General features: G+C 64.2%; 52 protein-coding genes and 1 pseudogene (1 of these 53 cut by a window edge). 34 read left to right on the forward strand and 19 right to left on the reverse strand.

Features of this window, described 5'->3' with window-relative positions:
* A protein-coding gene (locus BHE01S_RS10480) for a metallophosphoesterase family protein (protein ID WP_042263500.1) crosses the window boundary here: on the reverse strand, positions 1–735 show its 5' portion. The gene continues 201 nt to the left of window position 1, outside the view; 735 of the gene's 936 nt are visible here — the first part of the coding sequence; the start codon lies at positions 733–735; its stop codon lies beyond the left edge, outside the window.
* Between the two features lie 252 nt (positions 736–987).
* On the opposite strand from BHE01S_RS10480, the gene BHE01S_RS10485 reads away from it, so the two are divergent.
* Both BHE01S_RS10485 and BHE01S_RS39790 read left to right on the forward strand, forming a co-directional pair.
* Positions 988–1770, forward strand: a complete 783-nt coding sequence (locus tag BHE01S_RS10485) for a hypothetical protein (RefSeq protein ID WP_157025299.1) — start codon at positions 988–990, stop codon at positions 1768–1770.
* Between the two features lie 141 nt (positions 1771–1911).
* The gene (locus BHE01S_RS39790; protein WP_167337675.1) at positions 1912–2172 is read left to right on the forward strand and encodes a DUF2158 domain-containing protein; all 261 of its coding nucleotides are present in this window, start codon (positions 1912–1914) and stop codon (positions 2170–2172) included.
* On the opposite strand, the gene BHE01S_RS38380 is transcribed toward BHE01S_RS39790, so the two are convergent.
* Positions 2160–2327, reverse strand: a complete 168-nt coding sequence (locus BHE01S_RS38380; protein ID WP_167337676.1) for a hypothetical protein — start codon at positions 2325–2327, stop codon at positions 2160–2162. The two genes, BHE01S_RS39790 and BHE01S_RS38380, sit on opposite strands and share 13 nt — an antisense overlap.
* Positions 2328–2616: 289 nt before the next feature.
* Here BHE01S_RS38380 and BHE01S_RS10490 point away from each other — a divergent pair, with 289 nt between their 5' ends.
* Positions 2617–3030, forward strand: a complete 414-nt coding sequence (locus BHE01S_RS10490) for a hypothetical protein (RefSeq protein WP_157025281.1) — start codon at positions 2617–2619, stop codon at positions 3028–3030.
* A gap of 14 nt (positions 3031–3044) precedes the next feature.
* Here the strand turns inward: BHE01S_RS10490 and BHE01S_RS10495 are convergent, their stop codons facing one another.
* Positions 3045–4991, reverse strand: a complete 1947-nt coding sequence (locus BHE01S_RS10495) for a putative bifunctional diguanylate cyclase/phosphodiesterase (RefSeq protein ID WP_042263504.1) — start codon at positions 4989–4991, stop codon at positions 3045–3047.
* 436 nt (positions 4992–5427) lie between these two features.
* Between BHE01S_RS10495 and BHE01S_RS10500 the strand changes: the two genes are divergently transcribed.
* The 3 genes from BHE01S_RS10500 (at position 5428) to BHE01S_RS10510 (ending at position 7678) form a co-directional block, all read left to right on the forward strand.
* Entirely contained in the window at positions 5428–5658 is a 231-nt protein-coding gene (locus BHE01S_RS10500; protein ID WP_042263506.1) for a hypothetical protein, read from the forward strand.
* A gap of 112 nt (positions 5659–5770) precedes the next feature.
* A complete protein-coding gene (locus BHE01S_RS10505; protein ID WP_245639698.1) occupies positions 5771–6172 on the forward strand; it encodes a hypothetical protein in 402 nt (133 codons plus the stop codon).
* Between the two features lie 153 nt (positions 6173–6325).
* A complete protein-coding gene (locus tag BHE01S_RS10510) occupies positions 6326–7678 on the forward strand; it encodes an MFS transporter (RefSeq protein ID WP_042263509.1) in 1353 nt (450 codons plus the stop codon).
* A gap of 24 nt (positions 7679–7702) precedes the next feature.
* Here the strand turns inward: BHE01S_RS10510 and BHE01S_RS10515 are convergent, their stop codons facing one another.
* Together BHE01S_RS10515 and BHE01S_RS10520 are read right to left on the reverse strand one after the other, a co-directional pair.
* Positions 7703–8872 (reverse strand): GNAT family N-acetyltransferase, encoded by a 1170-nt coding sequence (locus BHE01S_RS10515; protein ID WP_042263511.1) that lies wholly within the window; start codon positions 8870–8872, stop codon positions 7703–7705.
* 35 nt (positions 8873–8907) lie between these two features.
* Entirely contained in the window at positions 8908–9795 is an 888-nt protein-coding gene (locus BHE01S_RS10520; RefSeq protein ID WP_157025283.1) for a class I SAM-dependent methyltransferase, read from the reverse strand.
* Positions 9796–10181: 386 nt separating this feature from the next.
* Between BHE01S_RS10520 and BHE01S_RS37680 the strand changes: the two genes are divergently transcribed.
* Positions 10182–10454 carry a hypothetical protein gene (locus tag BHE01S_RS37680; RefSeq protein ID WP_157025285.1) on the forward strand — a complete coding sequence of 91 codons (273 nt, stop codon included), beginning with the start codon at positions 10182–10184 and terminating at the stop codon, positions 10452–10454.
* Positions 10455–10529: 75 nt separating this feature from the next.
* Positions 10530–10757: a hypothetical protein gene (locus tag BHE01S_RS10525; RefSeq protein ID WP_042263514.1), complete on the forward strand. Its 228-nt coding sequence runs from the start codon at positions 10530–10532 to the stop codon at positions 10755–10757.
* A 122-nt stretch (positions 10758–10879) separates the two neighbouring features.
* Here BHE01S_RS10525 and pstS read toward each other — a convergent pair whose 3' ends face one another.
* Positions 10880–11917 carry a phosphate ABC transporter substrate-binding protein PstS gene (gene pstS, locus BHE01S_RS10530; RefSeq protein ID WP_157025287.1) on the reverse strand — a complete coding sequence of 346 codons (1038 nt, stop codon included), beginning with the start codon at positions 11915–11917 and terminating at the stop codon, positions 10880–10882.
* A gap of 500 nt (positions 11918–12417) precedes the next feature.
* Between pstS and BHE01S_RS10535 the strand changes: the two genes are divergently transcribed.
* Positions 12418–13962: a hypothetical protein gene (locus BHE01S_RS10535; RefSeq protein ID WP_245639699.1), complete on the forward strand. Its 1545-nt coding sequence runs from the start codon at positions 12418–12420 to the stop codon at positions 13960–13962.
* A gap of 71 nt (positions 13963–14033) precedes the next feature.
* Here the strand turns inward: BHE01S_RS10535 and BHE01S_RS10540 are convergent, their stop codons facing one another.
* Positions 14034–14921, reverse strand: coding sequence for an NmrA family NAD(P)-binding protein (locus tag BHE01S_RS10540; protein WP_042263701.1), 888 nt, complete (start codon positions 14919–14921; stop codon positions 14034–14036).
* Positions 14922–15123: 202 nt separating this feature from the next.
* Here BHE01S_RS10540 and BHE01S_RS10545 point away from each other — a divergent pair, with 202 nt between their 5' ends.
* Positions 15124–15990: a helix-turn-helix domain-containing protein gene (locus BHE01S_RS10545; protein ID WP_042263516.1), complete on the forward strand. Its 867-nt coding sequence runs from the start codon at positions 15124–15126 to the stop codon at positions 15988–15990.
* 44 nt (positions 15991–16034) lie between these two features.
* Here the strand turns inward: BHE01S_RS10545 and acuI are convergent, their stop codons facing one another.
* From acuI to BHE01S_RS10565, 4 genes are all read right to left on the reverse strand, one after another.
* On the reverse strand, positions 16035–17018 hold the full coding sequence (gene acuI, locus BHE01S_RS10550; RefSeq protein WP_042263519.1) for an acrylyl-CoA reductase (NADPH): 984 nt from the start codon (positions 17016–17018) through the stop codon (positions 16035–16037).
* A 46-nt stretch (positions 17019–17064) separates the two neighbouring features.
* Positions 17065–17700 carry an acrylate utilization transcriptional regulator AcuR gene (gene acuR / locus BHE01S_RS10555; RefSeq protein WP_042263520.1) on the reverse strand — a complete coding sequence of 212 codons (636 nt, stop codon included), beginning with the start codon at positions 17698–17700 and terminating at the stop codon, positions 17065–17067.
* A 111-nt stretch (positions 17701–17811) separates the two neighbouring features.
* Complete coding sequence (locus BHE01S_RS10560; RefSeq protein ID WP_042263522.1) at positions 17812–18399, reverse strand: flavin reductase family protein; 588 nt, start codon at positions 18397–18399, stop codon at positions 17812–17814.
* Between the two features lie 155 nt (positions 18400–18554).
* Complete coding sequence (locus BHE01S_RS10565; RefSeq protein WP_042263523.1) at positions 18555–19505, reverse strand: DMT family transporter; 951 nt, start codon at positions 19503–19505, stop codon at positions 18555–18557.
* Positions 19506–19621: 116 nt separating this feature from the next.
* On the opposite strand from BHE01S_RS10565, the gene BHE01S_RS10570 reads away from it, so the two are divergent.
* Entirely contained in the window at positions 19622–20428 is an 807-nt protein-coding gene (locus BHE01S_RS10570) for an AraC family transcriptional regulator (RefSeq protein ID WP_042263526.1), read from the forward strand.
* Positions 20429–20515: 87 nt separating this feature from the next.
* A complete protein-coding gene (locus tag BHE01S_RS10575; RefSeq protein ID WP_042263527.1) occupies positions 20516–20734 on the forward strand; it encodes a hypothetical protein in 219 nt (72 codons plus the stop codon).
* 87 nt (positions 20735–20821) lie between these two features.
* On the opposite strand, the pseudogene BHE01S_RS10580 reads toward BHE01S_RS10575, so the two are convergent.
* From BHE01S_RS10580 to BHE01S_RS10595, 4 genes and pseudogenes are all read right to left on the reverse strand, one after another.
* Positions 20822–21055 (reverse strand): annotated as a pseudogene (locus BHE01S_RS10580) (porin); the annotation flags it as partial.
* Between the two features lie 116 nt (positions 21056–21171).
* Entirely contained in the window at positions 21172–22527 is a 1356-nt protein-coding gene (locus BHE01S_RS10585) for a c-type cytochrome (protein WP_042263703.1), read from the reverse strand.
* An 8-nt stretch (positions 22528–22535) separates the two neighbouring features.
* Complete coding sequence (locus BHE01S_RS10590) at positions 22536–24311, reverse strand: GMC family oxidoreductase (protein ID WP_042263530.1); 1776 nt, start codon at positions 24309–24311, stop codon at positions 22536–22538.
* A complete protein-coding gene (locus BHE01S_RS10595; protein ID WP_042263705.1) occupies positions 24312–25061 on the reverse strand; it encodes a gluconate 2-dehydrogenase subunit 3 family protein in 750 nt (249 codons plus the stop codon).
* A 308-nt stretch (positions 25062–25369) separates the two neighbouring features.
* Here BHE01S_RS10595 and BHE01S_RS10600 point away from each other — a divergent pair, with 308 nt between their 5' ends.
* The 6 genes from BHE01S_RS10600 to araD all read left to right on the forward strand — a co-directional run bounded on the left by BHE01S_RS10600 (position 25370) and on the right by araD (position 32500).
* A complete protein-coding gene (locus BHE01S_RS10600) occupies positions 25370–26317 on the forward strand; it encodes a dihydrodipicolinate synthase family protein (RefSeq protein WP_042263532.1) in 948 nt (315 codons plus the stop codon).
* Between the two features lie 276 nt (positions 26318–26593).
* Positions 26594–27694, forward strand: coding sequence for an ABC transporter substrate-binding protein (locus BHE01S_RS10605; RefSeq protein WP_245639704.1), 1101 nt, complete (start codon positions 26594–26596; stop codon positions 27692–27694).
* Positions 27695–27820: 126 nt separating this feature from the next.
* Entirely contained in the window at positions 27821–28900 is a 1080-nt protein-coding gene (locus BHE01S_RS10610; protein WP_042263535.1) for an ABC transporter ATP-binding protein, read from the forward strand.
* Entirely contained in the window at positions 28897–29778 is an 882-nt protein-coding gene (locus tag BHE01S_RS10615) for an ABC transporter permease (protein ID WP_042263537.1), read from the forward strand. Before BHE01S_RS10610 ends, BHE01S_RS10615 begins: the two co-directional genes overlap by 4 nt.
* The gene (locus tag BHE01S_RS10620; protein WP_084068738.1) at positions 29778–30704 is read left to right on the forward strand and encodes an ABC transporter permease; all 927 of its coding nucleotides are present in this window, start codon (positions 29778–29780) and stop codon (positions 30702–30704) included. Before BHE01S_RS10615 ends, BHE01S_RS10620 begins: the two co-directional genes overlap by 1 nt.
* Before the next feature lie 44 nt (positions 30705–30748).
* Complete coding sequence (gene araD / locus BHE01S_RS10625) at positions 30749–32500, forward strand: L-arabinonate dehydratase (protein ID WP_042263539.1); 1752 nt, start codon at positions 30749–30751, stop codon at positions 32498–32500.
* An 85-nt stretch (positions 32501–32585) separates the two neighbouring features.
* Here the strand turns inward: araD and BHE01S_RS10630 are convergent, their stop codons facing one another.
* A complete protein-coding gene (locus BHE01S_RS10630; protein ID WP_042263541.1) occupies positions 32586–33410 on the reverse strand; it encodes an NAD-dependent epimerase/dehydratase family protein in 825 nt (274 codons plus the stop codon).
* Between the two features lie 245 nt (positions 33411–33655).
* Between BHE01S_RS10630 and BHE01S_RS10635 the strand changes: the two genes are divergently transcribed.
* The gene (locus BHE01S_RS10635) at positions 33656–34390 is read left to right on the forward strand and encodes a ribonuclease activity regulator RraA (RefSeq protein WP_042263709.1); all 735 of its coding nucleotides are present in this window, start codon (positions 33656–33658) and stop codon (positions 34388–34390) included.
* 180 nt (positions 34391–34570) lie between these two features.
* Positions 34571–35260, forward strand: a complete 690-nt coding sequence (locus BHE01S_RS10640) for a FadR/GntR family transcriptional regulator (RefSeq protein ID WP_042263711.1) — start codon at positions 34571–34573, stop codon at positions 35258–35260.
* Positions 35261–35500: 240 nt separating this feature from the next.
* On the opposite strand, the gene phaP is transcribed toward BHE01S_RS10640, so the two are convergent.
* Positions 35501–36064: a TIGR01841 family phasin gene (phaP, locus tag BHE01S_RS10645; RefSeq protein ID WP_042263543.1), complete on the reverse strand. Its 564-nt coding sequence runs from the start codon at positions 36062–36064 to the stop codon at positions 35501–35503.
* A 445-nt stretch (positions 36065–36509) separates the two neighbouring features.
* Between phaP and BHE01S_RS10650 the strand changes: the two genes are divergently transcribed.
* The 3 genes from BHE01S_RS10650 (at position 36510) to BHE01S_RS10660 (ending at position 40354) form a co-directional block, all read left to right on the forward strand.
* Positions 36510–37973 (forward strand): catalase, encoded by a 1464-nt coding sequence (locus tag BHE01S_RS10650; RefSeq protein ID WP_042263544.1) that lies wholly within the window; start codon positions 36510–36512, stop codon positions 37971–37973.
* 275 nt (positions 37974–38248) lie between these two features.
* On the forward strand, positions 38249–38866 hold the full coding sequence (locus tag BHE01S_RS10655) for a cytochrome b (protein ID WP_042263713.1): 618 nt from the start codon (positions 38249–38251) through the stop codon (positions 38864–38866).
* A 21-nt stretch (positions 38867–38887) separates the two neighbouring features.
* A complete protein-coding gene (locus BHE01S_RS10660; RefSeq protein ID WP_042263546.1) occupies positions 38888–40354 on the forward strand; it encodes a glycosyltransferase family 2 protein in 1467 nt (488 codons plus the stop codon).
* Positions 40355–40622: 268 nt separating this feature from the next.
* Here the strand turns inward: BHE01S_RS10660 and BHE01S_RS10665 are convergent, their stop codons facing one another.
* Positions 40623–41318 (reverse strand): DUF2459 domain-containing protein, encoded by a 696-nt coding sequence (locus BHE01S_RS10665; RefSeq protein WP_042263714.1) that lies wholly within the window; start codon positions 41316–41318, stop codon positions 40623–40625.
* Between the two features lie 326 nt (positions 41319–41644).
* Between BHE01S_RS10665 and BHE01S_RS10670 the strand changes: the two genes are divergently transcribed.
* The 6 genes from BHE01S_RS10670 to BHE01S_RS10695 all read left to right on the forward strand — a co-directional run bounded on the left by BHE01S_RS10670 (position 41645) and on the right by BHE01S_RS10695 (position 49673).
* The gene (locus tag BHE01S_RS10670; RefSeq protein ID WP_042263548.1) at positions 41645–43051 is read left to right on the forward strand and encodes a circularly permuted type 2 ATP-grasp protein; all 1407 of its coding nucleotides are present in this window, start codon (positions 41645–41647) and stop codon (positions 43049–43051) included.
* A 40-nt stretch (positions 43052–43091) separates the two neighbouring features.
* The gene (locus tag BHE01S_RS10675; protein ID WP_042263550.1) at positions 43092–44045 is read left to right on the forward strand and encodes an alpha-E domain-containing protein; all 954 of its coding nucleotides are present in this window, start codon (positions 43092–43094) and stop codon (positions 44043–44045) included.
* A 52-nt stretch (positions 44046–44097) separates the two neighbouring features.
* Positions 44098–44898, forward strand: a complete 801-nt coding sequence (locus BHE01S_RS10680) for a transglutaminase family protein (RefSeq protein WP_042263552.1) — start codon at positions 44098–44100, stop codon at positions 44896–44898.
* Positions 44899–44951: 53 nt separating this feature from the next.
* On the forward strand, positions 44952–45833 hold the full coding sequence (locus tag BHE01S_RS10685) for a proteasome-type protease (protein ID WP_042263553.1): 882 nt from the start codon (positions 44952–44954) through the stop codon (positions 45831–45833).
* Between the two features lie 150 nt (positions 45834–45983).
* Positions 45984–47681: an acid phosphatase gene (locus BHE01S_RS10690; RefSeq protein ID WP_042263555.1), complete on the forward strand. Its 1698-nt coding sequence runs from the start codon at positions 45984–45986 to the stop codon at positions 47679–47681.
* Positions 47682–48257: 576 nt separating this feature from the next.
* A complete protein-coding gene (locus BHE01S_RS10695) occupies positions 48258–49673 on the forward strand; it encodes a sugar efflux transporter (protein WP_042263557.1) in 1416 nt (471 codons plus the stop codon).
* A 76-nt stretch (positions 49674–49749) separates the two neighbouring features.
* On the opposite strand, the gene BHE01S_RS10700 is transcribed toward BHE01S_RS10695, so the two are convergent.
* Positions 49750–50229 (reverse strand): hypothetical protein, encoded by a 480-nt coding sequence (locus BHE01S_RS10700; RefSeq protein WP_042263559.1) that lies wholly within the window; start codon positions 50227–50229, stop codon positions 49750–49752.
* Positions 50230–50975: 746 nt separating this feature from the next.
* On the opposite strand from BHE01S_RS10700, the gene BHE01S_RS10705 reads away from it, so the two are divergent.
* From BHE01S_RS10705 to cyoD, 5 genes are all read left to right on the forward strand, one after another.
* The gene (locus BHE01S_RS10705; protein WP_042263560.1) at positions 50976–52520 is read left to right on the forward strand and encodes an NADH-quinone oxidoreductase subunit M; all 1545 of its coding nucleotides are present in this window, start codon (positions 50976–50978) and stop codon (positions 52518–52520) included.
* Between the two features lie 339 nt (positions 52521–52859).
* Entirely contained in the window at positions 52860–53747 is an 888-nt protein-coding gene (gene cyoA, locus BHE01S_RS10710; protein ID WP_042263716.1) for a ubiquinol oxidase subunit II, read from the forward strand.
* A 7-nt stretch (positions 53748–53754) separates the two neighbouring features.
* Positions 53755–55788, forward strand: coding sequence for a cytochrome o ubiquinol oxidase subunit I (gene cyoB / locus BHE01S_RS10715; RefSeq protein WP_042263563.1), 2034 nt, complete (start codon positions 53755–53757; stop codon positions 55786–55788).
* Positions 55788–56399, forward strand: coding sequence for a cytochrome o ubiquinol oxidase subunit III (gene cyoC / locus BHE01S_RS10720; RefSeq protein WP_042263565.1), 612 nt, complete (start codon positions 55788–55790; stop codon positions 56397–56399). Before cyoB ends, cyoC begins: the two co-directional genes overlap by 1 nt.
* A complete protein-coding gene (cyoD, locus tag BHE01S_RS10725; RefSeq protein ID WP_042263567.1) occupies positions 56400–56729 on the forward strand; it encodes a cytochrome o ubiquinol oxidase subunit IV in 330 nt (109 codons plus the stop codon).
* Positions 56730–56745 lie beyond the last annotated feature (16 nt).

Below are 56745 nucleotides of genomic sequence, written 5' to 3' on the forward strand. Positions count from 1 at the left end.
CTGATGAATATGGCCATTGAGCACGGTCACGGAGCCGAAGCGCTTTAGATAATCCATTGCCTGGCCCGCATCGCCGGTGCCCCAGCCCCATGGTTCGTAGATCGTCCACATCGGCATGTGCGTAAACACGACGATCGGCGTGCTCGACGTGCGGCCCTTCAGATCGTTTTCCAGCCAGGCGAGTTGGTCCTCGCCCAGGTTTCCCAGCCCGTTCGGCTTGAAATGCATGACGTTGACGAGCGCGATGAAGTGCACGCCGTTGTGGTCGAAGCTGTAATAGCCGCGGTTGTCCGAGGCCTTGCCGAAACGCTTGAAGTATTCGCCTTGCGGGCCATCGGTCACGTCGTGTTCGCCGGGCGTGGTGTGCAGCTCCGTTATGGTGAGGCCGGACAGCAATTGCGCCGCCAGATCGAATTCCTCGGGTTTGGAGAGGTGGGTGATATCGCCCGTGTGAATCGCCAAGGCGGGTTTGACGGGCATGGCGTTGACATAGTCGATTGTCTGTTTGAGCGTGCCCGCGACATCGGGATTGGCTTCCTTGTTGAAGCCGATGTGCGAGTCGCTGATCTGCAGAAAGAGCGGAACGCCGGCGTTTTCTTTGGCGCTCGCCGCCAGCGCCAGCTCCACGGGCGTGAGGATGCCTCCGGCCAGAACGAACACGGTGCCGGCACCACCAAAGGCGAGGCATTTCAGGGCATTGCGGCGTGACGGTTGGGAAGGAAGATCTGACGACATGATGTCCTCTCGACTGGGTTCAGGAAGTCGACCGCCGGTGCAACACGGAGCGCCTCCAGGGCGGGCTTCACGTGCAGTACCGCGAAAGCAGCGGTTTTATTCCCGAATTTTTTGCGCTGATCGGCACGGGAATAACCGGTGTGCGTTCGCGGTATGGCAGGCGTGGCACACGAAATGGCGGAAACCAATATGGACATCGTCGGCATGACCCGTCGCCGCTCCAGCGCCGCGAGAATCGGCGTGCAATTCTGGATGCGCAGGCTTCAACTCACGTCGGGCCTCGTGATGCTGACGTATCTCTTTCTGCATCTGGTCAATCACGCGCTCGGCATCGGGTCGCTCGAGCTTGCCGGACGCGGTCTCGTACTCGCGCTGCGGCTTTGGCGCAGCACGCCCGGCACGATCGCGCTATATGGCGCCGCGGCGGTGCATTTCGCGCTGGCATTGCACACGATTTACGGACGGCGCCACTGGGCACTGCCGCCCGCGGAATGGATCCGCCTGTGGGCAGGGCTCAGCCTGCCGCTCCTGCTGATCCGCCATGCGGTGACGACCCGGCTTGCGTCATCGCTCTATGGTTTCGAACCCAACTACGAGCGCGTCATCGTCGTGCTGCTCACGAGCGGCACGCAAGGCCTGCAACTCGCGCTGCTGGCGCCTGGCTGGATACACGGATGTCTCGGGCTGTGGTTCCGGTTGCGCCACCATGCATGGGCGCGCCGCATGCGGCCGGCGCTGCTGACCGTCTTTGCCCTGTTGCCGCTGCTTTCCGCAGCGGGCTTCATCCACATGATGCGAGCCGTCGAGGGGGAGCGCCACCTGTTGCCGCCTGTCGATGCCGCGCTCGTCGTTCATCAAGCCGCCCTCGACGTCGCACGTCGCGATCTCGTCACGCTCTATTTCGTCCTGGTTGCCGGTACACTGATCCTGGGCCAGTTGCGTAACGCACTGGAGCGCCGCAGGCTGCGCCAGGAGTCGGTGGACGCCCGTTTGCCGGCACGCAGTGCATCGTCCGGACAGGATGTTCACGAATGACTTTCGATGTCGAATTTGTTCCGATACGAAGGCGAAAACCTTATATTCAGCGCATGCGGACAAGGGCGAATATACGGGTTCCAGTCGTTGACGGGAGCGGGGGACGCTTCATCAGCGAGTCGCGAGCATCCGGGAGGGGACATGTCCGCAGTTGGTGCGATCCACAGGGATTCGCGTTCCGAGTCGTTGAGTTCGGTCGCCGCGCGATTTAAAGGCAGAACGGTGCGCCTGTGTTCAGGCGGGCCGTTAATGACGGTGAATCAGGTCGTGCCGACGGCATTTGGTCCGCAGCTTTCCTGTGCATGGTTCGAGTCGCCTAGGTCGACCAAACTCATTCGGGCCGTATTCAGTACCGATGCGGTTCAGTTCGCTTGCGCGCTGTCGGAAGCTCAGACGCTGTAACCCGAATCGCGCATCAGCTGGCGCGATACGTCACCGCCCACGCCTTGCGCATCGAATTGCCCGCGGAGCTTCGCGTCTGCCTTGCGGGTGACGCCGCGATGCATGGCCACGATGATCGCGAAGAAAGCGATTAGAAAGATCGGTAAGCTAAGCATTGTGTTGCTCCTGGCTAATCAGATCAGACCGGAGATCTGTCTGCCGAGTTCACCCTGAAGAGTCGCATGGCCCGGGCCCGACCGGGTCCGACGGCGTCCACTCCAGCGGCCAGGACGTTCACGATTTATCATTCGTGACGCGAGGTGCCAGAATATGTGGTTAGTCCGTAGCGAGGCGACGGCCTGCCGGCCGCGGAATGATCCGCCCCTCTTTGCCGGGTTGCGCACGCGTATATCGAAGACGCCCGCCTACCCTTGAGACCAGGACGCCGAATCCCATCTACCTGTCGTGAACCAGCGTATCCGTCCCCCCTTGCCGCCTGAATGGCCGTTTCCGCCGTATCGCGACGTTTCCGGCCGCACCTTCGGCGATCTCGTCGCGCTTCAATATCGCGGCGCTGGCGTTTGGCTCTGGCGGTGCCGGTGCGGCGCCCACGTCACCGCCGCGCTCGATGCGGTGGAGGGCGGCCAGACGCGCGATTGTGGCTGCGGTGAGCAGCGCCGCGTGTGGCGGTCCCGGCCGGGCTCGCCCGCGCTGAAGGGCGGCGAGGTATTCGGCCAGCTGACGACGGATCGCTATGCCGGCGACAGCAAGTGGGTTTGCCGGTGCGATTGCGGCAATGAGGTGACGGTGAGCGCCGGGCGCCTGCGGCTCGGCCAGGCGCGTTCGTGTGGCCGCTGCCTCGGCGCGTTGACCGGCTGAGAGAGGCCCGTTCGTCATTCTCCCGTCAGGCGAGCCATCGCTTCGCCCTCGCTTTCGCGCTCCAGAAAAGCCGCCACTGCCGAAGCCTCCATCGGGCGGGAACAGTAGTAGCCCTGAATGAGCGTTGCCCCGAGCGCCGCGACCGTTTGCAGTTCGGCCGCCGTCTCCACGCCTTCGACGATGCAGTCGAGCGACATCTGCCGGCTGAGATTGAGCAGCGTGCGAACCACGGTGAACGCCGTCGTGCGCGCCTTGAGACCGCTCACGAACATCCTGTCGATCTTCAGGCGCGTGAGCGGCAGTTTGCACAGGTACGAAAGGCTCGAATAGCCGGTGCCGAAATCGTCGACTGACAAACCGCAACCCAGCGTGCGCAGCACCCCGGCCGCTTTCTGGACCTGCTCGAAGTCCTTGGCCATTGCGGTTTCGGTGATTTCGAAGTCGAGCCGGGCCGGGTCGATGCCGCTGCTGACGATGTACCGGGCCAACTCTTTCACGGCAGGTTCACTGGCGAAATCATGCGCTGAAAGGTTGAAAGACAAGCGGATATGCGCTGGCCATTGCTTCGCGCAGGCCAGCGCCTTGGCAAACAGCGCGAGGGTCAAGCTGTTGATCACGCCGTTGCGCTCCGCGGCGGGAATGAATTCGCCGGGCGGGACCGTGCCGAGCAACGCGCTTCGCCAGCGCGCCAGGGCTTCGAAGCCGACGGTGCGCTGGCGATCGAGCGAATAGATCGGCTGGAACGCGAGGTCAAGTTCACTGGCGAGATCGGGGGAGCGTAGCGCCTGGGCAATCTGCGACTCGCGAATGATGGCGTTGCGGTGCGTCTCCGAAAAGATGGTTACCGAGCCGCGCGAGCGGCGCTTGCTCTCGTAAAGTGCGTAGTCTGCCGTTTCGAACAAATCCGCCTTGTTTCGTGAAATGTGCGGATAGGTAGAGAAGCCGATCGTCGCCCCGAGGCGAACAGATATCTCGCCGACCAGTATGGGTGTTTGAAAAACATCGCAGAGGGTGCGGCCGAGTTGCGAGAGGCCAGCGTCCGCGCAGTCGTCCGTGACGATGATGCCGAATTCGTCGCCGCCCAGCCTCGCAAGCGTAATCGTGCCGCGCGCCGCGCTGGCGAGGCGCGACGCGACTTCGGCCAGCACATGATCGCCCAGCGAGTGGCCATGAATGTCGTTGACGGACTTGAAGCCGTCGAGATCGACAAGGCCCACCGCGAGCCGTCCACCCGATGCGACGGCAGCATCGAAATGCCTGTCGAGCGAGGTGAAAAAGGCCCGCCGGTTAGGGAGATTCGTGAGACTGTCGATATTCGCGAGGCGCTTGTTTTCGGCTTGCGTGGCAACGAGATCCGAGAAGTTCTTGAAATGCGTGAATGCAACGACCAGCATCGCCAGCGAAACCAGCGACGTATCGATGGCGATCGCCTGGAATACACCATTTCCCGAACTCAGGAACGTAACGACGAGCGCGCCGTTGACAATGGCGGTGACGGCGAACGCCGCCTTGACGACGTTCATCAGGCAAAAGATGACGCCGACGACCGTAATGGCCATGTAAAAGGCGACATGAAGCTTGAATGCCGCGCCGCCATGAGGCAGCAGGGAGAGCGACCATGCCGTGAACGAAATGGAGAAGATCCAGGCGAGCCTGTTGGAATTGCCCAGGATCGCAACCGCATCTTGCGCACTCACACGGATCCTGGAGAGCCGCAGCCAGGAGACGACGCGAACAAAGCAAAATCCAGTGAGCACCAGCGGACAGATCACGCCTTGCCATGCGGGAATCTCGTTCTCGTGAGGCAGCACCATGCCCCACGTGTTGACGACCAGCAGCCCATACATCATGGGAAGCTGATAGATCATCACGCGCAACTGCGCCAGCTTCAGGGCAGCGCTGTTTCCGGCGAGGAAAGTGCGCCGAATCGTTCCCCAATACTGGGCCAGAACGTTGGACATTGTCTTGCGAGTCGGTGCGGTCCCGTTGCAACAACCGGGAACGAAATGTAATACCTCCGTTTACGACCGCTCGCATTATTTCTGGAGGCAACGCGCGTACTTTTCATGATCGGCGACACCCACACGGGCCTGATCGGCAAAACGACGTAAGGAGAGGCATATCTCAAGGATGACGAAATAGTTGTCAACGCGCCGCCCGATGAAACCGGTGTGGCGACGGTGCACGGCAGCGCGTTCGGACTGGGCCTCTCTATTGGTGTTGCCCAGGTTACCGATGATGCGCGCTGGATAAGCGCGGTCTCGCCAGCGGCGGAGCCGCCAATCGCAATGGGATGAGATTGGCGCAAACGTTTGGCATCCTCGGCGAGGTGGGCGTCCTGGTGTTCGCTTGCCGCCCCGGCCTAAAGTTCGCCTGGCCATTGCCGAAATACCGGCCATGGCGCGCAAACATCCCGACTATCCCGACAAACCACCGATCTGGGCAGAGGCGCGCGCGCTCGAGGCGAGCATTCGCGTCATCCGTCGCGCGCAAGGCAAGAAGAACCCCGAGGACTTCCCGGCGGGGAGCCCCGAATGCACGGCTGCCATGGATGAGTTCGTGCGCGACGTCTGCCGCGCCCTCGAGATCGATATCAACACGCTCGGCAAGGACTCCGGCGACCTTTGACGCTTGCCATCCCGGTGGCCGGCTCCGCGCGGACCGTCGTTTGTATCCTCCGCACGCGGGAATGCGGATTGCGCGCTCCGGAACAACCGATGACGAGTTCACGAGGTTGCACGTGAAGACAACGCTTACGCTCGCATTGTCGTTGTGTTTCGGCGTGGCGCTGCTCACGACCCAGCCAGCACATGGCGCAGATCCCGCCTCCGACTCCGCGCCGCCGTGCGGCAAGCTCGTGGGAACAAGCGCCGCCGGCGGCTTCGCACTACGCAGCGGCGAACCGGTCGATTTCGTTACCGCGGGGCAGGCCACGCACGGCACGTTGTTCGTTTTCAGCGATGGCCCCGTATTTCGCGCGTACTGGCAACCCGAAGGCAGCGAGGAGAAGTACGCGCTCGCCAACGCCGGTCCGGACAGCGTGCGCCTCGTTTCGACGCCGCCGCAGGGCACATTGACCCGTGGCGCCCAGCCCGGTGTTGCCACACAGCCAATGCAAGTGCTTTCGTGTCCGAAGCTTTAATTCGCCATGCCGTTTCCGGTTCATATCCCACCATGTGAACCGTCCTTTCGTATCGCGCCGCGAGCGACTAGTCTTTAACGATACCAAACGGACGAACGGTCCGGCACGTCACTGGCGCACCGCGCCGCGCAGCCGGCCTCGATGGAGACAGATATGGAGCTTGAAACCCGCACCATGGCGCGCGTGACGGCAAGGCTCGTGCCGTTCCTGATCGTTTGCTATTTCGTGGCGTATCTCGATCGGGTCAATGTCGGCTTTGCTGCATTGCAGATGAACAAGGCACTCGATCTTTCCGCGAGCGCATTCGGCTTCGGCGCAGGGATCTTCTTCATTGCCTATTTCTTCTTCGAGGTGCCGTCGAACCTGTTGCTCGAACGTTTCGGCGCAAGGCGCTGGATCGCGCGCATCATGTTCACGTGGGGTATTATCGCGGGCGCGATGGCATTCATTCCGGACCTCGCCCGCATCACTGGCATGTCGAACGCACATGTATTCTATGGACTGCGTATCTTGCTCGGCGTCGCCGAGGCGGGTTTCTTCCCCGGCATCATCTTTCTGTTGACGCTCTGGTTTCCCGCCAAATACCGCGCGCGCGTGGTGGGCTATTTCATGGCGGCCATTCCCTTGTCGACGGTGATTGGCGGCCCGGTTTCCGGCTCGCTGCTTTCGCTGGACGGCAGAGGGGGGCTGGCGGGCTGGCAGTGGGTCTACCTGATCGAGGCAATTCCCGCGGTCGTGCTCTCCGTCGCTGTGCTCTTCTATCTGACCGACAAACCCGCCGACGCCAACTGGCTCGCCGACGACGAGCGCCGCTGGCTCGTCGATCGTCAGGCGCAGGAGCGTCGTCATCGGGAGAAGGTGCGCACGTTCAGCGTGCTGGAGGCGCTCATCAATCCGCGCGTGCTGGCAGTGGCGCTGATCTATTTCGGTGCGAATGCAACCAATTACGGCCTCAGTTTCTTCCTGCCGCAGATCGTCAAGGCGTTCGGCCTCACGAATGTGCAGACGGGCTTCGTCACTGCGCTGCCCTACGCAGTGGGCGTCGTTTCGATGGTGCTGTGGGGTCGGCATTCCGACCGCCGGCTTGAACGCAAGCGTCACGTCGCATTTGCGCTGGCCGTCGCAGCCGCCGGTATTGCGGCTGCCGCGGGACTCGATAATCCGGTGCTCAAGATGCTGGCGCTTTCCATCGCGGGCTTCGGTATTTTCGGTTGTCTGCCGGTGATCTGGACGCTGCCGGCCGCGTTTCTTTCGGGCGCGGCAGCGGCCGGCGGCATTGCGGCCGTCAATTCGCTCGGCAATCTGGCGGGCTTTTTCGGCCCCTACGCGATGGGCTGGATCAAGGACAGCACCGGCGGCTTCGGCGCGGGCCTGCTATGTCTTGCGGGAGCGGGGCTCGTGGGCGCGGGCGCGGCGCTCGTCCTTCCTCACAATCCGGCGCTCGAAACGCTCGACGATTCGCCGCAAACCGAAACGCATGGGGAGGGCGGTGTGGTAAGGCCGTGAGCGGCGCCTGGGTGCGCTATTGGCTCATTTCAGGCGCGTCGTCACAAGCGTCGTGACTTTTCGATAGACGCGCCTCGCCTGGGCCCACGACAACGCCAGCTCGATGAGCCGTCCGCGCGCATTGAGCACGACGATACGCGATTCGTGCCTGGTTTCGCGATCCGCCCAACGTACCTTGTAGTCGCCATGCAGCGGCCGAAAGTCGAAATCGCGGCCATGGGCCTGGGCCCATTGCGCGATGTATTCGATCAACAGGTTCCCCACCGAAAACACGCTGAACGCCTCGTCGTAGGTGGTGATCAAATACTCGACGCTGCGCGCGCCGACGAGATTGACCGATGCTGCCACCGGCTGCCCATTGACTTGCACATAGGCGACAAGCGGCAGGGTGGTCAGGTCGGTTCGCTTTGCAAGGTCGATGAAGAAATCGCGTACCCGGTCTTCCATCAAATAGGGCGATTCGATTCCGCGCTTGAGTGCCCATTGGCGCTTGTTGGCGAATAGCCACTTCAATACGCGCTCGGTGTCTTCGGCGCTATTGCACCAGCCAAAACTGACTTCGCCTTCGCGCCGCAGCCGCTTCGCGCTCGAACGCAGCGCGGCGCGCAGCGTCGAATGCCGCGTTGCGAGGAAATCGTTCCACGTGGACGCGGCGCGCAGGTTGATCGAATAGCCGGGCATCACGCGCCATCGCTGCGGCAGCGCGCGCTGCACCCAGGACTGCGGCGCGGCGTCGAGCGCATGTTGCAGCGTGCTGCCGTTTTGCAGCATCGGAATGTGGAGCGCATCGGCGTGAATCCGCAAGACCGCCTCGACCGCTGCATCGTAAAGTTCCGCGCGCCGGGTGTCGGCGATCAGCGGGCCGCCGTATTCCTCGCCGCATCCGCAGCCCAGTGCCCGGGCCGTTCGCCACGCGCCTTTGCGCGTGATGGCAACGGGCCATAACGCCAGAAGGTCACGCGCGTCGTGCACCGTCGCGACTTCGACCTTCGCGCCGCTCTTCAGCGCCGCCGCGACGGCAGCCTCGCAGTAGGCAAAGCTGATGAATGGAGAATACGCCTCGGCTCCGGATGAAAGCGCGCGCCATTGGGGCTCGAATGCGCGAAACGCATCGACGGTCTCGCACGTGTGCAACGCGTACCGGAAGGAAGCGGCGGGCGACGACTCGTATATCGCCGCGACGGAGGTCGGCACTTGCGTCTCCTGAATGAATTCCTGGTGCTTGCGATTCAGCCTTCAAGGGAAGTGCTGAGGCGGTCTTTCGTCGTAATGCGGCGATTGCGGTCGGCGAATGTGTCGGGGCGCGCGCCGCGCACGCTTTGCCAGACGACGACGTTCTCGTGGTCCTCAGGCCCGAATCCGACTTCGTCGTGATCGTACGGAAATACGCCGGCGAACCAGCGCTGCAACTGGCGGGAGCCGTCGAAGACTTCCCCGCACACGGGGTTATCGTAGACGATGAAAAGGTGCTCGATGGTGCCGCTCGCGAGGCCCGCTTCGAGTTTCTCCAGCAACGACGCCATCAGCTCGGGACCGAATGGATTGAACAGAAAGACGACTACGTTGCCCGACGGCACCTTCAAATCGGCAACATTGGCGTGCAATGCGCGAATGGGCGGCCGTTGCGGGAAGCGCCGCGCCATGACGGCCGCGTTCGCGTTCGCCGTTCTCACGAGGTCCGCGCTGATATCGTAGCCCAGCGCCAAAGAGAACGGATACTCGGAGGCGACGATCATCGGCCGGCCCTTACCGCAGCCGATGTCCATGAACGTATAGCCGGTGACATCGCCCAGGGTATCGAGCGCTCGGCGGATGATGGTCGGCTGCGAGCCCATGTAAGGCCTGAGTTGAACGGCAAGATCGGCGTCGTGCTGCAGCGCGTTGGAATCGACCAGTCCGCTCGTGTCCGTGCCGTGCAGGAGATCGATGGGGTGGCGCCGCAGGCAGCCGGAGTACACCGCGCGTAATACCGGAACGCGAATGCAGATGCGCCGTATCGGGGGGATGAACATCGCGCGCTGCACGCTGTCGGGCAACCGGGCCACCACATTCAGCAACGGTTGCTTCAGTGCGCGCTCCAGCGCGAATCGGGGGCCGCCGTGTGTCGTTGTTCGCATGGATCGATGCGCTGTGAGCCTTCTGGACAGGGGTTGCCGATCCATCATGATCGCGCAGTGCGTCGCGAGGTTGCCGCCATTCATCGGTTGTATTTAGACAAAAGGCCCGAATTCGCGGCTTACTAACGAGTGTCATATGGCCGGCGTAGGGTTGTGAGCAGAGAGCCAGATCGTCGTGGGCGGCGTGCTTTTTCGCCGTCCGGTGAAGGCGCTTTCATGGCGGCGACTGCCTCAATACTCTCCCTGATGTTTTCGCCTTGTTTTCCGTGCCTTAATGAGCGTTCTCGCGCGGTTCGGCGGGAGTCGTGCTCCGGCTTCGCAAGGTATCGGTGCAGGCGGGTCTCCAGGTTTTGTCTACGCAATACCCAACCGGAAGAGGCGAGACGATGAACGCGCGAGTGGATGCTGAAGCGCGCCGTAAGCGGTATGCAATGCACCGCCTTGGCCTGGCAATGAAGCGGCTGATGAATGCCGAGGCAGAATCCGAAAAAATGATGGCGACGCGCTGGGTGAATGCCTGGAGCGCTTCCGTTGGCGAGCGGTGGTTCGCGGCAAGCCCGTATGGCAGGCTGAATCAGGCAGCGTTGATGCGTGCCCCGTTAAAAGGCGTGCCAGGCTCTCATAATGTGCCGAAATCGGGAAGGCAATCGTCAATATGAAACAAAACGCATATTTCATTGACCAATGGGGCCGGGAAACGATATTGTCATAATTTAGACATTTCCGCGCTTACCTTGGCCCTTGCAGAATACGAAACCACCCATCCTCTGAGCGTCGAACTGGATGGCGTGAATTACGCGGGTGCTTACCGCGTCATGGCCGGAAGCGTCATCGTCTACTTCGAAAACGAAATCAAGTTCGCGCAGTACGGAACGAATCGCCCCGAGATCATCGCCCGCTGGGTGTTGACGGACCTCTGCCGTAAATGCGATTCCCGCAGGCGCAAAGCAGGCAAGCGTTGATTCGTGCAAGCGCGTGGCGTCGGCATGTCGCCATGCGCGCGTTCAGTGTGCGTTCTTGCTCATCAACGCCTCCCCGGCGCAACGGCGCCCGGCGCGTGAACACTCGTGAATCGACGTGGGCGCTACTGTGCGGCAACCGCCTTGTGTGCGTCGTCGTCGCTCTTATCGTCGTACCATTGCGCGCGGATTTTCGTCACGACAACGGCAGGCAGCGGAATATAGTCCAGTGCCTGAATCGTCGGCTCGCCGTGCGTGAGGGCCCAGTCGAAGAACTTCAGCGTTGCGGCATTGTGCGCCGAGTGGTCCGGTGTCGCCTGCAACAGCACGTAGGTCGCGCCCATCACGGGCCATGCGTCCTTGCCCGGCTGATTGGTCAGCACCTGAAAGAGCGAGCTTGACCAGTCCGCATTCGCTGCAGCCGCGCTGAAACTCTCGATGCCCGGCTGCACGACGGCGCCCGCCGCGTTGGTCATGGCCGTGTAGGTCAGATGATTCTGCTTCGTGAAGTCCCATGCGACATAGCCAATTGCCCCGGGCAGGTAGCCTACGAACGTGGCGACGCCTTCATTACCGTTCCCGCCTATCCTCAGCGGCCAGTGAACACTGGCGCCTTCGCCGACCTTGCGTTTCCATTCGGGGCTCACCTGCGAAAGATAGTGCGTCCAGATCAGCGTCGTGCCCGACCCATCCAGACGCCGCACGACAGCGATCGGCGTGTTGGGCATCTTGATCTTCGGATTGAGCCGCGCGATGGCCGGGTCGTCCCAGTACAGGATCTTGCCGAGAAAAATCTGGCCCAGCACCTCGCCGTTGAGCATCAACTGGCCGGCCTTGATGCCCGGAAGATTCACGACCGGCACCACGCCGCCTATCGCGGTGGGAAACTGCCGCAATCCTTCCTTGCTCAATTGCTCGCTCGTGAGCGGGGCGTCGGAGCCGGCGAAGTCGACCGTGCGCGCAACGATCTGCTTGATGCCGTCCGTCGAGCCGGTGCTGCGGTAGATCACCTTGCCGCCGCCGGACTTCTGGTAGTCGGTGGCCCAATGCATATAGAGCGGCGCGGCGAGCGTGCTGCCGCAGCCAGTCACATCCTGTGCGTGGCACGTCAACGCGCAAACGCCGCAAACGAAAGCGGCAATCAGAGGGGGGATTGGTCTCACGAGCTTCTCCCGTTATTCATGTTTTGCGGGATGTCGCGGAGTCTGCCTGGTCCGCGTACTGTCAATTACAGTAGGGTGACAGGCAGGATTCAAATTGAATCCTGCTATCGTCTGTCCGATTTTCGACGAAGCCTTCGAGCAGGCATGGGCGAACAAATAATGAGGATAACAAACGAAATAGCCGAAGCGAAAACGGGCTGAGGCGCCCGATTTTCCGCAGTGGAAATCGCGTGAGCCACGCCGCATTGCCTGCAACGAATCTTTCACAGAATTTCGCTACGGTAAGCAGGATTGACCCCGTGTTCGTCTTGACAAAACGCCTGTAATTCCTTTCGGAGACGCTACAGATGGCCATCCATACCCTTCGCTCAGCATTTTGCGGCGCTTGTTCCGTCGCGCGTCCTTCCCGTCTTGCTATCGCCGCTGCTTTGGTTTGTGCCAGCGCAGCCGCAGCCGCGCAAGATGGCAACGCGTTCTTCGGTGGTTCGGGCCTGCTCGTCGTGAGCCGCAGTGTGTACGACAATCTGTCGAGCAACGTCACGCCCGGCATGACGCTGCCGCCCGGTTGCAACAGTGCGCAGGCGAGCTGCCCCACGGGCGGCGCGCCGACTGACGGCACATATCCGGCCGTCTGGAACAACGTGCTCTACGATCCGAGCTTCGGCATCACGGCGCGCATTTTCCTCGACACCATGACGCCGGGCGGCCAGGTCGTCCACACGCTTGAAGTGCCCAACAGCCTGCATCCGGGCCATGGCCACGACCAGCTCGTGACGAGCTTCAGCTCCAAGTCCGAACTCGCGCTCAACCTCTCGAGCGATGGCCGTTACCTGACTTTCATGGGCTACGTTGCGCCGGTCAATACGATCGACGTATCGAACTCGAATACGCCGGGCGCGATCGATGCGACGAATCCGGACGGTCAGGCGTTCTATCGCGCGGTCGCGCGGCTCGACGCCGAAGGGCACTTCTCCTTTACGCAGACGAATGCATACAGCGGCAATAACGGCCGCGCCGCATTGCTCAACAACGGCAACGACAACGGCGAGGGCAACGGGGTTTACTACACGGTAGGCAACGCGGGCAACGGTTCGAATCCGCAGCCGGCAGGCGTGATTCTCGGGGCGGGCGCGCAATTCATCGCAGCGACGCACCAGCATGAGGCGCAGCAAACGCCCGGCACGCCCACGCCGCTCGCGAGCTTCTCGGTGACGCAACTCGGTGCGAAGGCCGACAAGGTGGGCAAGGACGACAACTTCCGCGGGCTCACCGTCTTCAACAACGTCGTGTACTTCACGAAGGGCAGCGGCAGCAACGGCGTGAACACGGTGTACTTCGTCGACACCACCGGCAAGGCGTGCCCGTCCGGCGGCGTAGGCGTGCCGGTGGCGGGCGCGAAACTGCCGTCCAGCCCGCTCGCGTACGACGCTGCCACGTTGACGACCAGCGGCTTGCCGAACAACGTATGCGTGCTCGCGGGCTTCCCGGCTACGCCGAACAAGACGGCGACGACGCTCTCGTACCCGTTCGGTCTGTGGTTCGCCGACGCGAACACGCTCTATGTAGCCGACGAGGGCGACGGCTACTCGGGCGGCACGGATCTGTATACGCACGCCGCGCAGCAGACCAGTGCGGGCCTGCAGAAGTGGGTGTACAACGCCGGAACGAAGTCATGGAAGCTCGTGTACACGCTCCAGAACGGCCTGAATCTGGGGACTTCGTACACCGTTGCCGGTTATCCGATGGGTACGAACAGCGCGACCAACCTGCCGTGGTCGCCCGCCACGGACGGCCTGCGTAACATCACGGGCCACGTCGAGCAGGACGGCACGGTCACGATCTGGGCGATCACCTCGACGGTGAGCGGCAACGGCGACCAGGGCGCGGACCCGAATCGCCTTGTCGCCGTGCGCGACGTGCTGCGCAACACCACGGCTTCGGGTGCCGCGAACGAGCGCTTCGTGACGCTGCGCAACGCGGGCTTCGGCGAAGTGCTGCGCGGGGTGTCGCTCGCGCCGGGCAACCAGTTTGGCAAGTGGTTCTGATCGCTGCGATCTTGCAGGGACGGCCGGGCGCGCGTAACGCCCGGCCGTTTTTTGTCATCGCGGCGTGCGCGCTATTTGCTGTTGAATTTCGCAACGAGTGGCCCGAACACGTCGTCCAACGCGGTCGTGCCGAAGCGCCGCTCGCTGCGGCTCGCTTCCACGTCGATGCGGCCGGTGTTGTATATGTCGTAAAGATCGGTGATGAGCCGGCTGTGCTTCTCGCTGATTCCGCCTTTGAGAAGCATGGGCGTCCACGATTCGCGCGGCAGTGCGTAAGGCGTGATCGTGCGGCCGCTCGCCTCGCTCAGGGCCGCCGCGATGTCGTTCACGCTGACCCTCTGCGGTCCTTCAATGCTCACGATTCTCGTCGTATCAGACTGATGCGATTCCAGCAGCAACCCGGCGCTCGCCGTGCCGACGTCCTGTGCGGCGACCGTGGGAAAGCGCCGCTCCAAAGGCAGATGGAGGCTCGGCAGCGTACCGGTTGTGAGCGCCCCGGGAATGAACGCCGCCCAGTTCTGCATATGTTCCGCCGAGCGCAGCAGCACCAGGTGCGTAGCAATGGGCTTCAGCTGTTTTTCGAGATAGTGATAGAGCCGCGTGATGCCCGTATTCAACGGCAATTCCGCGCCATAGTCGGAAATGGCGAGCAGCGTGGCGGGCGGGTTTTCGCGCAGGGCGCCGGTCGCGGCGTCGATCATCGTGCGCATGGTTGCTTCGGGATCCGTATCACCGGATGGGACAGGACATAGCAGCTGGACGGCGTGAGCGCCCTTGATCGCGGCCGCGACCGACTGCGCATCGGTCAGATCCGCAAGCGCGATTTCGCAGCCCAGCTCCGCGAGGCTTTCGCCCTGGCGGGCGTGGCGCACCACGGCGCGCACGGGCTTGCCCGCACGACGCAACGCGGCGGCGGTGACGCATCCGGCTTTTCCCGATGCTCCAAAAATCACGAACATGATTGTTCTCCTGGTGTGCGTGGTCTGCGTCATCGTAGGCAGACGAACGCCGCTTGGCGCGCAGGAACGGATGGCGCTGCGCAGAAACGGATGATTGAATACGTCCGCCATTGCGCGGTGCGCGGGCATGGCCGCAATCCAGTAAACTGGCCGCAAACATCGCACGATTTCCCGCACCGCTTGAGCGTCGAAAAGGAATGCCATGAGCGCACTGATCGCAGATTCGCACCGGCACGCAGGAACAAGCGTCAGCCTGCGCTCGAGCGCCGGGTTGGGCTGGCAGGGCGGTGGCGCCGAACTGCTGCGGGTGAGTGCGGGGCAGCATCGTTTTCCCGCGATGGCGTATCACCGCATCGGCATTCATGTCGGCACGCCGGTGCGTGCGCGCTGCGCGTGCGACGGCCGCCGTCAATCGCGGCTCCAGGCGCATGGCGACACGGATGTGGTGCCCGCCGGGGTCGAAGGCGAATGGACCGATGACGCGGACTGCACGATTCTGCGCGTGTGGTTCGACGACTCTTTCGCGCGATCGATTGCCGAGCAGATGGAGAACCCGTGGGGCAAGCGCGAGATCCGGCCGCATCTCCAGTTGCGCGACCCGCGCATCAATTCGCTGGCGGGTGCGCTGTTGGCCGAGATCGATGCGGGAACGGCTTGCGACCCGCTATTCGCCGAGAGCATTGCCACCGCGATGGTCGTGCGGCTGCTCGGCGGCACAGCTGCACCAGACGGCCGGGGCGCAGCGGTGCTGGCGGCACATAAAGCGGCGCGCGTGACCGATTACATCGAGAGCCATCTCGATCAACGCCTCACGCTTGCCGAACTCGCTGCGCTCGTCGACCTGAGCGTGCCGCATTTCAAGGCCCTGTTTCGCGAAACGCTGGGGATGCCGGTGCATCAATACGTCGTGCGCCGGCGCGTCGAACGCGCAAGGGCGCTGCTCATCGAAGGCAGACTCAGCCTGAGCCAGGTGGCGCTCGAAGCGGGGTTCGCGCATCAAAGCCATATGGCGCACTGGATGACGCGGCTTCTCGGCGTCACGCCGCGCGCGTTCGCGAAGGGTTCGTGAACGCGGCGAAATTGTGAGGCGTTGAATCGCCGCGGCTGCGCATATTACCGGTTGACGTCCACCACGAGCCGCCCGCGCACATGCCCGGCGAGCAGATCGTTCGCGGCCCCAATGGCCTCGGCCAGGCCGATCTCTTGCGTAATCGTGTCGAGCTGCTTCAGATCGAGCGTCTCTCCCAACGCGTGCCAGGCTTGCTGCCGCTGCGCCAATGGACGCGTGACGCTATTGATGCCCAGCAGGCTCACGCCGCGCAGAATGAATGGCGCAACCGTCGCGGGAAGATCCATACCTTGCGCCAGGCCACAGGCAGCCACCGCCCCATCCGCGCGCAGGCTCGCGCAGACATTTGCCAACGTGTGGCCGCCCACCGAATCGATCGCGGCAGCCCAGCGTTCTTTTTGCAGCGGGCGCCCCGGCTCCGACAGCGAGGCGCGGTCGATCACTTCGACGGCGCCGAGCTGCTTCAGATACGCCGCCTCTTGCAGCCTGCCGGTGGAAGCCACGACGCGATAGCCTCGGCGCGTGAGCAGCGCGATGGCAAAGCTGCCCACGCCTCCGCTCGCGCCCGTGACGAGCACGTCGCCGTGCGCGGACGTGATGCCGTGCTGTTCGAGCGCGAGAATGCAGAGCATGGCCGTGTATCCGGCCGTGCCGACCGCCATCGTTTGTCGCGGCGTGAAGCCCTTCGGCAGCGCAATGAGCCAGTCGCCCTTGACGCGCGCCTTCTGCGCGAGGCCGCCCCAATGTTGTTCGCCAACGCCCCAGCCGTTGAGTACGACCGCATCGCCCACCGCGTAAGCAGGGTTCGTGCTTTGCGCGACCGTCCCTGCGAAATCGATGCCCGGAACCATCGGGAAGCTGCGAACGACCGGGCCTTTGCCCGTGATCGCGAGGCCATCCTTGTAGTTCAGCGTGCTGTAGCCGACATCGACGAGCACGTCGCCTTCCGGCAGGCGCGCATCGTCGAGTTCGGCAATGCGTGCTTCATACGATCCGGATTCCTTATCAATCAGAATGGCCTTGAACATGATGGATCCTGCTCCTGAAACAGTGAACGGTTGGGGCTGCCGCGCCTCATGCGCGCGGCAGCCCCGCGATGAAACCTCTAAAGAATGTGTCGAGTGGCGCTGCGCTGCGCACGAGCCTCGCCCGCAGCACGGCACCTTCCCAGCCTATCCAGAAGAAGGCGGCGAGTGACGCGAGGTCGATTCGTTTGGCGAGCACGCCTTCGCGCTGGGCCTCGCGCAGGCACGCCACGATGCGCGCCTGCCAGCCCTGCAGAATGCGTTCGAGCGTTTCGCGGAAGTCGCCGGGCAGGATGTCCACTTCCACGCCGAGGTTGCCCACGAGGCAGCCGCGTGTATAGCGGTGACGGGCCATGCCTTGGCTGGCGTCGTCGACGAAGGCCCCGAGCCGCTCCAGGGCGGGGCGCGTGTCGTCCTGCAGCCAGCGGTCGAGCTTCGCGCAAAAGTACGTGTCGTACGCGGTCATCAACTCGCGCCCGAATGCTTCCTTGCTGTCGAAGTAGTGATAGAACGAGCCCTTGGGAATGTTCACCCGCTTGAGCACGGCATCCAGCCCCGTGGCCGCGAAGCTCTGTTCGGTCAGCATTTCCATGCCGGCGCGAATGAGCGTTTCGCGTGTGCCGGCGTGCGCGCGCGGGTCTTTCGGCGGCCTGCCGCGGCGCGGTTTGGCGATGATCGGTTCCATGTCGCCGATATTAGACCGATCGTCTACAAAATTCAAGCACGCGCTCGTTTGAATCGCCAGGGGCGACTTCATGGCATCCGGGATCGTAGCGGCCTGCTCGCGTATGCGCGCTTACGCGAGTTCGCGCGCCTTCGTCGTATCGCCGGCGCGCACGAAATTGCCTGCGCCAAGATGGTGGATCGTATGCAGGTCGGCGTTGCTGCTGTCGAGTTCCCAGTGGCCATTGCGGAAGGCGCGTGGGTCGGCCGCGGCGGCGATCACTTCGGCGAAGCACGTATCGTAGGCGTCTTCGGTATGCCGCTCGGGAATCAGGCGGCATTCCATCCACGCGCAGCAGCCTGCTTCGAGCAGGGGCACGCCGAGCCTGGGGCCCGTAATCGCGGCGATATCGAAGCGCTGGAACTTGTCGATCTCGCGGCCACTTACGCTGCCCACGGCATAGGTCAGGTCGATTGCGGCGGCGCCCGGAATGATCACGCCGAACGTGCCGCTCGCGTTGATGAGTTCGCGCGTGAACGTGCGCTTGTCGATCACGATGGCGATGCGCGGCGGCGTGAATTCCACAGGCATCGACCATGCGGCCGCCATGACGTTGCGGCGCTTGCCGTCGCTGCTGGTGACGAGCACCGTGGGGCCGTGATTGATGAGGCGGCTCGCGTGTTCGAGCGCCACGGGCGTGAAAGTCGAGAGGGTTGGCATCGGGTGCTGGATTCGCTGGGAGTCGGAACCCGAGTGACTTTACCTCAGAATTCGGTGAGTTCGTGGCCGAGGCGGTCGTGCGCGAAATGCCGGCGGGCAAGCGCGGCGCGTCGGCTTAATCGCGCAGGACCGCACTCATCCGGCTGCCAAACCGGTCAGGAAGCCTGCGCGCCGTTTGCGTCGGCGGCACGGCGCCCGAAAGCCTGGCGGACCCAGCCTTGCGCGTTCACTACCAGCAGGCCGAGCAGCACGAGCGCCGCGCCGAAGAGGAACGCGGGCTCCACGCGCTCGTGCAGCAGCACGATGCCGAACGCCACGCCGAACGGCGGCGTCATGAACGACAGTACGCCGAGGCGCGCGGCCAGATAGCGGCGCAGCAGCCAGAACCACACGAGATAGCTCACGAACGAGACGAGCAGGGTCTGGAATGCGAGGGAGGCCAGGGCGAGCGGCGTGCCGTGAAAGTGCGCCTGGCCGGTCAGATATGCGAACGGCACCAGCACGACAAAAGCGCCCGCCAGTTGATAGAAGAGCGTTTGTGTGGCGGGCGCCTCGCTCAGGCGGCTCGTTCGCACGACGACAGTGGTGAGCCCCCACGCCGCGCCCGCGCACAGGCCCATGAAGTCGCCGGGCAGCCACATCGGCGAGCCCGGTATGTCGGCGCCCAGCAGCGCGGAGCCGAGGAACGTGATGACGATGCCCGTGAAGGCGATCGCAATGCCGCCCCATTGCAGTCGCGCGAGGCGTTCGTCGGGCAGGCGCACATGCAGGCCGATTGCCGCGAACATCGGCGCGGTATAGATGAATACGGCCATATGCGAGGCGTTGGTCCAGCGCAGGCCCACGGCCACGAACACGAATTCGAGCGCGAACAAGCCGCCTGTGACAAGCCCCGCGCCGCGCGCCACGCCCGGCAGCCAACGCTCGCGCGAAACGAACTGGTTGAAGAGCCACACGAGTGCCGCAGCCACGCCCGAACGCAGCCCGATCTGCAGCATGGGCGGGATGTCCCCGGCCACCGCCTTGATCGCGACCTGTTGCAGACCCCACGCGAGGCAGAGCGCCACCATAATGGCCACGGCCGTTGCGTCGACTTGCTTTCTCATTGCGGGCTCACTGATTGGAAGGATTCGGCTGAAGTCTGCTTGCAGTGGGCGTAGTATTGATGCGTCGGGATGCGCGCATATAGCGCAAAACTGACAATCGATAGCCCCAGACTGCCATGCCCAAAACACCCGACCGTGCTCGCCCGGCGCGCTACCTGCGCCTGCCGCCCTTCACCGACGTGCTGCCCACGCCCGTGTTCTTCCGCATGGAGCACATGCCTTCGCACGCCACGTATCCGCAGATGTGCCACCCATGGGGCGAGTTCGTTTATGCGTTCAGCGGCACGACCGAGGTGAAGGCCGGGGACGAGCACTACATCACGCCGCCGCATCTCGGGCTCTGGATTGCGCCGGGCACGGAACACGTGGGGTTCAACGAGCAGGAGACGGTGCATTGCTCGGTGTACATCAGCCGCGACCTGTGCACGCGCATGCCGGCAACGAGCTGCGCGGTCATGGTGTCGCCGCTCGTGCGCGCGATCCTCGAGCATCTGCGCGCGACGCCGGCGGAGGAAGAGGGCGAGGCGCAGCGCGCGCGTCTGTTGCGCGTGCTCGTGGATCAGCTGTCGACCAGCGCGACCACGGGCAGCTTCGTCCCGCATACCGACGACGCCGATCTCAACGCGATCCTCCAGGTGCTGCGCCAGAATCCCGCCGACAACCGCTCGCTTGCCGAACTGGCCGATGCGTATCACATGAGTGAGCGCACGCTCATGCGGCGCGCGCAAAACGAACTGGGCATGTCGTTGACGGAATGGCGCCAGCGCATCCGGCTCGTCAACGCGCTGCCGATGCTGCATGCGGGGCGCAGCGTCGAGGCCGTGGCGCTGGATCTGGGGTACGCCACGTCGTCGGCTTTCATCGCAATGTTCCGACGATTGACGGGCACGAGTCCCGGGCAGTTCGTGGCGCGCACGCGTTGAGCATGGGGTTGCGTGCGGCCGTTACGAAACTTCGCCAAACCCCACAAACCGCTAAAGATTCCCCACGCGTGCGCCGTTAGAGCAGGCATGAAAACCCTACTCACCCAAACCGACGCACGCTTTATCCTGTCGATCGCGCTCGAACTGGCCGAAAGCCAGGCCGCGGCGGCAGGGGTTCAGCTCGAATCGACGGCAGGATCGGCGATTTGCGACGACGTGATCGTCGCCACACTCTCGCAGTTCGCACCGACTGTGACGATCGACGAGTTTTACGGCCTGCTGGACCGGCCCGAGGTGCTGCATTGAACGGCGAAGCGCCTCGCAAACGGAAGCGGGCGCTCATGACATGAGCACCCGATATTTCGTTGCGTCAGCAACGAAGCGTCAAATTGATTAGAACTTCTGACGCAGGCCTACGCTCACAATGGCTTGCCACTGCGTGGCGGACGAGTGGCCGTTGCCCTTGTCCGACACCGAGGCGGGTGCCGCGACCGGATTGCCGGCGGCGTCGAGCGTCATGCCCGATGCATGCTGGTAGCCCGCGAGCAGGTACACCGTCGAGCGCGTCGGGAGATCGTAGGTCGCGCCCACCGAAACGTTGTGGTACTGCGCGTCTTCATCCACACCTCGTCCAGGGATCGCCTCGAGAGCGATTTCTGGTTATGCGCGTACGCGCCTGCGGCCTCGCGAGCGAGACTGCAGGCGTGAAACGCGGGGGAGGGAAAAGTGCGGCGCGGGGCGCGTCAGCGCTTGAGCGTTGCGCCGGGCGGCGGCGCCGGCGTGCTCACGGTGACGGTCTTGCGGACCTGCGCGACGTCTGCGGCGCTCACGGGCGCGCCAGCGTTGCCCCAGCTCGCACGCACGAAGGTGGACACGTCGGCCACTTCCTGGTCGGACAGGCGCCAGCCGAGAGGCGGCATCGTGAACGACGAGGGCGCCGATAGCGTGCCTTCGAGCGCGCTGCCTGCGAGCAGCACGTGAATCAGCGAAGTGGGGTCCTTGCCCTGCACGACCGGGTTGCCGCCGAGCGCCGGGAATACGCGCGTGTAGCCGCGCCCGTCGCTGCGGTGGCAGGCCATGCAGTTGTCGCGGTAGACCGCTGCGCCGCGCGCGCTCGCGTCGCCGTTTTGCAGCTGTTTCGCGGCGGCCGGATCATAGGCGTACGCGGTTTCCTTCGGGTCGCTTGCGGGCAGCGTCTTGAGGTAGCGCGCGATGGCGAGCAGGTCCGCGTCGTTCATGTGCTGCATGCTGTGCTGAACCACGTCGGTCATGCCGCCGAACGCGGCGGTATGCAGATTGCGCCCCGACTTGAGGAACTGCACGATGTCGTCGTCGTTCCAGCTGCCGAGGCCCGTGCGCGGGTCGCCGCGCAGGCTCGAGGGCACCCAGCCGTCGATCGGGCCGCCGCCGGCGAGGAAGTCGTCGCCTTCGAGGTCGGTGAGCGCGCGTTCCTGCATCGTGCGTGCGCGCGGCGTGTGGCACGCGCCGCAGTGGCCGAGGCCCTGCACGAGATAGGCGCCGCGCGCGACAATCGCGTCGTTGTAATGCGCTCCGTCGAACGCCTGCACCTTCGGCGCGAACAGCATGCGCCAGGCGGCGAGCGGCCAGCGCATCGAAAGCGGCCAGGGAATGTCCACGGCGCGGTTCTGTGCGCGCACGGGCGCGACGCCGTGCATGAAGTACGCATAGAGCGCCTTTATGTCGTCATCGGAGAGGCGTGCGTACGAGGGATAGGGCATCGCGGGGTAAAGCGTGTCGCCATTCGGCCGCACGCCCTGACGCACCGCCCTGGAGAAGTCGTCATAGCGCCACTTGCCGATGCCCGTATTCGCGTCGGGCGTAATGTTGGTCGAGTAGATGGCGCCGATCGGCGTATCGAACTTCAGGCCGCCCGCGAAGGGCCTGCCGCCCTGCGCGGTATGGCAGGCAATGCAGTCGCCGGCGCGCGCGAGGTATTCGCCATGCGCGACGAGCGCGGCGTTCGGCAGTTCGGCGGCGCATGCAGCATGCGCCGTGAATGACGCGAGCGCCGCGCAAGCCGCGACCGAAACCGTTGCGCGAACAACGTTCGCGCACAGGGAAACGAAGTTCTTCTTCATGCGGCTTTTCACACGCTCACGAGGGGGCCGGGGTTCTTCAGATACTGGTTGCGAATGGCTTTCGCGCTCCAGTAAGCGAGGGCGGCGGCGAGGCCGGTCGGGTTGTAGCCGATCCCCTGCGGAAACGCGGAGGCACCCATCACGAACACGTTGTGCACATCCCAGCTCTGCAGATAGCGGTTGATGACGCTGGTGTCCGGATCGGTGCCCATCACGGCCCCGCCCACGAGGTGAGTGGTCTGGTAGCGGCGCGAGTCGAAGTGGGCGCCGAACTCGCGTGTATAGACATTGATGGCCTTCGGGCCCATCGCCTCGGCAATCTTTTGCATCTGGCCCGTCACGTACCGCGCCATCCTGATGTCGTTGTCCTTCCAGTCGAAGGTCATGCGCAGGAGCGGCTGGCCGTACGAGTCGCGATAGGTCGGATCGAGGTCGAGGTACACGTCGCGGTACGACATGTTGGAGCCGTGCGCATCCATCGAAATGGTGTGCGCATAGTGGTCCTTTACGGCCTTCTTCCACCCGGCGCCCCAGTTCGGCGTCCCGGCGGGCGTGGCGATGCCGCCGATCGGCTTCACGCCCGCCTGGTTCACCCACAGCGGCGAGCCGCCCACGAAGCCGGGCGGCCCGTGGTCGAAGTTGTCGGCGTTGAAGTCGTCCACGGCCACGCCGTTGCCGCCCGCGCCGACGAACGGGTTCGTCCACGTGTCCTTGTCGAAGAACGCCGTGATGGTCGAAAGGTTCTGGTACGCGAAGTTGCGGCCCACCACGCCCTCGTCCGAAACCGGGTCATAAGGCTTGCCGATGCCCGAGAGCAGCAGCAGGTGCACGTTGTGATACTGGAACGCCGAGACGATCACGAGGTCCGCGCTCTGGAACACTTCCTGGCCCGCCGGATCGATATAAGTCACGCCCGTGGCGCGCTTTTTCGTGTCGTCGAGTTCGACGCGCAGCACGTGGCACTTCGAGCGCAGTTCGAAGTGCTTTTCCTGCTTGAGCGCGGGCAGGATGTTGAGGTTCGGGGAAGCCTTGGAATACATGTAGCACGCATAGCCGCTGCAAAAGCCGCAGAAGTTGCACGGGCCCATCTGCACGCCGTAGGGGTTCGTGTACGGCCCCGACGTGTTCGCCGAAGGCAGGCGGTACGGATGCAGGCCGAGCGACTTCGCCGCGTCGAAGAAGCGCTGCGCCGAGTACGTATTCAGTTGCGCGGGCAACGGGAAATTGTCGCTGCGCGCGGCTTCGAAGACATTGCCGTCGCCGACCACGTCGCCCTTCACCTTGTACGCCTGGCCCGATGTGCCGAACACCTTTTCCGCGAAGTCGAAGTGCGGCTCCAGTTCGTCGTAGGTGACGCCGTAGTCCTGGATCGTCATGCCTTCGGGGATGAACTTCTTGCCGTAGCGCTCTTCGTAGTGGCTTTTCAGGCGCAGCTCTTCGGGCGTGATGCGGAAATGCACGCCCGACCAGTGCAGGCCTGCGCCGCCCACGCCCTCGCCGGGCAGAAACGCGGCGAGCTGGCGGTAGGGCAGGGCTGTGTCGTTCACGCCGTGGCGGATCGAAACGGTGGTCTTCGAAAGATCGAGGAAGAGCTTCTTGCGGATGTTGTACGTGAGTTCGTCGATGGTGTTGGGGTATGCGCCGTCCGGGTAGGTGTCGCGATACTCGCCGCGCTCGAGCGCGACCACGTTCAGGCCCGCTTCGGTCAGTTCCTTCGAGAGGATCGCGCCGGTCCAGCCGAAGCCGATCACGACGGCATCGACGTGAGGTTTCTTGATCGCCATTTATGTACGTTCCCCGTTGATCGAGACCGGGCCGTACGGGTAGGGCTTGCCGTTCTGGTTCACGAAATCCATGAAGTCGGCACGCGCGCCGGGGAAGCCGATCATCTTCCACGCGGCCATGTTGCGGTTGCCGCCGTGGATCGGGTCGCAGAAATAACCTTCGCGCGTGTTCTGCAGCAACTGGCCGAAGAACACGGAGGCCGGCACGCCGTCCAGTTCGACCTTGCCCGCTTCGAGCGCGGCCAGCACGCTGTCGCGCGTGCTGGCGTCGAGCGCGTCGAAATCCTTGCCGTAGGCCTTCGCGCAATACGCGTTCACGGCCTGGATGCCAAGCCGGTAGATGTCGCGCGGCACGAGCTTCAACTGGTAGCCGAGTTCGGGCTCACCTTGCTGGAACGGCCCCTGCATGTACCAGAGTGCGCCGTGCGCGTAGGGCGTGTCCATCTGCCGGTCGATGAATTCGGGCACGCCGGCTTCCAGCGCGCCGGGGCCTTCGGAATCGTCGGGAATCAGGCGGTCGGTGGCGGCTTCGACAAAGGCCCACTCGCGCGCGTCGAAAAAGCGCGGCTTATAGGCGACGGCCTGCCCGGCTTCAGGCCTCGCGTTGGGCGCAGAGGCGGCGCTGCCCGCCGCGGCGGTTTCGCTCGACGGCGCTTTGCCGCCCTCGCAGCCCGCCAGTGCGCTGGCAGGCACGAGCACCGCTGCCGTGCGCAGGAAACCGCGGCGTGTCGTGAGAGGAGATTCGGACATTGTGGGATTCTGTATGAGTTCGGCGCGGTGTGATTCGACCGTGTCCGCGTAGCCGTCATGAGCGCTGTGCATGACACGCCGCGGCGGCGGCCATGGAACGGAGATAGCAAATGGAACCGGTTCCATGATTTGAGCGCGATTCTACAATATCCCCTTGCGGGGCCGGTACCGGGCGCGCAAGGGCAGGAGGTCATGGTTGTCATACTCTCCGGATAAGCTCTGACAAACGAGCGTGTTGTTTGACAACACGGATGGGCCGATGCTACTGTGGCCGGTATTGACAACCTTGCATCCCGGCACGAGGCTTCATGAACGTCTCCCCGATTGTCGAGAGTGAATTCGCCTCGACTGTGATGGCGGTGCCGCCGCTCGCACGCCGCTCCGACTTCTCTCTCGATGTCGAGCAGAACCGCACGCTGATCCGCCATTTGGAAGCGGGCGGTATCCGCACGCTGCTGTACGGCGGCAATGCGAACCTGTACCACGTCGCCGTGAGCGAATTCCGCGAGTTGCTTGACATGCTCGCCGACCTCACCGCGCCCGAAACGCGCGTGATTCCGGCCATCGGTCCCGACTACGGCAAGATGCTCGACGAGGCGCGCATCCTCGCGCAAACGCAGTACAGGACGGCCATGGTGCTGCCGCTCTCCGGCTTCACTACGCCCGCGGGCGTCGAAGCCGGTCTCGCGCGCATCGCCGACGCCGCGGGCATGCCGCTCACGCTCTATATCAAGAGCGAAGACTATGTCGACGTCGACACGCTCGTGCGCCTGATTGACCGCGGCACCCTCATTGCGCTCAAGTACGCCATCGTGCGCGAGGACCCGGCGAACGACCCGTACCTGGGCCGCCTGCTGGAGAGCGTGCCGGCCTCGAAGGTCGTTTCGGGCATGGGCGAGCGTCCGGCGCTGGTTCATGTGCGCGACTTCGGTCTGGCCGCGTGGACGACGGGCTCGGGCTGTATCGCTGCGAACGCCGTCATGGCGCTCCTGAAGGCGGCGAAGGAAGGCCGTGCGGAAGAAGCGCAGCGCCTCCACGATGCCTTCATGCCGCTCGAAACGCTGCGCGAGCACATCTCGCTCATCCGCGTGCTGCACGACGCCGTGACGCTCTCGGGCATTGCCGACATGGGCCCGATCCTGCCGCTCCTCTCGCAGTCGCCCGCTGAGGCGCTGCCGGCGATCGGCGACGCGGCCAGGGCGCTGCTTGCGTTCGAGCAGAAGCGGGTCGCCTCGACCCAGGCGGCCAATGCGTAAGCGGCGTATTGGGCACAAGCAAGCCATTGAACGGAGCAAACAGGCTTTCTCCAGGAGACGTCCGCCAGGAGGCTCACCGTAGTCCCGCAAAGCGCCTGGCGTTGCTTGACAACTTGGTGCGTGGTTCGGCATCCTGTGTCCGGCCTGGGCAAGACAGGACAAGAATGGTCGCGTTAGAACAAATTCCATAAACGGATGCGAGGAGATGCGATGTTCGATGGACGCCTGAAGGCCAGCGTGCTGGCCGTGTGTGTGGCGGCGGCCGCGGCGCTCGGCATGAGCGCGGCAAAGGCCGATCCCGTTTCCCTGAACATAGTCGACGTGGCCGGCAACCTGCAGCTCACGCAGAAAGCCTTCGAAGCGTTCGAGGCGAAAAACCCGAATCTCGTCTCCCATATCACCTACACCAACGCGCCCGCGCCGCAGTTGCCCGGCAAGATCAAGGCAATGCAGGCCGCCGGCCGCGCCGACATCGATCTCGTGCTGACGGGCACCGACGCGCTTGCCGCCGGCATCGAACAGAACCTGTGGATGAAGCTGCTGCCGGATCAGCAGGCCGCGCTGCCGGGCGTGCTCGACAAGTACGCGCCGGGGCCGCGCAAAATGCAGGACCTGGCGCAGGGCTACGGCCTCGAAGTGTCGTACATGCCGGCCGGTCCGCTGATCGAATACAACCCCGCCAGGGTCGCCAGGCCGCCGCAGACGCCGCAGCAACTGCTGGCGTGGTGCAAGGCGAACCCCGGCAAGCTGATCTATGCGCGTCCGGCCAACTCGGGTCCGGGCCGCACGTTCCTCATGGGCCTGCCGTACCTGCTCGGCGACAAGAACCCGCAAGATCCGATCAACGGCTGGGACAAGACCTGGGCGTACCTGAAGGAACTGAACGCGTGCGTGCCGTACTACCCGGGCGGCACCTCGGCGGTGATGAAGGAACTGGGCGAAGGCACCCGCGACATGACCGTGACCGTGACGGGCTGGGACATCAACCCGCGCGCGCTCGGCATCGTGCCGGCGGACTTCAGGGTGCAGGCGTTCAGCAACATGACGTGGGTGAACGACGCCCACTACATGGTCGTGCCGAAGGGCGTTTCGAAAGAGAAGCTCGCGGTGCTGCTCAAGCTCATGAACTTCATGCTCGAGCCGCAGCAGCAGGCCATGACCTATGACGACGGCTACTTCTATCCGGGCCCGGCAGTGAAGGACGTCACGCTGCAGATGGCGCCCAGGGCAAGCCAGGACGTGATCGCGAAGTACGGCCGCCCCGAGTACGCGAAGTGGCTCACGGCCTATCCGCATGTCCAGCCGCTTTCGGCGCAGGCGATGGTCGCGGCGTTCCAGAAATGGGACCGCGAGGTCGGTTCGCAGAAGTCGCAGTAGCGGGAGGAAGAAAGAGAAAGACTCGGCAATGGACGGAGGGCGCTTCGCGGTTGCGGTGAGGGAGCGCCATCCTCGATCCCTGCTCGCGCAGGTTGAGCTTGTTGTCTTGATGGTCAGGAACGTGTCATGAAGCATTCTTTCGATCGTCTGCGCCTCGACTCGGTGTGCCGCAGCTTCACCAGCGCAGAGGGCACGCAGCTCGCCGCGCTGCGCGGGCTCGACCTTGACATTCGCCGCGGCGAATTCATCGCGCTGCTCGGGCCTTCGGGCTGCGGGAAATCCACGGCGCTCAATTGCATTGCCGGTCTGCTGCCACTCACGAGCGGCAGCATCTGGCTGGATGATCTGCGCATCGACGTGATGCCGCCCGAGAAGCGCGGCTTCGGCATGGTGTTCCAGAATTACGCGTTGTTCCCGCACATGTCAGTGCTGGAAAACGTCGGCTTCGGCCTGAAGATGCAGGGTGTGCCGCGCGAAGAAGCGAAGCGCCGCGTGCGCGAAGCATTGCAGCTCGTGCAGCTCGTCGGCCATGAAAACAAGCTGCCGGGCCAGCTTTCGGGCGGCCAGCAGCAGCGCGTGGCGATTGCCCGCGCCATCGTCATCGAGCCGCCGCTCGTGCTGATGGACGAGCCGCTCTCGAACCTCGACACCAGGCTGCGCATTGAAATGCGCGCGGAGATCCGCCGCATCCACGGTCAGCTCGAACGCGCCACGATTTACGTGACCCATGACCAGGACGAAGCGCTTTCGATGGCGGACCGCATCGTCGTGATGAAAGAGGGCGTCGTGCAGCAGGTGGCGACGCCGAAGGAAGTGTATAGCCGCCCCTCGAATCTGCACGTTGCGCGCTTCATGGGCTTTCGCAACGTGCTGCCGTTCGCGATTACGGGCGAGCGGGGCGGCCACATCGCGATGTCGTCGTCGGGCGTCACGCTGACCGGCGTGCCGATGGGCGAACTGGGCGGCGGCGAGATTTCCGTGGCCATGCGCCCCGACGATTTCGAGCGCGCCAACGCGGGCGATGCGAATGCCTTCGACGTGGAAGTGGAAATGGTCGAATACGGCGGCCGCGATTCGCTGCTGCTCGCCAACGCGCCGTTCGGCAAGCTGTGGGCGCGCGTGGAAGGCGAATTCGAAGCGGGCGAGCGCGCCACGCTGCGCGTCGCGCCTTCGCACGTGCTGGCCTACGCGGAGCGTGCGTCATGAGCGCGCTCATCGAGTCGCTGGCCAAGGCGCCGCGCGATTCGCGCGGCTGGCTCGTCACGCCCGCGCTCGGCTTCATCGTCGCGATGTTCCTCTATCCGTTCGCCTACGGTCTCGTGCTGTCGTTCAGGCCGATGAACGGCGGCGGCATGTTCGCGAATTATCTGCAGTTCATTCACGACCTCTCGCTGTGGCCCACGGTGTTCGTCACGCTCAGGCTGGCGGTGCCCGCTACGATCGTCAACGTCGGGCTCTCGCTGCCGGTGGCCTTCGCGCTGCGCCGCAAGTCGCCGTACCAGAAGCTCGTGATCACGCTGCTCGTGATTCCGGTCACGCTCGGCACCGTGCTGATCGCCGACGGCATGCTCAGCTACTTCGGCCCGAACGGCTGGTTTCCGCAGGCGCTGCACGCCCTGCGTCTCTATACGAACGAAGAGATTCGTCTCACGCACAACTATTGGGGCGTCCTGATCTCGCTGATCGTTTCCGGTTTCCCGTTCGCGTTTCTGCTCACCCTCTCGTACGTCACCGGCATCGACCCGACACTCGCGCGTGCGGCGGCCACGCTTGGCGCAGGCCCGTGGCAGCAGTTCCGTCAAATCTATCTGCCGCTTCTCGCGCCCGGTCTCACGATGGCCGCATGCCTGTCGTTCGTGCAGGCGTATTCGGTGTTCCCTTCGGCAGTGCTGCTCGGCGCGCCCGCGGGTCCCACGCGCGTGATCTCCATCGCGGCTTCCGAAGCGGCGTTCGAGAGCTACGACTACTCGCTCGCCTCGACCATCGCCATCGTGATGGGCTTCGTGCAGTTGATCGTCGTGGCCGCGATGCTGGGCGCGAAGCGCTGCTTCTACGCGGGCCCGGTGAGCGGAGGGAAAGGCTGATGAGCGCACATCAGCGTAACGCGGCCGGCCTCGGCGCGGGCGCGCAGGCGGGCGAGCAACGTCGCGCCCCGGCCGGCAACATTGCGCAGGCGAGGCCCGCCTCGCGCCTGCCCGACGTGCTCTGGAAAGTCTTCGTCTGGGGCGGCGTGGTGTTCTTCCTGCTCAACGTGGTGCTGCTGATCGCCACGGTGGGCGTGAACTCGATCGCCACGCGCTGGTTCGGCACGCCGTTGCCGCAGGGCTTCACGCTGCACTGGTATGCGCAGGCGTGGCGCGACTTCCAGCTTTCGGGCGTGCTGTGGGTGACGTTCGAAGTGGTCGGCTCGGTCGTGCTGCTCTCCATCGCGCTGGGCGTGCCCGCCGCCTACGCCCTGGCGCGCGCGCAGTTTCCCGGCAAGCGCATTGCCATGCTCGTATTCCTTCTGCCGCTCATGGTGCCGCCCGTCACGTACGGCATTCCAATGGCGACCGCCATGTACCAGGCTGGTCTCGCGGGAACCTTGATCGGCGTGATCCTCGCGAACCTGGTGCCCGCGCTGCCGTTCGTGATCCTCGTGATGACGCCATTCATCGAGCAGATCGATCCGAACCTCGAGTCGGCCGCGCGCATCTTCGGCGCGAACACGCTGCGCTATTTCCGTTATGTGTTGCTGCCGCTCCTCGTGCCGGGGATGCTGGCCGCGGGCCTGCTCGTGCTGGTGCGCACGATCGGCATGTTCGAACTCACTTTCTTTACCGCCGGACCCGACACGCAAACGCTGGTGGTTGCGCTGTACTACGCCGTCTTCTCGACGGGCGTGCGCGCGCCGCAATCCATCGACGCCATGGCCATGATCTACATGGCCATCACGCTTGCGTGGGTGCTGGTCGCCCTGCAGTTCGTCAGCCCGACACAACTCGTGTCGCGCGTAAAGGAGCCGCGCTAGGCTACCGTTGGCGACTTTGCCGGAAACACCTGGAGCAACGCAAGATGAGCAAGAAGCGAAAGACCGCCGAGGAACTGCGCAGCCACCGCTGGTATGGCGTGAACGACCTGCGGTCGTTCGGACACCGCTCGCGCACCGCGCAGATGGGCTACAGCCGCGAGGAGTACGCGGGCAAACCGGTGATCGCCATCCTCAATACGTGGAGCGAGATCAACCCTTGCCATACGCACTTCAGGCAGCGCGTGGAAGAGGTCAAGCGCGGCATCTGGCAGGCGGGCGGATTCCCGATCGAGCTGCCGGTGCAGACGCTTTCCGAGCCGTTCCAGAAGCCCACCACGATGCTCTATCGCAACTTCCTCGCCATGGAAGCGGAAGAGACGATCCGTTCGTACCCGGCCGACGGCGTCGTGCTGATGGGCGGCTGCGACAAGACCACGCCCGCGCTGCTGATGGGCGCGATTTCGATGGACCTGCCTACGATCTTTCTGCCCGCGGGCCCGATGCTCAACGGCAACTGGAACGGCGTGACGCTCGGTTCGGGCTCGGACAGCTGGAAGTACTGGGCCGATCTGCGCGCGGGCAAGATCACTGAAGCAGACTGGAAGGGCGTGGAGGGCGGCATCGCGCGCTCGCCGGGCCACTGCATGACGATGGGCACGGCATCGACGATGACGAGCGCCGCGGAAGCACTGGGCTTCACGCTGCCGGGCTTTGCCTCGATTCCCGCGCCGGATTCGCGCCATGCGCAGATGTCGGCGAAGACGGGCATGCGCATCGTCGAGATGGCGTGGGAAGACCTGAAGCCTTCGGACATCCTCACGCGCCAGTCGGTCGACAACGCGGTGACCACGTGTCTCGCGCTCTCGGGCTCGACCAACGCGATCGTCCACATGATTGCGCTGGCGCGCCGCGCCGGTGTCGATCTCACGCTCGCGCAGTACGATGAAATTGCGCGCCGCACGCCGGTGCTCGCGAACCTCCGCCCGACCGGCAGGTACCTCATGGAGGACTTCTACTATGCAGGCGGGCTGCGCGCGATGCTCAAGGAACTCGGCGAGCTGATCGACGGCACGCAGATGACCGTGAACGGCAGGACGCTCGGCGAGAACATCGCCGACGCGCAAATCTACAGCGAAGAGGTGATCTGCCGCCGTGCGAAGCCGCTCATGCCGGATACGGGCCTCGCCGTGCTGCGCGGCAATCTCGCGCCGGACGGCGCCGTGATCAAGCCGGGCGCCGCGGAAAAACACCTGCACGTGCACACGGGCAAGGCCGTGGTGTTCAAGGACTATAACGACATGGCTGCGCGCATCGACAGCGAAGACCTCGACTGCGACGAGAACAGCGTGATCGTGCTCCAGCACGCGGGTCCGGTTGGCGCGCCCGGCATGCCCGAGTGGGGCCAGTTGCCGATTCCGCGAAAGATTCTGCAGAAGGGCGTGCGCGACATGCTGCGTATTTCCGACGCGCGTATGAGCGGCACGAGCTATGGCGCGTGCGTGTTGCACGTGGCGCCGGAATCGTTCATCGGCGGTCCGCTCGCCCTCGTGCAGGACGGCGACCTGATTGAGCTGAACGTGCCGGAGCGCCGCCTGAACGTGCTGATTCCGGACGAGGAAATGGCGCGCCGCAAGGCCGCGTGGGTCGCACCGGAACCTCGCTTCAAGCGCGGCTATGGCGCGATGTACCAGATGCACGTCATGCAGGCCAACCACGGCTGCGAGTTCGACTTCATGCAGCGTGACGGCGCGGGCGGCCCGTGCGCCAGCGCGGGCGGCGAACCCGAGATTCACTAAGGAGACGATAACGGCCCGGCATGAAGGGGCGAATGGCGGGGGTGCCGCAGGCGTGTTGCGCCCTCTGTCAGGCAGGGGCGACGGATCACGACCGCTTGCCGCGCTTGTCCACCGGCGTGAAATCGAAGCTGGCGAAACTGCCGCCCTGATACCGCTGCGCCGTGGCGTCGAGCGGGTTGTCTTGCGCCAGAATCTCGGCCGCCCAGTCTTCCGAGTTCTGCTTCGGCTCATAGCCGAGCCGCTTCGCGTCGTCGTGCGCGCCCTCCTGAATCCAGAAGCTGCGCGTGTTGTTCGACACGCCCCACACCACGGCAAAGCCGATCTCATCCACGTTGATCACACGATCGACGAGATGGAACAGGTCCTCGTGGCCGAACCACGTGCTCAATTGACGGAACTCCGTGGGCCTCGGCAGGCAACTGCCGATGCGCACGTTCACGGTTTCGATGCCGTGCTTGTCCCAGTACAGGCGCGCGAGCGACTCGCCCCACGCCTTGGAAAGACCGTAGAAGCCGTCCGGGCGGAACGCGCAGTCGAGCGTGAGCTTTTCTTCCACGGGGTACATGCCGATCGCGTGATTCGAGCTGGCGAACAGCACGCGCTTCGTGCCGTGGCGGCGCATGCCTTCGTAGACTTCGACGAGCGCGCGCAGGTTGTTCTCGATGATCTCGGGCAGGGGGCGTTCGATGCTCGTGCCGGCCATGTGGATCAGCACGTCCACGCCGTCGAGCAGGCGGTCGACCACGGCGGGTTCGCGCAGGTCTCCGTGCATCACGTCTTCGCCCGCGACGAGCGGTTCGAGCGGTTTCGAGCCGGCCGCGCAACGCAGGTTTACACCGCGTTCGAGCAGGCCTTTGCGCAACACGGTGCCGAGCTGGCCGGCCGCACCGGTCAATGCAACTTTCTTCACGGTGATTGTCCTCACGTAGCAATGCCGGGAGCCGGCACCCCGGCGGGCGCCGCGAGCATGGATCCAGGATGCATTTCACGCCCGTCCGAAGTCTGGTCATCATACATTCTGGCGTGACCCGCCGCGCAATGGTCGGTTGACAATTGCCATGTTGTATTACAACAATGCGACCCATCCGCTCGACAGTTTTTCGGGCCGCCGCCCGCGCCACGCGCACCAGGAAACACGACAACGGACGAGACATGATGACTTCCCCCGCCATCCCCGTGAGCGACGCCGCGCTCGAACAACTGCGCCACGTTTCCAATGCCACGCTCACCACGCAACTTTTCAGGCGCGGTCTGCGCAACGTCTTCCTGCAGGGCGTGAAGCCGCTCGCCGCACCGGCGCCGGGCGCCCCCAACCTGGTCGGGCCGGCCTTCACGATGCGCAACATCCCGGCGCGCGAGGACCTCGACCAGCTGGGTGCGTTCCAGAACCCCGAGCATCCGCAGCGCAAGGGCGTCGAGACCGTGCCCGCGGGCGCGGTGCTCGTGCAGGACTGCCGCGGCGTGACCGACGCCGCCTCGATGGGCTCGATCCTCGCCACGCGCATGAAGGTGCGCGGCGTGGCGGGCATGGTCTCGGACGGCCCGGTGCGCGACAGCGCGACCATCGCGGCGCTCGGCATTCCGGTGTTCTGCGCGGGCGCCTCGGCGCCGCTCAATCTCTGCAGGCACCACACGGTCGACCTGAACGTGCCGATCGGCTGCGGCGGCGTGGCCGTGTTTCCGGGCGACATCATCGTCGGCGATGCGGACGGCGTGGTCGTGATCCCGCGTCATCTGGCCGAGGAAGTCGCGCGCGATGCCACGGAGCAGGAAACGCTCGAGCGCTTCATCACCGAACGGATCGAGGCGGGCGCGGCGCTGCCGGGCACCTATCCGCCGAACGAGGCGACGCTCGCCGCGTACGAAGCCTGGAAAAAGGAGCGGCGTTGAACGCCGGCGCTCCCGCAAAAGCGCAAGCGGCCGTCAATTGGCCGCAAATTGGTAAAGCGTGGCGGAAAGCGCGGAGACACCCGCAAATGGGGGCTGGCGGGCGGCGGGTGGGCGCTTTCGGGCCGCCATATGACTTACAATTGACGACACTCCTGACAACCTCAAGTGCACCGTCCGATCATGTCTGAGCAGAAAGCGCCGAATATGCCGGCGCGGATTTACAGCGACATCCTCAATCGCATCATCGAGGGCGAATACAAGGAAGGGGAGCGCCTGCCGACCGAGCACATGCTCGCAGAGCGCTTCGCGACCTCGCGCCCCACGGTGCGCGAGGCGCTTGCCCAGCTGCGCGCGGACGGCATCATCGCCACGCGCCACGGTTCGGGCACGACGGTCATGCGGCGCCCCGATCCGGACGTGCGCCGTTTCGCGCCGCTCGAAACGCTGTCGGACATTCGCCGCTGCTACGAATACCGCGTGGTGGTCGAAGCCGGGGCGGCCTCGCTCGCCGCACAAAAGGCTGAAGAAGGAGACATCGCCGCAATCCGGCACGAGTGGGACAACCTGCAGACCATCGTCGAGACCTCGGGCATCGGCGCGAAAGATGACTTCGCGTTCCATATGGCCGTGGCGCGCGCCTCGAAGAACCAGTTCTTCATCGCGGCGCTCTCGGGCATCCAGGAGCAGATGGTGTTCAGCATGAACCTGTCGCGCAATCTCTCGCTCGTGAAGTCGATCGAGCGGCAGCGCCTCGTGCAGCAGGAACACCTCGAAGTGCTCGAAGCGATCCAGGCGCGCGACCCCGAGCGCGCATCGACCGCCATGCGCGCGCATCTCGAACGCGCGGTGAACCGGATGTTCGGCTCCTGAGCTTATTGGCCAGCGGCATTCGACGCCCCGCGCTGCGCGGACTTCGACCACCGGAAATACGGCATGGAGCACCGGCCGGCATTCATCGCCGAGTGCACGCCCGCGCAGATCGAAGCCGACCAGGAGCGAAAACACAAACGGGCGTGGAACCCGCATTACGCGAGATCCACGCCCGTCTTCAGTCCGGCTGGCGGCAGCTGCTGCTCCCGCCAGCGCGGCGTGAAGCGTAACGCGTAACGCTTAGGCAGCCTGCTTGGCGGCGCGTGCCGACGCTTGCGCGACGGCCTTCGTTGCGGCCTTGCCGGCGGCGTCGAAGTTGCTTTCCGCGAATTCCACAGCCTGCTTCGCAGCCTTGTTCACCGACGCGTATGCGTTGTTGGCGGTGTTCAGCGCCGACTTGATCGCGGCGACAGCGGCTTCCGAACCGGCCGGGGCGTTCTTCGCGGCGTTGTCAACGAGCGTTTCGAGCGCGCGCTGCTGCGTTTCGAATTGCGACTGGGCGGCCGTGGCGAATTCGGCTTGCGTGGCCGAAACGATGCCGTAGACGCTGCGGCCATAGGCCAGCGCCTTTTCAGCTGCGGGCTGGGCGAAGCCGGCCTGCACGGCGAAGAAACCTTGCGGGTCCTTGGCCGAAAGCGCGCGCTGGGCTTGTTCCTGACCTTCGGCGAACGCCGAGCGGGCCGTTTCGATGTTGAGTTCGGCGAGCTTGATCGCGCCTTCGAATGCCTTGCTCGTCAGGCCGAAGAGGGCCTCGAGACCGGCTTTCTGGTTGGCGGCGAACTGTTCGGGAGTCGGCAGGTTCATGTCTCTTTCCTTTTAGGGGGACGCTACGCGTCGGTTTCGGTTGCGAAAATCAGCTTTCGGGTCGATCACCGGTTCGCGCAGAGAAGGTTTTGTGCGATGCAGCAATCGACTTCATGGTATCCGATCCATAAATTGTGTCAAGCATTTTTTGTGCATCGCACAATTATGTAAACGCCTGATTTTGGGTGGAAATTTCCTACACGGCCACAGACGCCCCGCCGGACTGCGCAGCGCGCGGACTGCTTGAGCGCAGCGCCGCGCGTCTGCGCGCAAAATGGCTGTTCCCTCGGGCGAGCGCTGGCGCCGCAAGTTGGCCTTTGCGCGCAGCCCGGGTTGGTCCCCCAATCCAGCGGTGGCGGCCCCGACTGCGGCGTGAACGCGCTGCAGCAGTCGAACGGGCGCGGTGCGCGCGGCCGCCACGCGCAAATCCATCAGGAGAGCGGTAATGGCTGCATCGAACGACAAGTCTCCCGGTCATTCCACGACGAGCACGGGCGCGCCGGCTGTCAGCGACCGTAACTCGCTCACGATCGGTCCCGACGGCCCGATCGTGCTGCACGACGTGCATTTCCTCGAGCAGATGGCGCATTTCAACCGCGAGAAGGTGCCCGAGCGCCAGCCGCATGCGAAGGGCGCCGGCGCGTTCGGCGAATTCAGGACCACCGAGGATGTGTCGCGCTACACGAAGGCCGCCTTGTTCCAGAAGGGCGCGGCCACGGAAATGCTGGCGCGCTTTTCGACCGTCGCGGGCGAGATGGGCAGCCCCGACACCTGGCGCGACGTGCGCGGCTTTTCGCTGAAGTTCTACACGACCGAGGGCAATTACGACCTCGTCGGCAACAACACGCCGGTTTTTTTCGTGCGCGACCCGATGAAGTTCCCGCACTTCATCCGCAGCCAGAAGCGTCTGCCCGATTCGGGCCTGCGCGACGCCCAGATGCAATGGGACTTCTGGACCCATAATCCCGAATCGGCGCACCAGGTTTCGTACCTGATGGGCGAGCGCGGCCTGCCGAGAACGTGGCGCCACATGAACGGCTACGGCTCGCACACCTATATGTGGGTGAACGCGCAGGGCGAGAAGTTCTGGGTCAAGTACCACTTTCACACGAACCAGGGCATGCAGTGCTTCACCAACGCCGAAGCCGCGGCCATGGCGGGCGAGGACGCCGACTTCCACCGCCGCGATCTGTTCGACGCGATCAGGCGCGGCGAATATCCGTCGTGGACGCTTTCCGTGCAGGTGATGCCCTATGCGCAGGCGAAGCACTACCGCTTCAATCCGTTCGATCTCACGAAGACCTGGTCGCACAAGGACTATCCGCTCATCAAGGTCGGCACGATGACGCTCAACCGCAACCCGGAGAACTTCTTCGCGCAGATCGAGCAGGCCGCGTTCTCGCCGGGCAACACGGTGCCGGGCATCGGCCTCTCGCCGGACAAGATGCTGCTGGGCCGCGCGTTCGCATACAACGACGCGCAGCGCGCGCGTATCGGCACGAACTTCAACCAGCTGCCGGTGAATCGTCCGAAGGTGCCAGTGCAGACCTATCTGTTCGACGGCAACATGACCTACGAGCATAGCGGCAACGCACCGACTTACGTGCCGAACAGCTTCGGCCGGCCGTGGGCCGATACGACGGGCGCGGCGGACGACGGCTGGGAGGCCGACGGCGACCTGGTGCGCAGCGCCTACACGCTGCATGCGGAAGACGACGATTTCGGCCAGGCGCACGATCTCGTGCGCAACGTTTACAACGACCGGCAGCGCGAGGCGCTGGTCCAGCAGGTGGTGGCGAGCCTGAGCGGCGTGGGCAGCCCCGTGCGCGAGCGCGTGTTCGACTACTGGAAGCAGATCGACCCCGAAGTGGGCGCGCAGATCGAAAGGCAGGCGGGCAGCGGCAAGTAAGCTGCCGAAGCCGCGCGAGAGCCGGAACGGGTTGCACGACCCGTTCCGGTTTTCTTTTGCACACGGCGACTGCGGCGCAGGCGCATGACGGCCGCCCGCCGCCAAACTGGCAGAACGGCCATCTGGCGGATTCTGCAGCGTCAGGGACGAGAGGGCATAATGCGCGGGTCGCCGTGTGGGCAGCATCGCGCAATCCCGCCGGTGGATCGCGCGCGGCGGGAATAAATTCGCCGCGCCGTGCGTTATTCCTGCTGATCCGCAACGGCCAGGCCCACGTGAAAACTCCCCTCTCCGCCGAATCCCTGTTTGCCGGCGCCGACACCGGCGCGCAGAAGTACACACGCGTTGCCGTGCTATTGCACTGGTTGATCGCGCTACTGATCCTCACGAACGTCGCTCTGGGCCTGACCGCCGCGCTGCTGCCCGACGGCGCGCTTTCGGACACCGCAATCCGCCTCGTGATCGATACGCACAAGTCGATCGGCATTACCGTGCTCGGGCTGGCGATCCTGCGCGTGCTGTGGCGTCTCACGCATCGCCCGCCGGCGCTGCCGGCCGAATTTCCGGGCTGGGAGCGCGCATCGGCGCACGCGGCGCACGTCGCACTCTACGTGCTGATCTTCGCGATGCCGCTTTCCGGCTGGCTGCACGACTCCGCATGGGTCGCCGCCGCCTCGCATCCCATGTATCTCTTCGGCCTCGTGCAATGGCCGCGCATCGGCTTCATCATGAACCTCGATCCGGCCACGAAGGAACAGTTGCACAACCAGTTCGGCACGCTGCACACGGCGTGCAGCTATGCGCTTTATGGCGTGCTTGCGCTGCATATTGCGGGCGCGCTCAAGCATCAATGGATCGACCGTCATTCGGTGCTGCGCCGGATGATGCCGTGAGCAACACGAGAAGGGTACGACTTGAAAAACACGCTTGAAGAGGCGCTCGCCCGTACGTCGCCGCGCCTCGTGCCGCCTCCCACGCCGTTCGCGAGCATCGCAATCCATCTTGGCGTCATGGCGCTCTGGTTCGTGCTGTTCGCGCGCGCGTTCTTCCTGCAAGGCGTGGTCGCGTGGTCCACGGGCATTGCCTATGTCGTCTACGACACGGTGTTGCTGCTGTTCGTCGCCTGGAAGGCGCGCGTGCTGCTTGCGCCTGTAGCGCCGCCCGCGGCCGCCGGCGCGGCGAAGCTGCCGACGCTCGGCGTGATCGTGGCCGCGCACAACGAAGCGGCCGTGCTGCCGATCACGCTCGATGCACTGTTCGCGCAAACCCGCGCGCCGCAGCAGATCGTGATCGCCGACGACGGCTCGACCGACGGCACGGGTGCCTTGCTCGCGCAGCGCTATGGCCTGGCCGACCCCGGCGAAGGGCAGCTAAGCGCGCCTTCACAGCAGTATCCCAATCTGCGCTGGCTGAAGCTTGCACACGGCGGCAAGGCGCGTGCGCTCAACGCGGCATTGCTTGCGATCGCAACGGAAACGGTCATGACCGTGGACGCCGATACGCTCCTCGAACCCGACGCTTGCGCCGCGATGGCGAGCGCGTTTGGCCGCGAGCCGGCACTGGTCGCGGCGGCGGGCCTGCTCACGCCGGTTTGCGACCATACGTGGAGCGGCCGCTTTTTCCAGTGGTTCCAGACCTATGAGTACATCCGCAATTTCATCTCGCGTTTCGCGTGGATGCGCGCCGACAGCCTGTTGCTCATCTCGGGCGCGTTTGCGGGCTTTCGCCGCGATGCCGTGATGGCCGTGGGCGGCTTCGATGCGGATTGCCTCGTCGAGGACTACGAACTGATTCACCGCTTGCGCCGTTACTCGGCGCGCAAGGGCCTCGGCTGGGACGTGCGCGTGCTCGGAACCGCCCGCGCGCGCACCGACGCGCCCGGCACACTCACGACCTTCCTGCGTCAGCGCCGCCGCTGGTTCGCGGGCTTCCTGCAAACGCAGTACTGGTATCGCGACATGACCGGCAACCGCAAGTACGGCAAGCTCGGTCTCATGATGCTGCCCGTGAAGGCGTTCGACACCGTGCAGCCCATCTATGGACTGACGGCGTTCGCGCTGTTGATCGGTTTTTTGTTCGACGGCCGCTTCACGATCGTGCTGCCGGTGCTGGGCGTGATCGTCGGCAAGATCGCGATCGACCTCGCGTTTCATTTGTACTCCGTCCATCTCTACCGGCGCTGGAGCGGCGACCGCGCGCATTCGAGTTTCGGCATGGCGTTCCTCGCCGCCGTCTTCGAGCCTTTCTCGTTCCAGTTGATGCGCCACAGCGGCGCGGCGCTCGGCTGGCTGCATTTCCTGCTCGGCCGGCGCAAGTGGGGCGTGCAAAATCGCACTGGCATTGCGGCGGCGCGCAACCGCGGGAGTGCGGCGTCGCAATGATCTGATTTCCGTGGCATTCGACTTGCTCCAAGGTGACCAGGGCTGCGCCGCGTGCGGTGCCGGCCTCCAAACCGGTCAGGGAGAGTCAAATGCATCGATTCAGTGTCCTCGCCTTATTATTGCCGCTCACACTTGCAGGCTGCCTGTCGTTCAGCAGCAGCGATCCAGACCCGCCGCCGCCGCGGACCGTCGTCGTGCCGCAGCAACCGGCCGTGGAGGTGCCGCCGCCCCCGCCGGGTGCGGCTTGCGTTGCGCCTTGCTGATCGGCTCACTGACTTGTGGCCGCGTTGGGCATCACGCCGACCGGCGCTTTCGCTTTCAGCGCGTGCCGCACTTCCCGCATCAGGCTGCCTGCGAACAGCACGTCCGGTACATCGGCCAGACCCGCCGAGCGCAACGCTCGCGCGGTCCACGTGTTGCAGGTATGGAGGGCGTCGTAAGTCCCTGACGCCGCGAAATAGGCGCTGCCCGCATAAGGTCCGTCGGCGAGGCGCCGCGGCGCACCATCCACACCGGTTTCCAGCGAATTGCGCAGATAGCGCTGAACGCCGGCAAGTCCGGTGTCGTCCACCGGCACCTCCACGACGTTGTGCGAGCCGAAGGCCGCCTCCGGGGCCGCGCGCAGCACCGTCATCAGCACGGTGGCCTGGCTCGGCATGAGCGCGCCGATCATCGTCAGCGGGTCGTGACGGCGTTCCACCACGAACTGGCGTTCTCCAAAGCCGAAACACAGAACGGTGGCGTCGTCGAAACCGCGCGCAAGTGCGTCGACCCAGGTATTGGCGTCGTCCACACGCAGGCAGATGTCGGTGTGCCAGTCGCGCTGCACGACGGCAACGGATGTGCGCGGCGGGCCGGCATCGGCCAGCGGTTCGATCGCGGGCGGCAAGGGGCCCGCCATGTTTGCGCATGCGCCGAGTACGAGCGCGGGCACGATAACGCGAAGCGCTTGCCATGCAATCATTTTCGTAGGACGCTCGTTCACGCATGTCGCTTCGGTCATTGGAACTCAGGGCTCTCCAGTTGCCTGCTGATCCTGCATATAGCGTGCCCCGCGAACGCGTTGCACCAGCTTGAAGCGCAAATGCGGCGCCGCGTTGGCATGCCCCGTTTCGACGCTGCCGATCCTGCCCGCGTTGCACCAATCGAGCGCATGAAACAAGGCGCAAGGCCGATGGCATACGCCTTGCTTTTTTAGCCTGTACTGCAGCGCGCAACGCATCTTGCCTCAACCATGAGACGAAACGCGGCGCCGCTGACGCAGTAGCACTCACGCGCGAGAACGAACCGATGCAAGTCCATGACGAAATGCGCGACGAGGGCGCAGTGCGCCCGCACTACGAACGCTTCCAGCAGTGGCTGGAGCGGCAGACCGGCGAGACGATGGCGCGCAAGCGCGCCGAGGCGGACCTGTTGTTCAGGCGGGTCGGCATCACGTTCGCGGTGAATGGCGATCTCTCCGGCACAGAGCGGCTCATTCCCTTCGATCTCATTCCACGCATCATTCCCGCAGACGAATGGGCGCTGCTCGAGCGCGGACTGCGCCAGCGCGTGCAGGCGCTAAATCTGTTCCTGCACGACGTCTATCACGAGCGCAACATCGTGCGCGCCGGCGTGATTCCGGCCGAGCAGGTCTACACCAATGCGCAGTACCGGCCGGAGATGCAAGGCATCGACCTGCCGCTCGGCGTATATGCGCATATCGCGGGCATCGACATCGTGCGCGATGGGCGCGACGGCGCGTTCTACGTGCTCGAAGACAATCTGCGCGTGCCCTCCGGCGTCTCGTACATGCTCGAGAACCGCAAGATGATGATGCGGCTCTTCCCCGAACTGTTCGTTCAGCACAAGGTGGCGCCGGTCGCGCATTATCCCGATCTGCTGCTCGATACGCTGCGCTCGGTGGCGCCCGAAGGCGTGGACGATCCGACCGTCGTGCTGCTCACGCCAGGGATGTACAACTCCGCCTATTTCGAGCACACGTTCCTCGCGCAGCAAATGGGCGTCGAACTGGTCGAGGGCAAGGATCTCTTCGTAGAGGATAACTACGTATTCATGCGCACGACGCAAGGGCCGCGTCGCGTGGACGTGATCTACCGACGTGTGGACGACGACTTCCTCGATCCCCTCGCGTTTCGCCCCGACTCCGCGCTCGGTGTGCCGGGGCTGCTCACGGCGTACCGCGCCGGCCGCGTCGCACTCGCGAATGCAATGGGCACGGGCGTGGCCGACGACAAGTCGATCTATCCGTATGTGCCCGACATGATCGAGTTCTATCTCGGCGAAAAGCCGATTTTGAAGAACGTGCCGACGTGGCAATGCCGTCGGCCCGACGATCTTGCCTGGACGCTCGACCATCTGCCCGACCTCGTCGTGAAAGAGGTGCACGGCGCGGGTGGCTACGGCATGCTGGTCGGCCCCGCTTCCACGCGCGAGGAAATCGAGGCGTTTCGCGCCCGGTTGCTCGCGCGGCCAGCCCATTACATCGCGCAGCCCACGCTGTCGCTCTCGGCTTGCCCGACCTTCGTCGAAGCGGGCATCGCGCCGCGCCATATCGATTTGCGGCCCTTCGTGCTCTCCGGCAAGACGATCCAGATGGCGGCTGGCGGCCTCACGCGCGTGGCGCTGAAGGAAGGCTCCCTCGTCGTCAACTCGTCGCAGGGCGGCGGCACCAAGGACACATGGGTGCTCGAATGATTTCACTGGCCACACCACACGCACACGAAGAGGTTCGACCATGCTGAGCCGCACTGCCGATCATCTGTTCTGGATGGCCCGCTACATGGAGCGCGCGGAGAATACCGCGCGCATGCTGGACATCAATCTGAAGGCGCTCCTGCTGCCGGGCAGCGCGGACGCGGAGGCGCGCACGCATCGCGCGATGCTGCGCATCTCGGAACTGGAGCCAGCCTTCGACGCACGCCACGAGGAAACGACCAGCAGCAACGTGCTCAAGTTTCTCGTTGCGGACCCAACCAATCCGTCGAGCATCTACTCGTGTCTGCAGGCGACCCGCGAGAATGCGCGCGCGGTGCGCGGCACGCTCACCACGGAGTGGTGGGAAACGATCAACGATACGTGGCTGCAATTCGTCGAGCTGTTGCGCGGGAGCGATCTGGAGGCGCGTCCCGATGCGCTGTTCGAGTGGGTCAAGTTCCGCTCGCATCTGTCGCGCGGCGTGCGCCTCGGCACGGCGTTGCAGGACGACGCGCTGTTCTTCACGCAGCTCGGCACGTTCCTCGAACGCGCGGACAACACGGCGCGCATTCTCGACGTGCGTTTCGTCGACGTGGAAAACGCCGACTCGCGCTCGGCCGCGCGCCAGCTCGAGGACTTCTATTACTGGACCTCGATTCTCGGCTCGGTTTCCGCGCTCGAAATCTATCGCAAGGTTTACCGCGACGTGGTGACGCCCGCGCGCGTGGTGGAGCTGCTCATCCTCAACCAGCAAATGCCGCGCTCGCTGCTGGCGTCGCTCGACGGCGTCTGTACGAATCTCGCGATGCTGCGCACCGATAGCTCGCGCGAAGTCGAGCGCACCGCGGGCAAGCTGCGCGCCGAGTTGCTTTATGCGGACCTGCGGCAGATCTTTTCGATGGGCGTGCATACGTTTCTCACGCAGTTTCTCGCGCGCGTGTACGAGTTGGGCAATCAGGTCGCGCGCACCTATCTGATGCTGCCGGTCGGTTAGCGCGATTGCGCGCTCATCGATATCCAGAACGTCTCGATGGAGGATTCACCTCATGCAACTCGCGATCCGGCACGACACCGTGTACCGCTACGAAGCGCCCGTGCATTATTCGATCCAGCAATTGCGGCTCTCGCCGCTCACCACGCCCACGCAGATCGTCAAGCAGTGGCACGTCGAGGCGCCGGGTAAGGTCGACGCGGGCCGCGACGCCTATGGCAACGCGCTGATGACGCTGGTGCTCACGCGCCCCCACCGGGAAATCTGCCTGCGCGTGCGCGGAGAAGTCGAGACCGTGGCGCTGCCGGATGGCCGCTTGTCCGAAGGCGAGGGCACGGTGCCGATGCACCATTTCACCTCGCCCACGCGCCTCACCGAGGCCGACGAGACACTCACGGAATTCGCGTTCGAACTGCCGCCGCTGGACGACAGCGCGGCGATTCTTCACGCGGCTTCGCGCATCACGGAGCGTGTGCGCTATGAATCCGGTGTCACGGACGTGACACACACCGCGGCGGACGCGCTGGCGCTAGGCCGTGGCGTGTGTCAGGATCATGCGCATGTGATGCTGGCGGTGTGCCGCGCGCGCGGGGTGCCGGCGCGTTATGTGAGCGGCTACATCGACCCCGGCGACGTGCCCGAGATGGCGAGCCACGCCTGGGTCGACGTGTGGCTCGACAACGGCTGGGTGACCGTGGACGTCACGCACGCGTGTTTCGCAAGCGAAAAATATTGCCGGATCGCGGTGGGGCGCGACTACGACGCAGCCGCGCCGGTTCGCGGCCGCCGCGTGGGCGGGGCCGGAGAAACGCTCGATGTCAGCGTGCACGTGAGCGCGCAGCAGTCGCAACAATAGTTTTCCCGCTATAACAAAATCAGCGGCGAAGTCAGGGACGGGTAAGGAGGCGCATGACGTACTGTGTGGCAATGGCAGTGGATGAGGGGCTCGTGTTTCTCGCGGACACGCGCACGAATGCGGGCGTCGATCACATCAGCACGTCGCGCAAGATGGCCGTGTTCGAAGAGCCCGGCGAGCGCGTGCTCGTGCTGCTTGTCGCGGGCAACCTGGCTATCACGCAGGCGACGCTCCAGGTCTTGACCGAGCCGCAGGAGACGGGGCGCGCCACGCTCTGGAACGCGCCGACCATGGTCGAGGCCGCGCGCGTGGTGGGCGAAGCCGTGCGCGAAGTGCACCGGCGCGACGCACACGCGCTCAAGACCTTTAACGTCGAGTTCAACTGCAGTTTCATCCTCGGCGGCCAGATCGGCGGCCATCCCATGCGGCTCTTCCAGATTTATGCGGCAGGCAATTTCATCGAGACGTCGAGCGTCAATCCGTATTTCCAGATCGGCGAGTCGAAGTACGGCAAGCCGATCATCGACCGCGTGCTGACGCCGCATACGCCGCTCGACGAGGCCGCGAAGTGCGCGCTCATCTCCATGGACTCGACGCTGCGCTCGAACCTCTCGGTCGGCCTGCCGCTCGACCTGCTCGTGTACGAGCGCGACGCGCTGCGAGTCACGCGATACGCGTCGCTCGACCAGTCGAATGCGTATTTCGAGATGATTCATTCGACGTGGGGTGAGCGGCTGCGCCAGGTGTTCGGCGAGATTCCCGACCCGCTCTGGACCGACGAAGGCGATGTGCCGCGCCGCGAGCGCACGACGCTGCCCAGCGCACCGCGCGCCGGGCATGAGGGCTACGCCGGCGAACCGCGGCCCGCGCAAACGCTCGCGCAAGCCCAGCCGCATGTCGCGTCGACCGTGCCGCGCATGCCGCGCGACGGTTAAAAGGGTTGCTTCAGTGCCGCGGTCGCGCGCTTCCTCTTTGCCTCGCCAACCGCGGAACCGGTATCCTGCTGCCTGATATTCGCGGTACGCCGCGCGCTATGCGCGTCCCCTCGACTCGCCCTGACGGGCCATGGCACCGGAGGCTGGCTGATGAAGCAGAACGACGACCCAAAGAACGGGCGCCCCGAAGAACCGTCCATTCCCGCGGGCCCGCACGACCCCGCGCGCCGCCGTGTGCTCGGCGGGCTGGCGGCGGTTGGCATGGGCCTCGCGCTCGGCGGCTGCGAGACGCCGGCGCAGAGCGCGGCGAGCGCGCCGCCTGGCGCCGCCGACGCGCGTGTCGACGCCGCACTGCGCGACCAGGTACGCCGGATCGTGGTGATCTACGCGGAGAACCGCAGCTTCGTCAATCTGTACGGCAACTTTCCCGGCGTGCAAACGCCGCTTGCGAGCGTGAGCGCCGAGCGTTACGCGCAGCTCGATCGCGACGGCAAGACGCCGTTGCCGCAGTTGCCGAAGATCTGGGGCGGCCTCGTGCCCCAGGCGCAGGAAATGAATGGCAAGCGCTACATGATCGCCGAGCATCAGATCACCGGTCTCTCGAACCGCCCGTTTCTGATCGCGGATGCGCATGGCAATCCGCTGCCGAACGGCATCATCACGCGCGATCTGATCCATCGGTTCTATCAGAACCAGATGCAGATCAACGCGGGGCGCAACGACCAGTTCGCGGCGTGGGGCGATTCGGGCGGCCTCGTCATGGGCTACTACGAGAATTCCGCGCAGACGTTAAAGCTCTGGAATATCGCGCAGCAGTACACGCTCTGCGACAACTTCTTCATGGCCGCGTTTGGCGGCTCGTGGCTCAACCACATCTTCCTGATCTCGGCGCAGGTGCCGCAATACGCCGATATCCAGACGAGCGCAGCCAGGCATCTCGCCTCCGTCGTGGAGGGCGTTGACCCCACCGGCACGCGCCTGAAGGTCGCGCCGAACTCGCCGGCCTCGGCGCTCGACGGGCCGCCGAAGTTCGTGAACGACGGCCTCTTCACGCCCGATGGCTACGCCGTCAATACGATGGCGCCGCCGTATCAGCCGAGCAATGTGCGAGCGTCGGAGGACGGCAACCCGGCGCTCGCCGATCCGTCCAATCCGCGCGTGCTGCGCCCGCAGACCTACGCGACGATCGGCGACCGGCTCTCGGCGAAGGGCGTCGACTGGGCCTGGTACAGCGGGGCCTGGCAATATGCGCTGGACCATCGGGACACGGGCGCGGTGCCCGACTTCCAGTATCACCACCAGCCGTTCAACTACTTCGCCAACTTCGCGCCGGGCACGGCCGCGCGCGCGCGTCATCTGCGCGATGCGGGCCTCGGCGACGATGCGTCGACCAACCGTCTGCTCGCGGACATCGACGCGGGGCGCTTGCCTGCCGTGACGTTCTACAAGCCGCAGGGCAACCTGAACATGCACGCCGGCTATGCGGACGTCGCATCGGGCGACCGTCACATCGCGACCGTGATCGAGCACATCCAGCGCGGCCCGCAATGGGCGAACACGCTGATCGTGGTGACGCACGACGAGAACGGCGGCTGGTGGGATCCGGTCGCGCCGCCCGTGGGCGACCGCTGGGGTCCGGGCTCGCGCATCCCGGCGCTCGTGATCGCGCCGTTCGCGAAGAAGCGCTATGTCGATCACACGTTCTACGACACGGTGTCGATCCTGCGCTTCATCAGCCGTGTGCATGGGCTCGCGCCGCTCGACGGCGTGGCCGCGCGCGACCAGACGTTCCGCTCGCGAGAGCAGACGCCGCCCGGCGATCTCACGGCGGCGCTCGATCTGGCCTGAGTGCTGCGCGCATCGATGGGAAGAGGGCGGCGGCCGTCACGAAACGTTTGTACCGCCTCCCCCGGTTGCCCATCGGAAACGCAAATTGATGCAAGCGCGACACAAGCGACGAACCTTCCATCCGATCAATGAGTTGGCGCGCTCTCCAGGCGGTTATCAACAGGTTTGTCACCAAAAACTGTGGACAACTTTGCTGCGCAAAAAACCTGCATTTTCTGTGTTGCTTGCGAGCTTCCCGTTTCTAATCAGCGACTTGGTGCGCATGTCCAGAAGTTGCCCACAGGGCTGTCAACGAAAACTGTGGAAAAGCCCCGGCGCGTTTTTCCGTGCGGCGCCGCCGCTGCCACAATCGGCAACGCTGAGCACAATCCGAATCGCTTCAAGCACTTGGCGCAGCCGTCCCGGGGTTACGCACAAGGCTGTCCACGAAAGTTGTGGATAGCGCACCCAGATGTTGATCGTTGCCGAATCAACCTTGCACGGTGTGGGAGTTCGGCCCGATAATCGGCGTCGATATGGCCGTCGCGTGACCGCGCGTGCACGGGCAACTTTCTCCTCGCCACTCCCCGCCGCGCCGTGCTCAAAAACTCGCGTTTTGCCGGTCTTCTGCGTATTCCTGGTTTCCTGCCACTCGCCGGCGCGACCCTGATGCTGGGCGTGGCAATGTCCTTCACCGCGCCTTATCTTTCGCTATTCGGCGTCGAGCGCGCCGGCATGACGCCGTTCCGGCTCGGCGTGTTCATGACCGCCATCGCCACGAGCGGCGTCATTGCGAGCACCGCCGCGGGCCGCTGGAGCGACGCCACCGGCAAGCACCGAACCCTGCTGCTCGTCTCGCTGTGTGCGGCCACGCTCGGCTATCTCTGCCTGTGCGTCGTGCGCGATTACCGGCTTCTGCTCCTTGTGGGCATTGCGTTCATCGGGGCGGGCGGTTGCGCGCTCTCGCTCGTGTTCTCGTTCAGCCGCGCGGCGTTGCCCGCAAGCGACGACGCCGAGCGGACCTTCGCGAGCGCGACGCTGCGCACGATTCTCTCCGCCGCGTGGGTGTTCGGGCCCGCGGTTGGCGCGCTCGTGCTTGCGGCCACGAACTTCTATGGGCTCTTCCTGTTTGCGGCGGCGAGCTTCGCGGCGTGCGGCACGATCGTCTGGCGTATGCGCGAGCCGCGCCGCGACGAACACGCCACGCAGCATTTGATGGTGCGTCCCGCTTCGGACGAAGTCGCGCAGGAGACGAGCGCCGAAAGCGCAGCGGCGTACGAGGGCCAGCCGCTCACGCAGGCCGAAGTGCAGCCGGGTGCGCCACGCGACCCCGCAACGCTTGCGGCCGCGGCGGGAGCGGCAAAAGTGCGGGCCCGGGCCGCGCGCCCCCCCGCGCCCGCCGCGGAGGGCTCGCAGAAAGACATCATGCGCGCGATCGTTGCGCTCACACTCATCGGCCTCGCGGCCAATGCGACGATGATCGTGCTGCCGCTCTACATCGTGCATGGTCTGCAGGGCACGAGCATCGACGTGTCGATCATGCTTGGCCTCGGCGCGCTCATGGAGATACCGATGATGCTCGCGCTCGGCGCGCGCGCCTCGGTGCTGAACAAACCGTGGTGGCTGGCCGCGTGCGCCGTGGTGCATGCCGTTTACTTCGTCGCGATGGCGCTGGCGCCCGGCGTGCACGCGCTGATCCCGATGCAGATCCTCAACGCCTTCGTCGTCGCCGTCACGTCGTGCCTTGGCATGACCTTCGTGCAGGATCTGATGCCCTCGTCGCCGGGGCGGGCGACGGCGCTCTTCTTCAACGCGTCGCGGCTCGGCTCGATTCTTTCGGGCGTGCTTTCCGGCCTGCTCGTGCAGGCGTTCGGTTATCGCGGCACGTTTCTTTTTTGCAGCCTGCTCGCGCTGTGCGCGCTCGTGTTGTTTGCCGTGCCCGGCGAGCAGTATCCGAAGATGGCGCGTGCCGTGCGGCGTTATCTGCGCGAGCGGTTGGGCAGGCGGGCCTAGTGTCCGGCGATTTGCGCTCGTCCAGACAAAAAGGAGCGCCGGCCGTGCGGGCCGGTCAGTGCCTGTGTCAGTGCAGTCAGTGCATGTAGGTGACGCGGCGCGAGCGGTCGCTCAACCGCAATCCCGCGTCAAGCAGCGCGATGGCGAACCAGCGCGTGGTTTTGAGCATGCCGCTTACGCTCGACGTGGGCAGCCAGTCGTTGAGGAGTTGCACGGCGGCTTCGCTGCGCGTGGACTGCAAAAGCGCGATCACCTGCAGCAGCGAGCCTTCGTCCTTCGCGAGTTCGCAAGCGCAGCGGCAGCGCGTGTCGAGCGGGCGGCGCGAGGCGCGGCACAGGGTGCCCATCAGCAGATCGAAATAGCCGAAGCCTTCCGCGCCGAGCCCCGCATCGGCGAGCACGCCGCGCCAGCTTTCGACCTTGGCGTAGGCGTCGCAATGTGGGCGCAACCAGGTGCGCACGGCGCGCAGAACGGTCTGCTCGGCGGTGTCGGGGTGCTGGACGAAGGTGTCGTCGATCAGCGTGTCATTTCTTGCGAAAGGGGCGGTGTAGTTCATGGAGCCTCCGGTCCCGCACAAATCGTTCGGGTGGCGCCGGGTCGTCCGGCATGGGCTCCATTCTCGGGCAAATTTTTTCTAAATGCAAATGATTCTCATTTGTGTATTGCAGTCAAAGAGGCTGCCGCGAGGACGATGACTTCGCGCAACCGGGAAGGGACTGTTCCAGCCAGCGCTCTTAATTAAGGGGACACAAGTCGCTAAAGTGCCGGCCATGCGTGTTCCAGTGTTCTGGCGCAACGTGAGAGTTGGCCCCGGTCCCATGAAGGCCGGGGCTTTTTTTTGCACCGCGCAAGGGCACGTGGAGCGGCCCTGGCACGCATTCTGGAGGCCGCTGCAAGTGCATAAGTCATTGAACAGAAAGAAACAAGTAAGGTATTATTCGGGCCGCGTAGCGTGACAGCCTGCCGCGCGTCATGGCGTCCCGGAGGTCGATCGCGCTGATTTCGCGACCAAAAATGGGCGGTAAGAGCCTGTTTGTTGTTTTTTCTCTTAGTACGTTTCTTAAGAAAAACAATGACTTGTATCAATCTTCGATCCGGCCCGTGTTGTTGCGCTGCAAAACTTCCGTATTCCGTTTACCCTCGTTAACCCTTGAACGTGTGTTGCATTTCGCCTCGTCGCTGACAAATACATTACAGCCAGCCTGGTACGATTTTCACCCCGCGTCAATCTTTCAAGTTGCTTGCGCACCTGAATGTGCGCCGTGGAAGCTATTTGCTCCGCATTTTTGAGGTCCTGTTGAAATGCAATCCGTTCCATTCCTGAGTCTGGCGATCTGGATTCCCATCCTGTTCGGCGTGGCCGTGCTGCGCCTCGGGTCGGATCGTCATCCGCAGCGTGCCCGTTGGCTGTCGCTCGTTGGCGCCGTCGTCGGTCTGCTGCTGACCCTCCCGCTCATTTCCGGCTTCGACAACCACGCGGCCGGCATGCAGTTCGTCGAATTCCGCGAATGGCTGCCTGAGTTCGGCGTGGCGTGGCGACTCGGGATCGACGGTATTTCGATGTGGCTCGTGGTGCTCACCGCGTTCACGACGCTCGTGATCGTGATCGCCTCGTGGGAATCGATCACGGTGCGCGTCGCCCAGTACTTCGGCGCGTTCCTGATTCTCTCGGGCCTGATGGTCGGCACCTTCGCCGCGACCGACGGCATGCTGTTCTTCGTGTTCTTCGAAGCCACGCTGATCCCGCTGTACCTGCTGATCGGCACGTGGGGCAATGCCCGCCGCACCTATGCCGCGGTCAAGTTCTTCTTCTTCTCGCTGGCCGGCTCCCTGCTGATGCTGGTGTCGATGCTGTACCTCTACAGCCAGTCGCACACCTTCGACATGTCGGTGTGGCACGGCCTCGCGCTCGGCTTCATTCCGCAGATCCTGGTGTTCATCGGCTTCTTCGCGGCCTTCGCGGTGAAGGTCCCGATGTGGCCGTTCCACACCTGGCTGCCCGACGTCCACCTCGAAGCGCCGACCGGCGCGACCGTGATGCTGGCCATGCTCAAGCTCGGCGGCTACGGCTTCCTGCGCTTCACGCTGCCGATCACGCCTGACGCCGCGCACTTCTTCGCGCCGGCGATCATCACGCTCTCGCTCGTGGCCGTGGTCTACTCGAGCCTGCTCGCGCTCGCGCAGACCGACATGACCAAGCTGCTCGCGTATTCGACGGTCGCGCACATGGGCCTCGTCACGCTGGGCCTGTTCCTCTTCAACCAGATCGGTACCGAAGGCGCGATCGTGCAGATGATCTCGTACGGTTTCGTCTCGGGCGCGATGCTGCTCTCGATCGGCGTGCTGTTCGACCGCACCCGGACGCGCACGATCTCGGCTTACGGCGGCGTCGTCAATGTCATGCCGCGCTACGCCACCTTCATGATGCTGTTCTGCATGGCCAACCTCGGCCTGCCGGGCACGTCGGGCTTCGTGGGCGAGTTCATGGTCATCATGGGCGCGATCCGCGTGAACTTCTGGGTCGGCGCGATCGCCGCGACGACCGTCATTCTGAGCGCTGCGTACACCCTGTGGATGTACAAGCGCGTGATCTTCGGCGCTGTGGCGAACAAGGGCGTTGCGAAGCTGGCCGACATCGGCCGCCGCGAAACGCTGATCTTTGCTTCGCTCGCAGTGTTCGTGCTCGCCATCGGCCTTTACCCGAAGCCGATGACCGACGCGATCGAGGTCTCGGCGGCGAACCTCGTCACCCAGGCCGGTCGCAGCAAGCAAACTGTCGACGATGCAGCGCCTGCTGACGCAGTGCGTGCAGGCACGGACGTTCGTGCTTCGCACTCGCCGACGTGATCGCTGAAGATTGACGGCGCAACCAACGCGCCGCACCGCCCATGGGCAGTGCGGCGCGTTTGTGCGTCCAAGGAGTTTTCGAATTTTGAGATTCGAAAAGTAGCCGCGGCGGGCCGCTGTCAAGGGCAGAGCAGGGCGCGACGTGCGTGTGTTTCCGAGGCGCGACAAACCTCGCGAACACATGCGACAAAGTGTCTCAATCTTGTTTTGACAAAGGTCATTTTCCACATTCATTGATTGCGAAATATCAAAGCGGCTGTATGATGCGGGCGCGCTTCCTTGTCGGATGTCAGGGGATGTGTCCGGAACTATTCAATGAATGAATTTCAGGCAAACGTGATGAAAAGAACGACCTTTCAAAGGTTACTGCTGCCCATCAGCGCCGGATTGGCCATGTGTCTTTCCGGATGCAACATGGAGCTCCTTGACCCCAAGGGAAGTGTGGGCGTGGCGGAGAAGCAGCTGATCGCTACCTCCACATGGGCCATGCTGATCGTGGTGATCCCTGTGATCGTCCTGACGCTGTGGTTTGCGTACCGCTACCGCGCGTCGAACCGTAGCGCCACCTACGCGCCGAAGTGGACGCACTCGACGGCGATCGAAATCGTCGTCTGGACTATCCCGACGCTGATCATTCTCTTCCTCGGCGTGCTCACGTGGAAAACCACGCACGAGCTCGACCCCTACAAGCCGCTCGAATCGAACGTCAAGCCGATCAACGTCGAAGTTGTGGCGCTCGACTGGAAGTGGCTGTTCATCTACCCGGATCTCGGTATCGCGACGGTGAACCAGCTGGCCGTGCCCGTTGGCACGCCGGTGAACTTCAGCATCACGTCGGATTCGGTGATGAACTCGTTCTTCATCCCGCAGCTTGGCACCCAGGTTTATGCGATGGCTGGCATGCAGACCCGTCTGCACCTGATCGCCGACCATGCCGGCGACTACGCCGGCCTCTCGGCGAACTTCAGCGGCAAGGGCTTCTCGGACATGAAGTTCCGCACGCTCGCCACCAGCCAGCAAGACTTCGACGCGTGGGTTCAGAAGGTGAAGGCGTCGCAGACGCAGCTTTCCATGGATCAGTACGCAACGGTCGCGCAGCCCAGCGAAAAGGCTCCTGTCGAGTACTTCTCGACGGTCGACCCGAAGCTCTTCAACAACATCATCGCGAAGTACAACAACGGCCACGTCACGAATTTCAGTGACCCGTCGTGCGTGACCAAGGGGTAAACCAGGCATGTTCGGAAAACTTACACTGGATGCCATTCCGTATCACGAGCCGATTATCGTCGGCACGATGATCGGCATGGCAGTCATCGGGGCACTCGTGCTCGGTGTCATCACTTACTTCGGCAAGTGGAAATATCTGTGGACGGAGTGGCTGACGAGCGTCGACCACAAGCGTCTGGGCGTGATGTACATCGTGCTCGCCCTCATCATGCTGCTGCGCGGCTTCGCCGACGCCATCATGATGCGTACCCAGCTCGCGCTCGCGTACAACGCGCCGGGCTACCTGCCGCCGCACCACTACGACCAGATCTTCACGGCGCACGGCGTGATCATGATCTTCTTCATGGCCATGGCCTTCATGGTCGGCCTGATGAACATCATCGTGCCGCTGCAGATCGGCGCACGCGACGTCGCGTTCCCGTTCCTGAACTCGCTGTCGTTCTGGATGACCGCAGTCGGCGCCATCCTGCTGATGATCTCGCTCGTCGTGGGTGAGTTCGCGCAGACCGGCTGGCTCGCGTATCCGCCGCTTTCGGAGCTTGCATACAGTCCAGGGGTAGGCGTCGATTACTACCTGTGGGCGCTGCAGATCTCCGGTGTCGGCACGCTGCTGACCGGCGTGAACTTCTTCGTCACCATCATCAAGATGCGCGCTCCCGGCATGACGATGATGAAGATGCCGGTGTTCACGTGGACGGTGCTGTGCACGAACGTGCTGATCATGGCCGCGTTCCCGATCCTGACCGTGACGCTCGCGCTGCTCGGCCTCGACCGCTACATCGGCACGCACTTCTTCACGAATGACGGCGGCGGCAACGCCATGCTGTACCTGAACCTGATCTGGGCCTGGGGCCACCCCGAGGTGTACATCCTGATCCTGCCGGCGTTCGGTATTTTCTCGGAAGTCGTCGCGACCTACGCGAAGAAGCCGCTGTTCGGCTACAAGGCCATGGTCTACGCGACCTGCGCGATCATGGTGCTCTCGTTCCTCGTGTGGCTGCACCACTTCTTCACGATGGGTTCGGGCGCGAACGTCAACGCGTTCTTCGGCATCATGACGATGATCATCTCGATCCCGACGGGCGTGAAGATCTTCAACTGGCTGTTCACGATCTACCGCGGCCGCCTCGAGTTCAACTCGTCGGTGCTCTGGACGATCGGCTTCATGGTCACCTTCACCATCGGCGGCATGACCGGCGTGATGATGGCGATTCCGGGCGCGGACTTCGTGCTGCACAACTCGCTGTTCCTGATTGCTCACTTCCACAACGTGATCATCGGCGGCGTGCTGTTCGGCTACCTCGCCGGCTTCAACTACTGGTTCCCGAAGGCGTTCGGCTTCAAGCTCAACGAAAAGCTCGGCAAGCGCGCGTTCTGGTTCTGGCTCTCGGGCTTCTACGTCGCGTTCACGCCGCTGTACGTGCTGGGCTTCATGGGCGCAACGCGCCGTCTGAACCACTACGACAATCCGGCATGGCATCCGTGGATGATCATCGCGTGGGTTGGCGCCGTGCTCGTGGCAATCGGTATCGCACACCAGCTGCTGCAGTTGTACGTGTCGATCCGCGACCGCAACCTGCCGGAAAACCGCGATCTGACGGGCGATCCGTGGGGTGGCCGTACGCTGGAGTGGTCGATCTCGTCGCCGCCGCCGTCGTACAACTTCGCGATCATTCCGCACGTGAGCGAGCTCGACGAGTTTGCGCACCTGAAGGAAACCGGCCGCGAAACCGTGGACGTCGCGAACACGAAGTACACCGACATCCACATGCCCTCGAACACGAGCGCGGGTCTGTTCATCGGTTTCTTCAGCCTGGTGCTCGGCTTCGCTGGCATCTGGCACATCTGGTGGCTCATGATCGTTGGTTTCGTCGGCATTGTCGGCACGGCCATCGCCTACAGCTTCCAGAAGAACGAAGGCTATTACATCCCGGCCGCCAAGGTCCGGGCAGACGAAGAAGCGCGTAGCCGCGCACTGGTCAAGGCGTTCGAAGACAAGCAACGCCGCGGCAAGGTTGAAGCAGCAATGGAGGCCAACTGATGTTGACGAAAACAAGTGCGGCCGCACTCGCGGAGCACGATCACCACGATCACCCGCCGTCACACTCGGTGTTCGGCTTCTGGCTGTACCTGATGACGGACTGTATTCTGTTCGGCTCGCTGTTCGCAGTGTTCGCCGTGATGCAGAACCAGTTCGCAGGCGGCCCGACGGGCAAGGACCTGTTCGACATTCCGGGCGTGGCCATGGAAACGGCCGTGCTGCTGCTGTCGTCCATCACGTACGGTTTCGCGATGATTGCGGCGTACAAGAAGCGCACCGGCCAGGTTCTGCTGTGGCTGGCCATCACGTTCGTGCTGGGCGCGACCTTCCTGTACTTCGAACTGCATGAATTCGCGCATCTGATCGAAGAAGGCGCGGGCCCGAGCCGCAGCGCATTCCTCTCGTCGTTCTTCACGCTGGTCGCCACGCACGGTATCCACGTGACGATGGGCATGATCTGGATGATCGTCCTGATGGTTCAGGTCGCGAAGGCGCCGACGCTGGGCGAGCGCGAACTGCGCCGCCTGACGTGCCTGAGCCTCTTCTGGCACTTTCTGGACATCGTCTGGATCTGCGTGTTCTCCTTTGTTTATCTTGCGAGCGTGATCTAAATGAGTGCTCATTCCATCCATGAAGAAGAAAGCCATGGCAGCGTAGGCAGCTACCTGGCAGGTTTCGTCCTGGCGGTGGTGCTCACGGCCGCTTCGTTCTGGCTCGTGCTGCATGGCGGCTTCCCGCGCGAAACCGCACTGCTCGGCCTCGCCGTGCTGGCTGCGGTGCAGATCGTGGTTCACCTCGTGTTCTTCCTGCACATGAACACGTCGTCGGGCCAGCGCTGGAACGTGACGGCATTCGGCTTCACGGTGTTGACGGTCCTGATCGTGGTCGTCGGCACGCTGTGGGTCATGCACAACGTCAGCATGAACATGATGTCGCGTTAAGCGCTCAGCGTTGCTG

The sequence above is a fragment of the Paraburkholderia heleia NBRC 101817 genome (genome assembly GCF_000739775.1).
GTDB lineage: Bacteria > Pseudomonadota > Gammaproteobacteria > Burkholderiales > Burkholderiaceae > Paraburkholderia > Paraburkholderia heleia.

Bases quoted from the DNA above. Each gene is read 5' to 3' on its own strand.
- cyoC (WP_042263565.1), top strand. From the start codon at position 55,788: ATGTTGACGAAAACAAGTGCGGCCGCACTCGCGGAGCACGATCACCAC.
- BHE01S_RS10620 (WP_084068738.1), top strand. From the start codon at position 29,778: ATGAGCGCACATCAGCGTAACGCGGCCGGCCTCGGCGCGGGCGCGCAG.
- BHE01S_RS10520 (WP_157025283.1), bottom strand. From the start codon at position 9,795: ATGCGAACAACGACACACGGCGGCCCCCGATTCGCGCTGGAGCGCGCA.
- cyoD (WP_042263567.1), top strand. From the start codon at position 56,400: ATGAGTGCTCATTCCATCCATGAAGAAGAAAGCCATGGCAGCGTAGGC.
- BHE01S_RS39790 (WP_167337675.1), top strand. From the start codon at position 1,912: ATGTCCGCAGTTGGTGCGATCCACAGGGATTCGCGTTCCGAGTCGTTG.
- BHE01S_RS10635 (WP_042263709.1), top strand. From the start codon at position 33,656: ATGACTTCCCCCGCCATCCCCGTGAGCGACGCCGCGCTCGAACAACTG.
- BHE01S_RS10595 (WP_042263705.1), bottom strand. From the start codon at position 25,061: ATGTCCGAATCTCCTCTCACGACACGCCGCGGTTTCCTGCGCACGGCA.
- BHE01S_RS10545 (WP_042263516.1), top strand. From the start codon at position 15,124: ATGAGCGCACTGATCGCAGATTCGCACCGGCACGCAGGAACAAGCGTC.
- BHE01S_RS10560 (WP_042263522.1), bottom strand. From the start codon at position 18,399: ATGCCAACCCTCTCGACTTTCACGCCCGTGGCGCTCGAACACGCGAGC.
- BHE01S_RS10500 (WP_042263506.1), top strand. From the start codon at position 5,428: ATGGCGCGCAAACATCCCGACTATCCCGACAAACCACCGATCTGGGCA.
- BHE01S_RS10570 (WP_042263526.1), top strand. From the start codon at position 19,622: ATGCCCAAAACACCCGACCGTGCTCGCCCGGCGCGCTACCTGCGCCTG.
- BHE01S_RS10690 (WP_042263555.1), top strand. From the start codon at position 45,984: ATGAAGCAGAACGACGACCCAAAGAACGGGCGCCCCGAAGAACCGTCC.
- BHE01S_RS10605 (WP_245639704.1), top strand. From the start codon at position 26,594: ATGAGCGCGGCAAAGGCCGATCCCGTTTCCCTGAACATAGTCGACGTG.
- BHE01S_RS10610 (WP_042263535.1), top strand. From the start codon at position 27,821: ATGAAGCATTCTTTCGATCGTCTGCGCCTCGACTCGGTGTGCCGCAGC.
- BHE01S_RS10565 (WP_042263523.1), bottom strand. From the start codon at position 19,505: ATGAGAAAGCAAGTCGACGCAACGGCCGTGGCCATTATGGTGGCGCTC.
- acuI (WP_042263519.1), bottom strand. From the start codon at position 17,018: ATGTTCAAGGCCATTCTGATTGATAAGGAATCCGGATCGTATGAAGCA.
- BHE01S_RS10495 (WP_042263504.1), bottom strand. From the start codon at position 4,991: ATGTCCAACGTTCTGGCCCAGTATTGGGGAACGATTCGGCGCACTTTC.
- BHE01S_RS10650 (WP_042263544.1), top strand. From the start codon at position 36,510: ATGGCTGCATCGAACGACAAGTCTCCCGGTCATTCCACGACGAGCACG.
- BHE01S_RS10705 (WP_042263560.1), top strand. From the start codon at position 50,976: ATGCAATCCGTTCCATTCCTGAGTCTGGCGATCTGGATTCCCATCCTG.
- BHE01S_RS10670 (WP_042263548.1), top strand. From the start codon at position 41,645: ATGCAAGTCCATGACGAAATGCGCGACGAGGGCGCAGTGCGCCCGCAC.
- BHE01S_RS10585 (WP_042263703.1), bottom strand. From the start codon at position 22,527: ATGAAGAAGAACTTCGTTTCCCTGTGCGCGAACGTTGTTCGCGCAACG.
- BHE01S_RS37680 (WP_157025285.1), top strand. From the start codon at position 10,182: ATGAACGCGCGAGTGGATGCTGAAGCGCGCCGTAAGCGGTATGCAATG.
- BHE01S_RS10590 (WP_042263530.1), bottom strand. From the start codon at position 24,311: ATGGCGATCAAGAAACCTCACGTCGATGCCGTCGTGATCGGCTTCGGC.
- BHE01S_RS10675 (WP_042263550.1), top strand. From the start codon at position 43,092: ATGCTGAGCCGCACTGCCGATCATCTGTTCTGGATGGCCCGCTACATG.
- araD (WP_042263539.1), top strand. From the start codon at position 30,749: ATGAGCAAGAAGCGAAAGACCGCCGAGGAACTGCGCAGCCACCGCTGG.
- cyoB (WP_042263563.1), top strand. From the start codon at position 53,755: ATGTTCGGAAAACTTACACTGGATGCCATTCCGTATCACGAGCCGATT.
- BHE01S_RS38380 (WP_167337676.1), bottom strand. From the start codon at position 2,327: ATGCTTAGCTTACCGATCTTTCTAATCGCTTTCTTCGCGATCATCGTG.
- BHE01S_RS10680 (WP_042263552.1), top strand. From the start codon at position 44,098: ATGCAACTCGCGATCCGGCACGACACCGTGTACCGCTACGAAGCGCCC.
- BHE01S_RS10600 (WP_042263532.1), top strand. From the start codon at position 25,370: ATGAACGTCTCCCCGATTGTCGAGAGTGAATTCGCCTCGACTGTGATG.
- acuR (WP_042263520.1), bottom strand. From the start codon at position 17,700: ATGGAACCGATCATCGCCAAACCGCGCCGCGGCAGGCCGCCGAAAGAC.
- BHE01S_RS10700 (WP_042263559.1), bottom strand. From the start codon at position 50,229: ATGAACTACACCGCCCCTTTCGCAAGAAATGACACGCTGATCGACGAC.
- BHE01S_RS10575 (WP_042263527.1), top strand. From the start codon at position 20,516: ATGAAAACCCTACTCACCCAAACCGACGCACGCTTTATCCTGTCGATC.
- BHE01S_RS10540 (WP_042263701.1), bottom strand. From the start codon at position 14,921: ATGTTCGTGATTTTTGGAGCATCGGGAAAAGCCGGATGCGTCACCGCC.
- BHE01S_RS10685 (WP_042263553.1), top strand. From the start codon at position 44,952: ATGACGTACTGTGTGGCAATGGCAGTGGATGAGGGGCTCGTGTTTCTC.
- BHE01S_RS10640 (WP_042263711.1), top strand. From the start codon at position 34,571: ATGTCTGAGCAGAAAGCGCCGAATATGCCGGCGCGGATTTACAGCGAC.
- phaP (WP_042263543.1), bottom strand. From the start codon at position 36,064: ATGAACCTGCCGACTCCCGAACAGTTCGCCGCCAACCAGAAAGCCGGT.
- BHE01S_RS10510 (WP_042263509.1), top strand. From the start codon at position 6,326: ATGGAGCTTGAAACCCGCACCATGGCGCGCGTGACGGCAAGGCTCGTG.
- BHE01S_RS10615 (WP_042263537.1), top strand. From the start codon at position 28,897: ATGAGCGCGCTCATCGAGTCGCTGGCCAAGGCGCCGCGCGATTCGCGC.
- BHE01S_RS10665 (WP_042263714.1), bottom strand. From the start codon at position 41,318: ATGATTGCATGGCAAGCGCTTCGCGTTATCGTGCCCGCGCTCGTACTC.
- cyoA (WP_042263716.1), top strand. From the start codon at position 52,860: ATGAAAAGAACGACCTTTCAAAGGTTACTGCTGCCCATCAGCGCCGGA.
- BHE01S_RS10485 (WP_157025299.1), top strand. From the start codon at position 988: ATGCGCAGGCTTCAACTCACGTCGGGCCTCGTGATGCTGACGTATCTC.